The following is a 56,391-nucleotide window of genomic DNA, read 5'->3' on the forward strand; positions in this document are numbered from 1 at the left end:
CACCGGCACAACGCCGAGCTCACCCTGCCGCATCTGCCGGCGCCAGGTGTAGATCAGCCCCGTGCCGATGCCCCAACGCCGAGCCACCTCGGTGACCAACGCTCCAGGCTGCATCGCCTCGGCCACGATCAGCTGTTTCTGCTCATCCGACCACAGCCGGCGCCGCTCGCCGCGGGTCACCACCTCCACCACCTCGCTGCGAGCACTCGTAAGCGTACTTGTATGCGTACTCGTGGTCTCTACGTCCGCCTCCATACCTGCCTCCATCAGCCAGAGACCGACATCACGGCCTCAAGCCCGGGACGTTTCGCAAGGTGGGGCCGTCACAACAGGTACGCATAAACCGCACAACGCTGCATTGCGACTTGGAGCGCGTGGCGCTGCTCGGATGGCGCGTTGCGCCAGTTTGGCCAAACCGAGCCGGCTGTTTCAAAGGATATATTCAGGCGGCTACGGCCGACCTCGACCAGATAGAGCGTTGGCAGGCTGAATATCGCGGCTGCAACTGGTCCGTAATCCCGGAGGGCTCCGGCGTATGGGCGCTCGACGTGGATATCCCTGGCGCGGACCATGCGAACGACGGCGTGGCATCGCTACGCGAGTTGTGCAACCTCCACGGCGCTTTACCGCCGCGCCCACACGGCCGCTCCGGCGGCGGTGGGCACCTGCTGGTGTTTAAGGGTGGCACTGGCATATTTTCCGGCAGCAGTCGTCCAGCGCCTGGCCTGGACACGCTAGCCAGCCGCAGCACCTTCACCATCAGCCCGTCGCGGCACCGTCGGACCGGCGCGCCTTACCGCTGGGTTATCGCGCCGTGGGAGTGCCCGCCGCCACCTGCTCCGGAATGGCTGGTCCGCATGTTGGCTCCGCCGCCGTCACCGCCGCGCTCAGCGCGGCCAATTGTACCAACTTCTGATAAGGCGGTGCGCGCCTTGATGCGGACGTTCGAGGCTGTCGGCAACGCACCGCCCGGCAATCGCAACAACGCCCTGCTGCGTCGAGCAACTCTGATCGGAGGCTTTGTCGCAGCAGGCGCCATCGGCCGTGCCGAAGCAGAGCGGGAACTAGTCGCCGCCGGGATGGCCTCGGGGCAAAGCCGAGCAGAAGCGCAGTCAACCGTACGGTCCGGACTTCGACGCGGGGAAGCAAGGCCGCTTGAATGGGGGATCGCATGAACTCATTCAGCATCGGCGGAAATCTCGCGCAACTTCAGGCCCGAGTAAGCAAATCCGACAAGGGACTGACGCACCCAAACCTGTCCAACGCCATGCTAATCCTCGCGTTGGATCCGTGCTGCACCGATCTCGTCGGCTACAACGAATTTGAGACAGAGGCCCAGCTTCTACGCCCGCCGCCCGTTGCCAATCCCGGCGACAGACCCGCACCCGGCCCCTACCCGCGGCCATGGCAGCCCGCTGACGTTGCGCTCGTCACAGCCTATATCCAGCGCACTCACTGCGAGCGCATGAGGGCTGGTGACGTCGAACAGGCCATGGTGGGCGAGGCGGACCGGCGCCGGTTCCATCCCGTTCGCGACTGGCTGGATAGCCTTCGCTGGGATGGAGTGAGCCGCCTCGATCATTGGCTGCACGAGGCGTTTGGTGCTGATGACAGTGCATACGTCCAAGCGGTTGCCGCCAAGACGCTGATCGCCGCGGTGCGCCGCATCCGGCAACCGGGATGCAAGTTCGACACCATGCCCGTGCTGGAAGGTGGGCAGGGCATGGGTAAGTCCCGCTCCATCAAACGGTTGTTCGGCGAGTTTTGGTTCACGGACGCGATGCCGCCGGATCTGAAGAGCAAGGACGGCTCCCAGGCTATGCTTGGGATCTGGTGCATCGAGTTCGCAGAAATGGAGCACCTGATTCGTCAGGAGGTCGAGACCATCAAGGCGTTCTTGTCGCGAGCCGTGGAGCGCTACAGGCCAAGCTACGGCCGTTCCTTCGTCAAGCGCCCTCGCCAGTGCATCTTCATTGGCACCACAAACAGCACGGACTACCTGCGCGATGCCACTGGCAATCGCCGCATTTGGCCAATCACTTGCCGCCATGCGGATGAAATCTGGATTGCGCAGAACCGCGATCAGCTCTGGGCAGAGGCGGCGCATCGAGAAAAGCAGGGTGAAGCCATCTGGATCGACGGTGACGAAGCTCGGACAGAGGCTGCGGCGCAGCAGGATGAGCGCATGTCTGAGGATGTGTGGACGGATGGTGTCCGCGCCTGGCTCAGCGCCAATCCTGGAGCACTCGTCACAGTACCGAAGGTGCTGACCGAGGCGATCAGCATGCCAACAGACCGGCACGACAAGCGCAGCGAGATGCGCATGAGCGCCATCCTGACGAGGCTTGGCTACCAGCGGACACAAACGCGGCGAGGCGGCAGCAAACCAATCCGGCACTGGATCATCCGGGAGAGCGAGACATGAGAAAGGTGGGGACGGGCATTCAGTGTGGGGTAGGTACGGCAGAGGGGGTGGGTACGGATGCAGGGAGCGAAGGTGGGTACGGCGGTTACGGTGGTGACGGCAGTAACTTCCTGAAAATCAACGATGGTACCCACCGTACCCACCCCTCTTTATATTCACTGAAGTGCGCATACTTCGGCCATTCTGGAAAAGGCCATGCGAGGTGGGGACGTGGGTACGCTCCCCCTTCTAGCGTCACCTTGTCTCCCTTGAGCAAGAGCCTCGGGTCTCAGCCCGATCGGACGTTGGAGGAGCCGGGACTGCTCGCCTCCTACAAGGTAGACCCGTCACTGGGCACCCCGCCTCCGAAGGGTCCTAAAGCGCCCCGGCCCGTCTGTCCGCTCAATATGCTGCACCCGCTGCGGGCCGGCGCTGAACCTGATTGCGTGTTGCTGGACGTCGACAGCGAGGACTGTGATCACCTCGTTCGGCTCGACGGCACGCCGTTCGCCTGCGCCCCCGATGGGATCGACCTGCAAGGTCCGCCGGCTCTGCCTATGCTCTGTCACATTGCTGCCCAGCAGGACCCCAACAGCCCAAAGGGGTCGCAGTCATGGCAGTGATCTCGCCCTTGTATCCGCTGGCCGAGGAAGACGCGGGGTTGGCGCTGTTCCCCTGCCGGCGCGGATCCATGCGGGTAGCGAAGACCATGCGGCGATCCGTCTGGGGATGGCCAAGGCAGCGCCGGGATGACCGGCGGCGCGGCGTCCTCTCTGCTCGTTCCCGCAATCCAACCACCTCAATGGAAGCCAGGATGGTCAAACCCCCCACCCGTCTACACGCTTCGCCGGCTGTCGATCCCATGGAACTGTACTCAGTGCCCACCGGGAACCTCACTCCGGTAGGCGCGGTCACGCCCCCAACGCATCCAATGAAGGCCCCGCCATCGACGGCCTCACCTGAAGTATCTCGTAAACGACGACGGGGCATCTGTGGCTCAACCAACGAAGCATTCAGCCTCACGCTGTTCGACAATCTGATGCGCGCAGCACTGGTGCCGCGAGATGATGACAAGGCCAGCCTCGACCGGCGAATGGAGGCGGCGATGGTGGGCCTCAAGGCGTTTGCACCGCGCGACGAGGTCGAAGGAATGATGGCCGCGCAGGCAGTGGCGCTGCACCATGCCGCGCAGGAATGTCTCCACCGATCTTTTTTGCCGGAGCAGGAAGTGGGGACGGCCGACCGGCTGCGGCGCCAAGCTGCGAACCTATCCCGAACGATGATCGAGGTATCTGAAGCAATCGAGCGGCGCCGTGGCGGCGGTGCGCGCCAGGTGGTCCGGGTTGAGCGCGTCGTGGTGCAGGATGGCGGCCAGGCGATTGTCGGCGCTGTGACGCCCTGCCCCCGGGGGGAGGAGCGATGATCGATCAAGCGAAGGACTCCATGCGCCCGGTCGGCAACCGGCTCAAACATGGCGTGCTGGGCGGTGACCCTACGGGCGCTCCGCGGTGTGGAGCGCGGACACGCGCCGGCACCCCGTGCCAGGGACCTGCCGTGCACGGGCGATGCCGGTGCCGGCTCCATGGCGGCCTGTCCACTGGCCCCAGAACCGCCGAGGGCCGCGAGCGGTGCCGCGCAGCGCGCTGGAAACATGGTGGGCGTTCAGTCGAGGCGATCGGGACGGCGCGTCATGTCGCAGCGCTGCTGCGGGAGGCGAAGGTGCTGTTGGCACCAAAGGAGCGAGCCGTTGGGTGAACAGCAGACCACGGGTGAGGCCGTGCGGATCCGCTTCGCTGTTGGCCGTCGGATGGCAGGCGTGGACGCACATAGGTCGGTGGCAGAGACCGATCAGCTTCGGGCGCGGCTGCCGGCCGCCGAGCACCCGTCCCGAGCCAACCTACGCGACTTCCCCGTCCACACTATCCGTTGGGCCACGTGCCAGCAGCGCCTAGAGCACGCGCGCGAGGAAGGACGGAGGGGAGCCAAGCGCGATGGCTGAACCTGCCGGACACTTCACCGTGGCGTCCTTGGCCGCTCATTGGCAGGTGAGCACGACCCACGTTTACAATCTCATCGCGGCCGGGCGGCTCGGTCATATCCGCATCGGGACGGCCATCCGTATCCGCCGCCAGGACGTGGAAGCATACGAGGCCGCACAGTGGCACGCCCCAAGCTCAACCGACCAACCCTCAAGCTCGCCCTGCGGGGCCGTCATTACGCCCTTGAATACTGGTGGGAGGGGCGCTCGCACCGCGTTTCAACGGGCACAGCAGATGAGCAAGCGGCCCGCGAGTTCCTAAAAGCCTTCGAGGCCGGGTGGGCAAAGCCGGAACCGCCATCCGAACCGACGATCGGTCGAATCCTGGACGGCTACAGCCACGATCGCAAAAACAACGCCGAGCACCCCCTGTCGTCCCCGACTGCGCTGGACGCGGGCTGCGCCGCACTGCGGCGGCACTTGGGCGATCTGCGTCCTGAGTTCCTGACCCGCGAGCGATGCCGCCTCTATACACGGCAGCGGCGTGCGGAGGGCTATGAGGTTGGGCCGCCAGACAAACGGCGCCGGAAGCCCGTCAAGGACGGGACCGTGCTCAGGGAACTCGGCATCCTGCGGGTAGCCCTGACTTGGGCCAAGGACGAGAACTGGATCGCTTCGATCCCGCACGTCGAGGGGCCATCGACACCGCAGCCGCGCGACCGCTGGCTGACCCGGGCGGAGGCTGTCGCGTTGATGGCAGGCTGCGGCGACTTCCACATCCGGGTGTTCGCGGCCCTGGCGCTCTATACCGCCGCCCGGACGGGCGCGATCTTGGAACTGACATGGGACCGGGTAGACCTCTCCGCCCGCCGAATCGACTACGGCCAAGGGAATGAGCATAAGCGCCGGGTCCGAGCCGTTCCCCTGGGGGATGATCTGGTCACGCTCCTGGCCCAAGCCCGAGAACTGGCTCGGTCGAACCATGTGATCGAGTTCGCCGGCAAGCCGGTCGGGAGTGTCCGCACGGGGTTCCTCGCCGCTTGCCGGCGCGCAGAACTGGAGGGGGTAACTCCCCACATCCTGCGGCACACCGCAGCGACGTGGATGGCCCAGAAGGGGGTGCCCATGTGGGAGATCGCCGGCCTGCTCGGTAACACGGTCGACGTAGTGACCCGAATCTATGCGAAGCACTCGCCGGAGCATCTGCGGCGGGCGGCCGAGGCGATTGGGCAGTTGGAAGGCTCTGGCGCGCCTGCGGCTGTGCGGGTTCGGAAGGTTCGAAGGTCCGGAATCTAGCCGCCCGGACAGAGTACGGAGAGGATTGCTGGAGCTCTCTCGAAACGGAAAGCCACTAAGCTTTTGAAAAGAATGGTGCTGCCAGAGAGGATTGAACTCTCGACCTCTCCCTTACCAAGGGAGTGCTCTACCACTGAGCTACGGCAGCAGGTCGGCGCTTCCTAACGGGTCGGGAAGCAGGCTGCAACCCCTTCGACGAGCTCTGCCGCCTCCGTAACCTTCATCTTCCGTTCAGGACTCGTCGGCAGCGTCGTGGCAACGGAGTCGACCCGTTGCTGACCTCTCGCCCGCCCATTCCTTGCGATAACTCCTGCATCTGCGTAACCTCTGGTAGATCATGCTGCATCGCACTCTAATATTTTGGAGACGTAATGTTGAACGCCATGGCATGATGTTCATCCGACGCTCGCCACGACTTCAGGCGGGCACCTGAACCGGCCAGCAGCGCAACCTCATCGAAGGCGGAGAAGTCTTGTATACTATCCTCGATGTTTCCCGCCTGATCTCCTGCGTCCGGCGTCACTCCCCCTCCGGCATCGACCGCGTCGAGATGGCTTATGCCAAGCGTTGGCTTGACGAACCGCAAACTTCCTGCGATTTCGCCGCTCAGAGCGCCTGGGGCTGGTTCGGTCTGGTCCCCCGGCGCCTGGTCGCGGCCCTGATCGAGGCGCTGGAGCTGACCTGGCGGCGCGGCCCGCAGGCCGACAATGCCCTCAACCGCGCCCGACGGATCGCCGCCGCGCTGCATGCCCGCCTTGCCCTCGGCGCCGGGCGTGCCGCCCTGCTGGCCCGGCTCGAGGCGCAGCGCCACGCCGTTTTCCTCCTGGTCTCCCACCGGTCGCTGGAGAGCGAGGCTCCGATCGCTGCCCTGCGCCGCGCCGGCGCCCGCTTCGTCCCGCTGATCCATGACCTGATCCCGCTGACCCATCCCGAATATTCGCGTAGCCAGCAGGTCGCGCGCCATGCGGCACGGATTGCGACGACGGCGTCGCTGGCGGACGGGATCGTCGTCAACTCCGCCTTCACGGCCTCCACCCTGCTGCCGCGGCTGGTCCGGCATGGCCGCGCCGCGCCGCCGCTCGCCATCGCCCCGCTCGGTGTCGACCTGCTGCGGACGCCGCCCGGCCTGCTGCCGCCCGAGCCCTATTTCGTATGCCTCGGCACCATCGAGCCGCGGAAGAACCACCTTCTGCTGCTGAATGTCTGGCGCGAGATGGCGGAACGCGCCTTGGCACAGCCCGGCGTCGCGCCTCCGCCGAAGCTCCTGGTCGTCGGCCGCCGCGGCTGGGAGAACGAGAATGTCGTCGACCTGCTGGAGCGCTGCGATCTGCTGCGTGGCCTCGTGCAGGAGCTCGGCACCCCGCCCGATACCGAGGTCGCTCGCCTGGTCGCCAACGCCACCGCTCTGCTCTTCCCGAGCTTCGTCGAAGGCTACGGCCTGCCGGTCGCCGAGGCGCTCTCCCTCGGCACACCGGCGATCTGCTCCGACACAGCGCCGCTCCGCGAGGTCGGAGGCGCCGTGCCCGATTATCTCGGCCCGCTCGACGGCCCAGGCTGGATGGCGCTGATCGAGGCCTATGCCACGTCGGACTCGGCCGCCCGCGCCGCCCAATGCGCACGGCTGCGGCATTGGGTCCGGCCGTGCTGGAGCGAGCATTTCAACCAGGTGGACACACTGCTCGACCAGGTCGTCGGCCTGCCGCGCCCCGCCATCCGGCCCCTGCCCCAGTCCCTGCCGAGCCGGGAGCCAAGCCTCGCATGAGCCGGTCCACGGAGCCGAAGCCGAGGCGCCGGCCGGAATGCGCCATCGCCATCCTGGGCGCCGCCTGCCGCCTGCCCGGCGCCCCCGATCTCGACGCTTTCTGGAGCCTGCTCGCCGAGGGCCGCGACGCCGTCACCGTCATCCCCACCGGGCGCTTCAACCGCGACGCCTTCGCCCATCCGCGGCGTGGCGAGCCGGGCAAATCCTACAGCTTCGCCGCCGGAGTGCTCGACGACGTCACCGGCTTCGATGCCGCCGCCTTCGGCATCTCGCCCCGCGAGGCGGCGGAGATGGACCCGCAGCAACGCCTGCTGCTCGAACTCGCCGCCGAGGCGCTGGAGGATGCCGGTATCCCCGCCTCGCGCCTCGCCGGCAGCGGCACCGGCATCTTCATCGGCGGCTCGCTGACCGATTACGGCGACCTTCGCCTGTCCGACCCGGCGGGCGGCGACCGCTACTTCATGACCGGCAGCGCGCTGTCGATCCTCGCCAACCGCCTCGGCAATGTCTTCGACCTGCGCGGCCCGGCGCAAACCATCGACACCGCCTGCTCCTCCGCGCTCGTCGCCCTGCACTGGGCCTGCGAAGCGCTGCGCGGCGGCCGCATTCCGGCGGCGCTGGTCGGCGGCGTGAACATGCTGCTCACGCCCTTCCCCTTCCTCGGCTTCGCCCAGGCGGGGATGCTCTCGCCCACCGGCCGCTGCCACGCCTTCGACGCGCGGGCCGATGGCTATGTCCGCGCCGAGGGCGGCGGCATGGTACCGCTCAAGCGCCTCGAGGACGCGCTGGCCGATGGCGATGCGATTCGCGCCGTCATCCTCGGCTCCGGCGTCAACGCCGCCGGCCGCACCATGGGCCTCTCCTTGCCGAGCGGTCCCGCCCAGGCCCGGCTGATCGAGCAGGTTTTGTCCGAATCCGGCGTCACCCCAGACCGCATCGGCTATTTTGAAGCGCATGGCACCGGCACCGCTGCCGGCGACCCGCTGGAGGCCGGCGCGATCGGCACCGCCATCGGCCGCCACCGGTCGGAGCCACTGCCCATCGGCTCGGCCAAGACCAATATCGGCCATACCGAGCCGGCCGCCGGCATGGTCGGCCTGCTGAAGGCCATGCTGATGCTGGAACGCGGCCGCATCCCGCCCTCGCTCCACCACGAGAAACCCAACCCAGACATCGACTTCACCGGCCTCGGCCTCCGCGTGCCGGTAGCGGCGGAACCGCTCCGCCGCCGGCACCGCGCAGTGATCGGGGTGAACAGCTTCGGCTTCGGCGGCACCAACGCCTGCGCCTTCCTTACCGCCGCGCCGGCGACGGCGCCTATGGGCGGCGAGGCACCGGCCGCATTGCCCCCGCTGCTGCTCTCCGCCCGCAGCGCCGTCGGGCTGAAGGCGCTCGCCGTCCGCTGGCAGGGCGCGCTGGCCGCGACGCCCGCCCGAGCCCTGCCCGCCCTGCTGCGCGGCGCCGCCCGCCACCGCGACCTGTTGCCGCACCGCCTCGCCCTCCGCGGCACCGATCCAGCAAGTCTCGCCGAGGGTCTCGCCGCCTGGCGTGCCGGCGAATCCGGCGCGGCCGCCGGCACCGCCGGCCCGCAGCGCGGAACCGCCTTCGTCTTCAGCGGCAACGGCGCACCCTGGCCGGGCATGGCCCGGTCCGCGTTTGCCGCCAGCCCCCGCTTCCGCGCCGCCATCGCCGACGCCGATGCCGCCCTCGCCCCGCTGCTCGGCTGGTCCGTCGCCGCGCAGATCGAAGCCGGTGTCACCGCCGAGGCCGTCGCCGTCACCGACCGAGCCCAGCCGCTGCTCTTCGCCGTCCAGCACGGCATCGTCGCGGCGCTGGCGGCCGAGGGCATCCGCCCTGCCCTCTGCCTCGGCCATTCGGTCGGCGAGATCGCCGCCGCCGCCGCCGCCGGCTTGCTACCGCTGCCCGAGGCAGCCCGTCTGGTCGTCGCCCGCAGCCGCCACCAGCAGGCGACGCGTGGCCAGGGCCGCATGGCCGCCCTCGGCGCCACGGCCGAGGCGGCGCTGCCGGTCCTCGCCGAATGCGGACCCGGGCTGGAAATCGCAGCGATCAACGCCCCCGCGGCGATCACCGTCGCCGGGCCGGTCGATGCGCTGCATCGGCTCTCCCAGGCCGCGGCGGCGCGGCGCTGGAGCTACGTCGGCCTCGACCTCGACTATGCCTTCCACAGCGCGGCGATGGACCCGCTGCGCGACGGGCTGCTCGCCGACCTCGCCGGCCTCGCCCCAACCCCGCCCACCTTGCCGATGATCTCGACCGTCACCGGCGAGCCGCTCGGTGCTGATGCCTGCACCCCCACCCATTGGTGGCGCAACCTGCGCGAGCCGGTGCGCTTCCTCCCCGCGGTCGAGCAGGCGACCCGCCACGGCGCCGGCCTCTTCATCGAGATCGGCCCCAACCCGATTCTGCAGAGCTACTTGCGGGACGCGCTGCGCCAGGTCGGCTGCGAGGCCGGCATCCTCGCCAGCCTCACCCGGCGCAACGCGCCGGGTGACCCCTTTCCGGCCATCGCCGACCGCGCCTTCGTCCTCGGCGCCGATCCACGCCAGGGCCCGGCCTATGCCGGCCCGGCCACCCGCCGCGGCCTGCCACTGACGCCCTTCGACCGCCAGCCCTACTGGCTCGCCCAGACGACGGAAGCCACCCCCATTGCCCAGCCGCTGGCCGAGCACCGCCTGCTGGGCTTCCGTCGCGGGAACGAGCCCGGCCTCTGGACCCGGCATCTCGACACCGAGCTGGAGCCCTGGCTCGCCGATCACCGCCTCGCCGGCCAGCCGGTGCTGCCCGCCGCGGCCATGGCGGAGATGGCGCTGGCCGCCGCCCAGGCCTGGTATCCGGAGGCGCCGGCGCTGGAGCTGCGCGACCTCGCCATCCATCAGGCTATGCCGCTGGAGGCCGGGTCGTCGCGCGAAGTGAAGGCGACGCTCGACGCGGCCGGCGGCTTCGCCCTGTCGAGCCGCCGCCGCCTCACGGACGAGGCCTGGACGCTGCATGCCGAGGCACGCATCGCCACCCTCCCCCGCCTGCCCGAGGCCAGCGCCGAGCCATCCACCCCGCCGCGCTGCCTCGACCGCGCCGCGTTGCTGGCCCTCGCCGCCCGGCTCGGCCTCGATTACGGCCCCGCCTTCCAGTCGCTGGAAGAAGTGTCGGTCGATGCCGAGGCCGGCCTCGCCCGCGCCCGGCTGGTCCGCCCCACCGCGGCGCCGCCCGATGCCGGCTTCCTGCTCCACCCCGTCAGGCTCGACGGCGCGCTGCAAGCCCTGCTCGGCCTGCTGGCCGATGCGCCAGCCGAGCCCGGCACCGGCCTCGTCCCGGTCCGCATCGCCCGGCTGGTTCTGCGCCGCGGCGCCGAAGCCCCGGCGGCCGCCACCATCCGCCTGACCGAGCGCGGCAGCCGCAGCGCCGCCGCCGACCTCATCCTGCGCGACGCGACCGGCGGCGTGGTCGCGCTGCTGGAAGGATGCAGCTTCCTCAGTATCCGCCTGCCCGGCCGGCAGGACCCGCTCGACGGCGCCTTCCGCATCGCGCTGCTCCCCGCCCTCGGCAGCGAGCCGGCTGAGCCGCCCGACCTCGCAGTCCCGCTCGCCGCCGCGCTGCAGCAGGATGCGGCGCTCGATCTCGGCGAGACCGCGCTGCTGCTGGAAGGCTTCTGCGCCGCCGTCGCCCATACCGCGCTCAGCGTCGCCCCGACGACCGGCCCCTATGCGCGCATGCTGCTTGAGGCCCTAGCCCAGGACGGGCTCGCTGAGCCAGGCCCGCTCGGCCTGCAACCTGTCCCGGCGCCAGACCTGCCCGCTTCCGGGGAGATCTGGCGGCAGGTGCTGCTGGAACAACCCGACCTCGCGCAGGACCTTGCCTGGGCAGCGCTGGCGGCGGAGCAGTTGCCCCAGGCCCTTGCGCATCGCCTTGCCGGCGAGGCCGGCGCGCCGCCGCCGCCGCAATCCGCCGGCTATGAGCGGCTCGCGCGGGTGCTGGCCGAAGCCGTCGCTGCCTTCGCCGCCGCCTGGCCCGCAGGCCGACCGCTCAGGGTGCTGGAGGTCGCGGCCGGCGCCGGGCCGCTCACCGCCCATCTGCTGCGGGTCCTGGCCGGCTGCGGCCGCCGCGTGCTGCTGACCGCGTCTCCGCTGCCGAGGCAGCCGCCGATGCCGCTGCCGCCGGTGCCGGAGGGCATCGAATTTGCCGTCCAGCCATGGGACCTGGAGAGCCGCGACGTGCCGCCGCTCGCCGCCGACCTGGTGGTCGGCCTCGCCGCCGGGGCACGGCTGCAGCGCGGTACCGAGGTGCTCAGCCTGCTGCGCCAAGCCGCCGCACCCGGAGCGACCCTGCTGCTGGCCGAGCCGCTGCCCGGCTGGCTATGGAATTTCTGCTGCGGCCAGGAGCCGGGCTGGTGCGGCGCCGCGCCGCTTGCCCCTGCCGCTGCCTGGGCCGCTGCCCTCCCCGCCGAGGGCTGGACCGCACCGCTCGCCGAGCCGCTGCGGGCCGCTCCCTTCCCGGCCCTGCTGATCGGCGGTCGCGCCGCCACCGGGGCCATGCTGCTCGCCACGCCGAAGCTCCGCCGCGTCCTTCTCTTTGCCGATGCTGCCATGGCCGGGCTGCGCCCCGCCATCGCCACCGCGCTGCAATCCCGCGGCGCCACCGTCACCGGCGGCGGCTTGGCCGAGGCGGCCGCGCTGCCGCCCGATGCCCTCGCCGACAGCCTTGTGGTGGCGCTGGCCGGCGATGGCCGCAGGCCGGAGGAGATCGCCGCCTCACTCTCCGCCCTCTCCCGGCTTGCCGCCGCCGCTGAGGGCAGCGCGGCCGGCTTCTGCATCGTCACACAGGGTGGCCAGCAGCCGGATGCGCCCGGCACACGGCACGAGCCCGCCTCCGCCGCGCTCTTCGCTCTCGGCCGGGTGCTGGCCAACGAGCATCCCGGGCTGAAGCCCCGGCGGATCGACATCGCGCCACAGCTCGGCGCGGAGCAGGCCGCCCGCCGCCTCGCCGGCGAGCTACTGACCGAGCAGGACGACGAGGCCGAGGTCACCCTCACCGAAGGCGCCCGGCTGGTCCCCCGCCTGCGTCCCGGCCTGCCCGCTGCCCCACCCGCCGCTGGCCCGCAGCGGCTGGAAGTCCGCCAGCCTGGCCAGCTTGGCAGCCTGCATTGGACAGGCTTCTCCCTTGGTGCGCCCGGCCCCGGCGAGGTGGTGCTCCGAATCGAGGCGGCCGGGCTGAATTTCCGCGACGTGATGTGGGCCCAGGGCCTGCTGCCGGAGGAGGCGCTGCTGCCCGGATTTGCCGGCCCCAATCTCGGGATGGAATGCGCCGGGGTGGTCGAGGCGGTAGGCGAGGGCGTGGCGCTCCGCCTTGGCCAACGGGTCTTCGGCGTGGCACCCGCGGCGCTGGCCAGCCATGCCGCCAGCCGCGCCGAGGCTCTGGTGCCGATGCCGGAAGGGCTCGACCCGGTCGCCGCCGCCACCATCCCCGTCGCCTTCATGACCGCCGTGCATGCGCTGGAGGAACTGGCTCAGCTGGAGCCCGGCGAGCGCGTGCTGATCCATGGCGGCAGCGGCGCCGTCGGCCTCGCCGCCTTGCAGGTGGCGCTGGCCCGCGGCGCCCGCGTCGCGGTCAGCGCCGGAAGCCCTTCGCGCCGCGCCTTCCTCCACGCCACCGGCGCTGAACTGGTGCTCGACAGCCGGGATGCCGGCTTCGCCGATGCCCTCCGCGCCGCTTGGCCGGAAGGGGTCGATGTGGTGCTGAACTCCCTCGCCGGCGCGGCCATGGAGCGCTCGCTTGGCCTGCTGCGCCCTTTTGGCCGCTTCATCGAGCTCGGAAAGCGCGACTTCGCCGAGGGCAGCCGCGTCGCTCTACGACCGCTCCGGCGGAACGCCACCTATTTCGCGGTCGATGTCGATGAGCTGGCCCACGCCCGGCCGGCGAAGGCGGCCCGGCTGCTGGCCGGCATCGCCGCCCGGCTGCGCGAAGGTGCAATCCGTCCCCTCCCCGCCGCCGCCCATGCGGCTACCGAGGTGGAGACCGCCTTTCGCGCCCTCCAGGCCGGTGGCCACATCGGCAAGCTCGTGATCCGCCCGCCGGCGACGGCCGGCCGGGCCGAAGCCGCCTCGCCCCTCGACCGGGCGATGGAGGGCACCATCCTCGTCATCGGCGGCACCGGGGGCTTCGGCCTGGAGACGGCACGCTGGCTAGCGGCGCGAGGTGCGCGGCATCTGGCCCTGCTCTCGCGCCGCGGCGCAGCGACGCCGGGGGCGGATGCAGCGATCCGCGACCTGGCGGCCTGCGGCACCACCGCCTCGCTCTATCCCTGCGACGCCACCGACGCCGCGGCGCTGGAGCGGGTTTTGTCCGAAATCCGCACATCCTGCCCGCCCATTCGCGGCGTGATCCATGCCGCGGCAGTGATTGGCGATGGCGCGGCGGCGCTGCTCGACCCGGCACGGGCCGCGCCGGTGCTGGCGGCGAAGCTCGTCATCGCCGACAACCTCGACCGGCTGACCGCCCGCGATCCGCTGGATCTCTTCCTGATGTACTCCTCCGCCACCGTCGCCGTCGGCAATCCGGGCCAGGCCGCCTATGTCGCCGCCAATGCCGCGGTCGAGGCGCTGGCCCGCCGCCGCCGTGCCGCCGGCCGCCCGGCGATGGCGATCGGCTGGGGCCCGATCGCCGATGCCGGCATGCTGGCCGGGGATGCCGCCAAGACGGAAATCCTGGAGCGCCGCCTGGGCGTCGCCGCGATGCGGGCGGAGGAGGCGCTGGCCACCCTGCCCGCTCTGCTCGCCACCGATGCCGCCACTTCCGGCCTCGCCCGCATCGCCTGGTCGGCCGCCGGTGCCGCTCTCGCCATCCTGGCCGAGCCGGGCTTCGAGACGGTGCGCTGCCTCGCCGCCCCCGCCGGGGATGCCGCCGATCTCCGCGCCCAGCTGCGCGGCCTGGCGGAGGCGGAGGCGCTCGCCCTGCTGCGCGAGACCATGGCGGGCGAGTTGGCCCGCATCCTCCGCCTGCCAGCGCAATCCATCGGGGCCGAGGCGCCGCTCGCTGAACTCGGCCTCGACAGCCTTGGCGGGATGGAGCTGCGCACGGCGCTGGAGGGAAGGCTCGGCCTGGCCGTGGCGCTCGACGGGGTGGGCGACGGGCTGACGCTGAATGGGCTGGCGCGACGCATCCTAGTCCGGCTCCGGACCGGGCCGCGGGTGGATAGTGCCGAGGCCCTGCTCGCCGCGCATGAGCCCGAGGCCGCCGGGCTGGAGGATGCGGCATGAGCACCGGCTTCGGCCTCAGCGCCAGCGCCCGCAACGCCCTGCTCAGCCGCCTGGCCCGACGCGGCGCGGCGCCGCCCCGGCCGCAGCGACGCCGGCCGAATCGCCGGGACGCGACCTCGGCACCCTGCCGGGGATGCGGGATTTCGAGACGATGCGCGATGCCGGCGCCGCGCTGGGCATCGAGAACCCCTATTTCCGCCAGCATGACGGCGTGGCGGGCGGCCGCAGCAGCATCGGCGGTCGGAGCTATGTCAACTTCGCCTCCTACAACTATGTCGGACTGAACGGTGACCCGCGCGTCGCCGCCGCTGCCAAGGCGGCGGTCGACCGCTTCGGCGTCTCCGCCTCCGCCTCCGCCTCTCGCCTCGCCTCGGGCGAGCGGCCCATCCATGCCGAGCTGGAAGCGGCGCTCGCTGCGCATCACCGCGCGGAGGCCTGCCTCACTTTCGTCAGCGGGCATGCGACCAATGTCACCGTGATCGGGCAACTGATGGGGCCGCGCGACCTCATCCTGCATGACCGGCTGATCCACAACTCGGTCGCCGAGGGAGCGCGGCTGAGCGGCGCCCGGCGCATCGCCTTCGCCCATAACGACCGGGAGGCGGCGGAGCGGGAGCTTGCGGCGCATCGCGGCCGGCATGGCAGGGTGCTGGTGGTGATCGAGGGCCATTACAGCATGGATGGCGACCTGCCCGATCTCGGCCGCTTCGCCGCGCTGGTGCGCAAGCATGACGCGCTGCTGATGGTGGACGAGGCGCATTCCATCGGCGTGCTGGGTGCCACCGGCCAGGGCGTTGCCGAGCAATGCGGCGTCGATCCCAGCCTCGTCGATATCTGGATGGGGACGCTGTCGAAGACGCTCTCCTCCTGCGGGGGCTACATCGCTGGCCAGCGGCGGCTGGTGGACTGGTTGCGGCACACTTCACCGGGCTTCGTTTATTCGGTCGGGCTGGCGCCGCCGCTCGCCGCCTCGGCGCTGGAATCGCTCCGGCTGCTGCAAGGCGAGCCCTGGCGCGTCGCACGGCTACAGGCTAATGCGGCGCTCTTCCTTCGGCTCGCGCGGCAGGCAAGATTTGATACCGGAACCTCCGCCGGGCTCGGCATCGTGCCGATCATCCTCGGTAGTTCTCTGCGCGCGGCGCAATTGGCCGCTGCTGCTTTCGAGGGCGGCGTGAACGTCCAGCCGATTCTCTTTCCTGTGGTGCCGGAAGGGGCGGCGCGGCTCCGCTTCTTCCTCTCGGCCGAGCATACGACCGAGGATATCGAGCGCAGCATCGCCGTGCTGGCCGCGGCGCGGGACGGGCTGGCAACGCTGAAGGCCTCCTGACCGGCTTGCGCATCGCCCTCTTCACGCTGGAAAGCGCGCTCAGCGCCGAGGCGGTGGAGGCCTTCCTCCGCGCCCATGGCGACCGCGTGGTGCTGGTCGGCCGCTCCGACCCCTTCCGCCCGGGTGCGGGCGGGCCGGTAGGGCAGGCCTGGCGGCATCTCCGCCGCTCGGGGCCGCGGCTGCTGCCCTATCTCGCGGTGAACTACGCGCTTCATCCGGCACGAGGCCGGCTGGCCGGGTTCGGCCTGCCGGTGGTCGAGGTGGCGGATGTGAACGGGCCGGCGATGGCGGCGGCGATCCGTGCCGCACGGCCGGACCTGCTGGTTTCCTTGCACTTCGACCAGATCTTCGGTGCCGAGACCCTGGCCCTGGCGCCGCGAGGGGGGATCAACCTGCACCCCTCGCTGCTGCCGCGGCATCGCGGGCCGGTGCCGACCATCTGGGCTCTGGCCGAGCCGGAGCCATGCTTCGGCGTTACCGTGCACCGGCTGGTGCCCCGGATCGATGCCGGCGCCATTCTTGCCCAGCGGGAGGTGCCGCTCCCGCCCGGCACCACCGCCAGCGCTGCCGCCCGGGCGCTGCACCTGGCCGGCGTACCGTTGCTGGCGGAGGCCATCGCCCGTCCGAGTTTGGGACGGGAGGTGACGCCCCTGCCCTATTGCCCCTTCCCGCCGCCCGATCTGCTGCGGCGATTGGCACAGCAGCGGCGGCGCCTTGCAGATCGGAAGGATCTCCGTCTCGCGCTCCGCTTGGCTCGGCTGGATTAAGTTACGAATTTGCACTAAAAAGCTTGACCTTTCATGCCTTCGCTGCGAAACGGGCCGGGCATGGCCGCCACTCCAGACCAGCCTGCGCCGGGGAGACGCCGCTTCCTCTTCCTGCAGGGGCCGATCAGCCCCTTCTTCGCGGAGGTTGCGGCCGGGCTGCGGGCTCTCGGGCATGATGCCTGGCGAATCAATCTCTGCCTCGGCGACAGGCTGTTCTGGCAGGGGCCGGGGGCAGTCGATTTCCGCGGGCGGCTGGCGGAGTGGCCGCATTTCCTCGAGGGCTTCTACGCGTGTCACGGCATTACCGACCTCGTGCTGCTCGGCGAGCAGCGGCCCTACCACAAGCCGGCCATCGCCCTCGCCAGGGCGCGCGATATAGGGGTAACCGTGACGGATTTCGGCTACCTCCGTCCGGACTGGGTGACGCTGGAGCGCGACGGCATGGGGGCCGAAAGCCGGTTCCCGCGCGATCCTGAGGGGATCCGGGCTCTCGCCGCCCGCTGTCCACCGCCTGACCTGCGCGAGCACCATTGGGACAGGTTCGCCACGCAGGCGCGCTGGGACGTGCTCTTCCACCTGGCCTCCTCGCTGCCCTTTTCCTTCCCACATTACGAGAGCTTCCTGCTGCACGCGCCGGTCCCGGCCTATCTGGCGACCGGGCTCCGCCTGCTGCTGCGCAAGCGCGAGACGCAGGCGGCGGCGGAGACACTCAAGCGACTGACCGCGCTCGGCGTGCCGCTCTACCTCTTCGCCATGCAGATGGAGACCGACTACTCCATCCGGGCCTATTCCCGCTTCCCCGACATGGACAGCGCCATCGCCAAGACGGTGGCAAGCTTCGCCCGCCATGCCCCGCCCGAGGCGCGGCTGATGGTGAAGGTCCACCCGCTCGACCCGGGGCTGAAATCCTGGGCGCGGCGGGTGCGGCGGATCGCCCTGCAGCATGGGGTGGAGGGGCGCGTCGCCTATCTCGGCGGGGCGCTGCCGATGGAGCAGGTGATCGACCGGTGCCGCGGCACGGTCACGGTGAACAGCACGGTCGGGGTGAAGGCGATCGCCATGGGCTGCGCCACCCTACCGCTCGGCCAGGCGATCTACGACGTGCCCGGCCTCGCTTGGCAGGGCGGGCTGGACCGTTTCTGGGGCGAGGCACCGCCACCGGAGCCGACGCTTGCCGAGGATTTCATCCGCGCCCTCGCCGCCAGCCTGCATGTGCGTGGCTGCTACTACACGCGGCCGGGGCTGGACGTGGCCGTCGCCGGCGCCGTCCGGCGGCTGCATCTCGGGGTGCTGAACGAGCCTGAAGCGTGATCGCCGAGGCCGGCACGGCCGCAGGCGTGAAGCACGAGCTACAACATCGCCAAGGACCGTTTCCGCTTCGGCGGCGGAAAGGCGGCATCGAGCGCTTCCAGATCCTCGGGCGCAAAGCGAAGTTCGCCGGCCGCGGCGTTCAACCGGACATGCGCCTCGTCGGCCGCCTTCGGGATGCTGATGACTCCGCCTTGCCGGAGCGTCCAGGCGATCGCCACCTGGGCCGGCGTCGCGCCGAGCCTCCGGGCGACGCCTTGCAAGGCCGGGTGCCGTAGAAGCGCCCCACCCTGGCCGACCGGACTATAGGCCATCACCGGCATCCGCCGCTCGCGGCAGAAGGGCAGCAGGTCGAACTCCACCCCGCGATGCTCGAGGTTGTAGAGGACTTGGTCCGTCGCACAGTCGGCCAGCGCCGGGCCAAGCTCTTCCAAGTCATCCACATCGAGGTTGGAGACACCCCAACGGCGAATCTTGCCCGACCCCCGCATCCGCTCCATCGCCTCGACCGTATCCTCGAGGGGCACCGAACCCCGCCAATGCAACAGGTAGAGGTCGAGGCGGTCGGTCCGCAAACGCTTGAGGCTGCGCTCCAGCGCCGCCTCGAGCTTCCGGCCGCCGGCATTATGGGGATAGACCTTGGAGACGAGGAAGACATCGCTGCGCCGCCCGGCGATGGCTTCGGCCACCACCTCCTCGGCGCCGCCTTCGGCATACATCTCGGCGGTGTCGATCAGGGTCATGCCGAGATCGAGCCCGAGGCGCAGCGCATCGGCCTCCCGCCGCCGGTCGCCGCCGCGCTCGCCCATATGCCATGTACCCTGGCCGAGCGGCGGCACCTTCGTCCCATCCGCCAGCGTGATCGGTGCCATTCCGTCCCTCCGCATCCCAGCCTATGCTCGGCCCCATGCCGCGCATCGTCCTAGCATGCCTCGTCCTTTTGCTCCTCGCCGGCACTGGCCGGGCGCAACCGCCGGAGGAGATCGGCAGCTGGCGCCTCGCCTGCGTCGCCGATCGCATGACCGACCGGGCGGCCTGCCTGCTGCGCCATCGCGATTGGCTGGAACGGCCTTCCGGCGCCGGCAGTGGCCTCGCCTTCGAGATCATCGACCGGCGCGGCCGGCTGGTTCCCGCGGTGACGGCGCGCGAGTTGACGCTGGACGACGCAGCGCGCGGCCTGCTGGCGCTCTCCGGCACGGCGCAGCTTCGCTTCCCGCCCAACCGGATGGTGGAGATGCCCTGTGGGCTCGAGGGGCGCAGCATCCTCTGTACCCCGCGGGCCGAGGATGCCGCCCGCATGGAAGCCGAGGTCCTGCAGGCCGACCGCGCGCTGGTGCGGCTGGTCGGCCCCGGAGGCGGCAGCAGCACGGCCGAGCCGGTGGAGCTGCGACTTACCGGCACGCGCGAGGCGGTAGCCCGCTTCGCCCGGCAGGTCCCGCGCGAATCCCAGGCCGCGGTGGAGCCGCCCCCTGGCCTCGATGGCCGGGAGTTGTTGCAGCGCCTTTATCGCCTCTTCGCCCAGTGAAGGCGGAAGCCCCGGCGGCCGCACTGCTCGCCGAGATCGCTCGCGGCGACCGCGCCGCGCTCCGGGCACTCTATGAGCAGCAGGCGACGCGGCTCTTCGGCATCGCCCAGGCCATCCTGCGCGACCGCGAGGCGGCGGCGGATGCGATGCAGGATGCCTTCCTGCGCATCAGCCAGCGGGCGGCGCAATTCGACCCGGCACGGGGCGAGGCGGGCGCCTGGCTCGGCGCCGTCGCCCGGCATGCGGCGCTCGACCTGGCACGGACGCGCGGACGGGAACTGCCGACGGATGACCCGGCGCTTGGCGACACGGTGGTGGCGCCTGAGGCACTGGAGCGCGTCGCCGCTGATGCCGAGGGCCGACGACTGCACGACTGTCTCTCGGCGCTCGACGAGAAGAACCGTAAGGGAATCCTGCTCGCCTTCGTGCATGGCCTGTCGCATGCCCAGGTGGCGGCGCGGCTCGACCTGCCGCTCGGCACGGTGAAGGCGTGGATCCGCCGCGGCCTCCTGCAGCTGCGGGAGTGCCTGACATGATCCCGACCGATCCGCAGGACCGCGACATCCTCGTCGGGGAGTATGTCCTCGGCACGCTCGATGCCCGGACGGCGGCGGAGCTGGAAGCGGCACTGCCGGGCGATGCCGCGCTGCGCGCCGCTCTCCATGCCTGGGAAGCACGCCTTGCCCCGCTGATGGTTCTGGCCGGGCCGGAGGCGCCGCCACCGGACCTCTGGGACCGGATCGAGGCGGCGTTGCCCGGCCCGGCACGGCCTGCGCCGGCTCCGAAGCGGCGCGGCTGGCTCGACCCATGGCGCGGCTGGGCGATCGGAGCCAGCGCGGTGGCGGCAGGCCTCGCGGCGCTCATCGTGATCCGCCCCGCGCCCGAGCCTCCGCGGCTGATGACCGTGCTGCTGACCCAGCGCGACCAACCGGCCTGGGTGGTGGAGGCCGACCCCGGCGGCCAGCTGCGGCTCGCTTCGCTCAACCCGCGCCGCCTCGAGGAGGGTCGGGTTATGCAGCTCTGGGGCTTGCCGCCAGGGGCAACGGTGCCAACCTCGCTCGGCCTCATCCCGCCCGAGGGGCGGCTGACGGTGAGTACAGGCGGGCTGCGGCCAGAGCCTGGCATGCTGATTGAGATCAGCCTGGAGCCTCCCGGTGGCTCGCCGACGGGGCGTCCAACCGGACCGGTGCTCTTCATCGGGCAGCTGACGGCGGCGGGAGCGAGCTGAAAGAGACCTCGCTCAGGAATTAGCAACAAGTCTGGTAACTCAATCAACGGCAGTATTCTATTCTTAGAAATGCATCACGGCCTCGTGACTGCTAAACTGGATCAGCCGGTTCCTGCCGGCCGCTCGTGCCATGGGGGTGCGGGTTACCAGCGCTGGACACGAGCATGCCCGGACCTTTCCCGTTCGATTACTGCCTCCGCTTGTCCTGCTGCTCCGATCAGGTGGCTTGATCCGATGTCCGAAGCCAATACGGCTCGCCCTCGCCGCAATACGATGTCGCGGGAGGAGGAACAGGGGCGGATGTCGCAGTTCATCACCGGCGCAATCTTCCTGGCGGTAATGCTGCTGCTTTTCGTGCTGTCGGGCTTTCGTGGGTGAGGGCGATTCTCGCGCTCCCGTGAAAGATTGCGGCGCATCCATCCCCGGACGCGCTCCGTAAGGCTAATAGCGGCACCGGAATGGTTGCCGCTTCCTTTCGGAGAGACGCCATGACCCGCACCACCCACTTGATGCTCGCCGCCGGCGCCGCCCTCACCCTCTCGGCTGCCGGCGCGCAGGCCGCTACCTTGGTCGGCCTGACCGCCGACAATCACCTCGTCCGTATCGACAGCCAGACCCGCCGCGGCATGGCACCGGTGCGCGTGACCGGCACCGAGGGCCGGCTACTCGGCATCGATGTGCGTCCGGCCGACATGAAGCTCTATGGCCTGACCGATGCCGGTCAGATCGTCACCATCGATGCGGTGACCGGCCGCGCCACCCAGGTCAGCCGCCTGTCCGAGCGTTTCGAGAGCGGCGGCCGCGCGACGGTCGACTTCAACCCGGTTGCCGACCGGCTGCGGGTCATGGGCATGAGCGGCGTCAATTTCCGCGTCAATGTCGAGACCGGCGCGGTGGTGAAGGACGGCCAACTCCGCTACCAGGCCGGCACGCCCTGGGCCGAGACCACGCCGCGCGTTGTCGCTGGCGCCTATACCAACAGCGTGGCCGGCGCGACGGCGACGATGCTCTTCACCATCGACACGCTGAGCCGCAGCCTGAACCTGCAGGCCCCGCCGAATGACGGCGTGCAGCAGCCCAAGGGCGAGATCGCGCCGAGCCTGCCGGTGGGCGTCGCCTTCGACATCATGCCGGAGACGGGCGGCGGCAACATGGCGGTGCTGATGACCGGCGCCACGCTGCATAACGTCGACTTGTCGAACGGCAAGGCGACGACCGTCGGCACGGTGAGCGGCCTGCCGCAGGCCGAGGTGATCGACATCGCCATCATGCCGTAAGGCCCAGCGGGGCGGCGGTCCGCCGCCGCCCCGGCCGCCTCAGAACCCGACCTTGTCGCCGCCCTTCAGCGCCAGAATCTGCCGCGCCTCGGCGGGCGTGGCGATCTCGAGGCTCAGCTCCTCGAGGATGCGACGGATTTTCGCCACCTGCTCGGCATTGCTCTTCGCCTGCACGCCGCGGCCAAGCCAGAGGCTGTCCTCCAGCCCGACGCGGACATTGCCGCCGAGCATGCCGGCCATGGTGGTGAAGGGCATCTGGTTCCGCCCCGCCGCCAGCACCGACCAGACATAGTCCTTGCCGAAAAGCCGGTCCGCCGTCTCCTTCATGAAAAGCAGGTTGCGCGGCTCGGCGCCGACGCCGCCCAGGATGCCGAAGATCGTCTGGGTGAAAAGCGGCGGCTCCACCACCTTGCGGTCGAGCATATGGGCCAGATTGTAGAGATGGCCCACATCGTAGCACTCGAACTCGAAGCGGGTGCCGTGGCCCTTGCCGAGCCGCTCGACGATTTGCTCGATGTCCTTGAAGGTATTGCGGAAGATGAAGTCCGTCGTGCCTTCCAGGTAGGGCCGCTCCCACTCGTACTTGAAATTCTTGATCCGGGCGGCGCTGCCTGAGATGTTGAAGTTCATCGAGCCCATATTCAGCGAGCACATCTCGGGCTTCGCCTGCAGCGGCGCCGCCAGCCGCTCATCGACCGACATGCCAAGGCCGCCGCCAGTGGTGATGTTGATCACTGCATCGGTCGATTGCTTGATGACCGGCAGGAACTGCATGAACACCTTCGGGTCCGGCGTCGGCCGCCCGTCATTCGGGTCGCGCGCATGCAGGTGGATGATAGCCGCACCGGCCTCCGCCGCGGCGATCGACTGCTCGGCGATCTCCTGGGGGGTGATCGGCAGGTAGTCCGACATGCTGGGCGTATGGATCGCGCCGGTGACGGCGACGCTGATGATGACCTTCGACATGCAGTCCTCCTCCCGATGGATGTCGGGGCACTATCGGCGGGACGCGGCACGGCGTGAAGGCTTCACGCTCGCTCCGGGCCGGGCAGGACTGATGCGGATGGCCTTCCTCCAGGACATGCCGCAGGGCGCGGCGCTCGGCTGGCTGCTCGGTGCGGCGCTGGCCGGTGGGCTGGCGCGCGGCTTCTCCGGCTTCGGGGCAGCGCTGATCTTCGTCCCGCTCGCCTCGGTGGCGCTCGGGCCGCAGGGGGCGGCGCCGCTGATGCTGCTGGTCGAAGCGGTGGCGATCGTCAGCCTCACCCCCGCCGCATGGCGAATGGCAGATCGGGCGCAGGTGGGCTGGCTGGCGCTCGGGGCGGTGCTGGGTACGCCGCTCGGCGCGGCCATCCTGGTGTACGCGGATCCGCTCTCGCTGCGCTGGGGCATTGCGCTGGGCATCCTCGGCCTGCTCGGGCTGCTGGCTTCCGGCTGGCGGTTCCGCGGCCGGCCGAGCCTGCCGGCGACGCTCGGCGTCGGGGTGGCGGGCGGGGTGCTGGGCGGCGTCGCCATGGTGAGCGGGCCGCCGGTGATGGCCTACCTGCTCGGCCAGGCGGGGCCGGCGCGGCAGGTGCGGGCCTCCTTCGGCCTCTTCCTCGCGGCCGGCGGGCTGATCGCGGGCATCGCCTATGCGGCGGCGGGGCTGCTGACCGCGGCGCTGGCGGCGCCCTTCCTCGTCACGGCGCCGGTCTATGGGGTCGGCATCTGGCTAGGAACGCGGATGTTCGGCCTTGCCAGCGAGTGTGCCTTCCGCCTCGGCTGTTATGCCATGATCGCGCTAGCCGCCCTGCTCGGCTTGCCGCTCTGGGACGGGTTCTTGCGATAGGAGGCTGTGTGATGGGCCAGTATTCGCCGAAGGAATTCCAGCCGCTGCGCTGGTACGATTCGGTGGCGCGCTTCGCCGTCGGCGCCGATTCGCCGCGCGCCTATCTCGAGCGCTGCCTTGAGACTATTGCGGCGCGGGAGCCGGTGGTGCGCGCCTGGGCGGCGCTGAACAAGGCGGGCGCGCGGATGGCTGCCGATGCCAGCACCGTCCGCTGGCGCGAGGGTCGGCCGCTCTCGCCGATCGACGGCATGCCCATTGGCATTAAGGACCTACTCGAGACGCGCGACATGCCGACCGAGATGGGCTGCGCCGGGTACAGGGGCAACTTCCCGAGGCGCGACAACGCCGCGGTCTGGGCGCTGCGCCAGGCGGGGGCGGTGGTGCTCGGCAAGACGGTGACAACGGAACTCGGCGGCTCCCATCCCGGCCCGACGACCAACCCCTTCAACCCGGCGCGGACGCCGGGCGGTTCCTCCTCCGGCTCGGCGGCGGCGGTCGCGGCGCGGATGGTGCCGGCGGCGATCGGCACCCAGGTCGGCGGCTCCATCATCCGCCCCGCCGCCTATTGCGGCAATGTCGCGCTGAAGCCGACCCAGGGAGGCATCAACCGCGGCGAGCGGCAGGCGACGAGCCAGAGCACCCACGGGCCGCATGCCGGCTGCATCGAGGACATGTGGCAGGTGGCCATCGAGATCGCCGCGCGCTGCGGCGGCGACCGGGGCTCGTCCGCCCTGACGGGGCCGATGACCCTGCCCGCCGCGGCGCGCCCCGAGCGGTTGATCGTTATGGAAACCGAGGGCTGGGCCAGGCTCGATGCCGCCAGCCGCGCCGCCTTCGAGAGGCTGCTGGAACAGCTGCGCAGCGCCGGCATCACCCTGCTCCGCCGCACCGACCATCCGCTGATCGAGGCCTTCGAGCAGGGCATCGCCGAAGGACGGGCGATCTGCGGCGCCATCACCGGCTGGGAAAATCGGTGGGGGCAGCGCAATCTGCTCGACCAGGATCCGGAGGCCCTCAGCCCGCGCGCCAAGGCCATCCTCGCCCGAGCCGAGGCAATGAACCCAGCGGATTACGAAGCCGCCCTCGCCCGGCGGGAGGAGGCGCAGGCGCGCTTTGCCCGCATCGCGCCCTTGGCCGATGGGGTCATCGCCCTCGCCTGCCCGGGCCCGGCGCCGCTCTGGTCCGGCGATCGACCGGGCGAGCCGCTGGCCCCGCGCCCGACTGGCGACTTCGTTTTCAACGCCCCCTCCTCCATGCTCTTCGCGCCAGCGGTGACCATGCCGCTGCTGGCCGTCGGCGGCATGCCGGTCGGGGTGCAGCTGATGGGGCAGATGCATCAGGATGCTCGCATCACCGGCTTCGCCCGATGGATGCTCGGCGCAATCGATCCGGTTTTTGCCTGAACCGCGCACCGTTTCGAGTGTTACGCCCCGGACAGAACGGGAGCAGGAACGATGCGGACTCACGGTTGGATCCTCGCGGGGATGCTGCTCGCCGGGCAGGCGGCGGCGCAGCAGGCGCCCTCGCTCATGTACAGCCAGCCCCTGGCGCCTGCTGCGGTAACACAGGTGCAGGAGCGGCTGCGGCAGGCCGGGCTGTATAGCGGCCGACCGGATGGGGTCTGGGGCCCCGACAGCCAAGCGGCGCTGGAGCGCTTTCAGCAGAGCCGTGGCCTCCAGGTATCCGGCCAGATGAATCAGGCGACGGCGGCAACGCTCGGCCTCGGACCTTCCGAGTTGCTGGCCGCTGGGCCGACCGCCGGCCCCGCCCCCGGCACGCCGGCCGCCATGGCGACCGACCCGCTGAGCCCGGCTGCGGTGCGCAACATCCAGAACCGGCTCAGGGCGATGAATTTTTATCGTGGCCCGGTGGACGGGGCCTGGGGTGCCGGCACGCAATCGGCCATCGAGCGCTTCCAGCAAGGCCGCGGCCTGCAGGCGACCGGCCAAGTGAACCCGGCGACGGCGGCCGCCCTTGGCCTCGACCCGAACAACCTGGCGGCACCGGTCCGGTAGGGATTTCTTCGGCTTTCGCTGGCTAAGCTGCCGTCATCGCACGGATGACGGCAGCTGCATGTCCAGATCGATCGCCGAGGTGAAGAACTGGATGACCATGTTCCGCTGGATCGTGAAGGTCATCCGCGACGACTACGGCATCGAGGAAGCACGGCTGACCCGGCATGCCCAGCTCGAGACGGAGCTTGGCCTCGGCATCGAGCAGGTGGAGGAGGTGCTTGGCGTCATCGGCCAGAGCTTCGCCATCCGCTTCCCCGAGGGCGTGCTGGACGAGGTGCTGCGGCTGGAAGAGCTCTGCATGCTGGCGAGCTGGCTGAAGGGTTTCTACAAGCAGCCGGAATTCATCTCGGAAGGCTTCGCGGCGCAGTGCCGCGCCGCGAACCCCGGGATGCCCTAAGGCGCGGGGCGGACGCCCATGGCGATGGTCCGCTCATCCATGCGCGGCTCGTGCCGCAGCCCGCGGCGATGGGCCCAGGTGTTGATGTACTGCACGAGCTGGATCATCGGCTCCTCCTCGGCATAGAGCGCCACCGCCTCCCGCCAGATCGCCTCACGCGCGGCGTCGTCCATCGTCGACGCGCCACTGAGCAGCAGCGCGTCGAAGCGCGGGTCGGAGTGGCGGGTCATGTTCGAGGGGCCGGTCAGCTTCTGCCGGTCATAGGTCGAGACGATGGCCAGCAGGTAGTTCGACCCCTCCCCGGTCGAGCTGCCCCAGGCGCCGAGTTGCATCGCGTGCTCCTGGCGGGATCGGCGCGGCACGAAGGCAGCGAAGGGCATGGCGTCCACCTGGGTCCGCACACCGATCCGCGTCCACATCTGCGCCACGGCCTGCGCGAGGCGGCTGTCATTGGGCCAGCGGTCGTTGGGCGTCGCCAGCACCAGGCGGAAGCCCTCGGGGAAGCCGGCCTCGGCCAGCAGGCGGCGGGCTCCCTCCGGGTCGAAGGCGCGCGGACGGACCTCCGGGTTGTAGCCGAAGGCGCCGCGCGGCAGCCATTGAGCTGTGGTCTCGGCCGCTCCCTCCATCACCCGCTCCACCAGGGCCTCCCGGTTGATCGCCATGGAGAGGGCGCGACGGATGCGGACATCGTGGAACGGGTTGGCCGGCAGGGGTGTGCCCGCATTGTCGGTCACCAGCGGCGTAGGACCGGTGCGAGAGTAGTCCGGCGAGAGGAAGACGGTGCGGGTGCTGGGGCTCTCTGTCACCACGAGCTTCGGGTCGCGTCGCAGCCGGGCCAGGTCGCTGGTCGGGATCTGCTCGATCAGGTCGACGTCACCCGAGAGCAGCGCCGCGGTCCGCGCTCCGTCGTTGAGGAGGAAACGAACCGCGACCCGTGCCCAGGGCTCCCGCTCGCCCCAATAGGCGTCATTCCGAACCAGTTCCACCCGGTCGCCGGAGCGGTAGGAGGCCATGCGGTATGGCCCGGTGCCGATGGCGGCGCGGCCGGTGTTGTAGTCCTCGGTCTGGGCGCCCTCCGCCGCGTGACGGGCGATGATGCTGACCGAGGCCAAGTCGAGCGGCAGCAGCGGGTGCGGCTGACGGGTATGGATGCGGACGGTGTGCGCATCCACCACTTCGGTTCGGGCGATGGCACGCAGGAATCCGCCGAAGCCGCCCGGGCTGTTGGGCACGTCGGGGGCGCGGGCGAAGGTGAAGGCGACATCGTCGGCGGTGAAGGGCCGGCCATCATGCCAGGCTACGCCACGGCGCAGCCGGAACTCCCAGAGCGTGTCGCTGATCGCCCGGTAGTCCTCGGCAAGCGAGGCGTAGGGCCGGGCTTGCCCGTCCCGGTCCACCAGCCGGTCGAAGACCTGCATCCCGAGCGCGTTGTTCGGGCCGAGATTGTGGTAATGCGGATCGATGGTGGTGACCACGGCGGCATAGCCGATGGTCAGGCTCTGGGCAGCGGCAGCCTGCGCCCAAAGGGCGCAGGCTGCCAGCGCAAGCAGGCTTCTCATGGGACGCTCCCGGGCTTTTGCCCGGGAGCCTACATCAGGTCTCGCGCTCGACCATCATCTGCTTGATCTTGCCGATGGCGGCCGCCGGGTTCAGCCCCTTTGGGCAGGTTCGGGCACAGTTCATGATGGTGTGACAGCGATAGAGCCGGAACGGGTCCTGCAGGTTGTCCAGCCGCTCGCCTGTCGCCTCGTCACGACTGTCGGCAATCCAGCGATAGGCCTGCAGCAGCACCGCCGGGCCGAGGTACCGGTCGCCATTCCACCAGTAGGACGGGCAGGCAGTCGAGCAGCAGAAGCAGAGGATGCATTCCCACAACCCGTCGAGCTTCGCCCGTTCGTCCTTGCTTTGCAAACGCTCGCCATCCGGCGGCGGCGGGGTCTCGGACTTCAGCCAGGGCTCGACGCTGCGTAGCTGGGCGTAGAGCTGCGAAAGGTCCGGCACCAGATCCTTCACCACCGGCATATGCGGCAGCGGGTAGATCTTCACCTCACCCGAGACGTTGTCGTCGATCGGCTTGAGGCAAGCCAGCGTGTTCAGCCCGTCGATGTTCATCGAGCAGGAGCCGCAGATGCCCTCGCGGCAGGAGCGCCGGAAGGTCAGCGTGGTGTCGACCTCGTTCTTGATCTTGATCAGCGCGTCGAGAACCATCGGCCCGCACTTATCGAGATCGATCTCATAGGTGTCGGTGCGCGGGTTCTCGCCGCTGTCCGGATCCCAGCGGTAGATCTTGAAGGCCTTGACGTTCTTCGCCCCGGCCTCGGCCTTGTGAGTCTTGCCGGGCTGGATCGTTGAGTTCTTCGGCAGCGTGAAAGTAGCCATAGGGGGTGCGGTCCTTCAGTACACGCGCGCCTTGGGGGGGAAAACCTGGACCTCGTTAGTCAGGGTCCGCATCTTCACGTCGCGGTAGTCGAGCTTCACCGCGCCATCCTCGCCGACCCAGGCCAAGGTATGCTTCATCCAGTTGGCGTCGTCGCGCTCGGGATAGTCCTCCTGCGCATGGGCGCCGCGGCTCTCCTTGCGGGCATCGGCGCTGACGACGGTGGTGACGGCATTGCCGATCAGGTTGTCGAGTTCCAGCGCCTCGACGAGGTCGCTGTTCCAGATCAGGCTGCGGTCCGCGACGCGGATATCCGCGTAGGCGGCCTGCACCTTCTTCATCTTCTCGACGCCCTCGGCCAGCAGCTCCGAGGTGCGGAACACGGCCGCATGGGTCTGCATCGTCTTCTGCATGTTGCCGCGCAGCTCGGCGACGGGGGTATTGCCCTTCGCGTTGCGGACGCGGTCGAAGCGGTCGAGCGCCTTCTCGCCGGCGCGCGAGGGCAGCGCCGGCTGGGAGGCACCCGGCTTGATCGTCTCCGCCGCCCGGTGCGCCGCGGCGCGGCCGAAGACCACGAGGTCGAGCAGCGAGTTGGTGCCGAGCCGGTTGGCGCCGTGGACGGAGACGCAGGCCGCCTCGCCCACCGCCATCAGGCCGGGGACCACGCGGTCCTGGTCCTGCGCCGTCGGGTTCAGCACCTCGGTGTGGATGTTCGTCGGGATGCCGCCCATGTTGTAATGGACGGTCGGGAGCATCGGGATCGGCTCCTTGGTCACGTCCACGCCGGCGAAAATCTTTGCCGTCTCGGAGATGCCGGGCAGCCGCTCATGCAGCAGGTCGGCGCCGAGATGCTCGAGATGCAGGTGGATGTGGTCCTTCTGCGGCCCGACGCCGCGGCCCTCGCGGATCTCCATCGACATGGCGCGGGAGACGACGTCGCGCGAGGCGAGGTCCTTCGCCGTCGGCGCATAGCGCTCCATGAAGCGCTCGCCCTCGGAGTTGGTCAGGTAGCCGCCCTCGCCACGCGCGCCCTCGGTGACGAGGCAGCCGGAGCCGTAGATGCCGGTCGGATGGAACTGGACGAATTCCTGGTCCTGCAGCGGCAGGCCAGCCCGCAGCACCATGGCATTGCCGTCGCCGGTGCAGGTATGGGCGGAAGTGCAGGAGAAATAGGCCCGGCCATAGCCGCCCGTCGCCAGCACCGTGGTCTGGGCGCGGAAGCGATGGATCGAGCCATCCTCGAGGCACCAGGCGGTGACGCCACGGCAAGCGCCCTCCTCGTCCATGATCAGGTCGAGGGCGATGTATTCGATGAAAAATTCGCAGTTATGCTTCAGCGACTGCTGGTAGAGCGTATGCAGGATGGCATGGCCCGTACGATCGGCGGCGGCGCAGGCGCGCATCGCGGGCGTCTTGCCGTAGTTCTGCATGTGGCCGCCGAAGGGCCGCTGGTAGATCCTGCCGTCCTCGGTGCGGGAGAACGGCACGCCGTAATGCTCCAGTTCGATGATGGCCGGGATCGCCTCGCGGCACATGTATTCGATGGCGTCCTGGTCGCCGAGCCAGTCGGACCCCTTCACGGTGTCGTACATGTGCCAGCGCCAATCGTCCTCGCCCATATTGCCGAGCGCGGCGCCGACGCCGCCCTGGGCGGCGACGGTGTGCGAGCGGGTCGGGAAGACCTTGGTGATGCAGGCGGTCTTCAGCCCGGCCGCACCCATGCCGAAGGTGGCACGCAGGCCGGCGCCGCCGGCCCCGACCACGACCACGTCATAGGTATGGTCGACGATCCGGTAGGCGCCGCGGGAGGGCATCGTGATAGCGTTCATCGCATCGATCCATTCATCTCAGAGTGCCGACCTCAGACCGCGATCCGCAGGACCGCGAGCGCCGAAGCCAGCGCCAGCAGGACACAGATGGCCTTCACCGCCAGAATGCCACCCATCTTCACCCATTCCTGGTTGGCATAATCCTCGATGATCACCTGCACGCCGGCCGCAGTATGGTGGAAGCTGAGGCCGATGGTGGCGAGCAGCAGCACGGCATTCCAGGGCCGGCCGATCCAGGCGACGGTCGTCTCATAGGAGGCGCCGGCGAGCGAGGCGGCCGAGAGGGCGAACCATATCGTCAGCGGCAGCAGTGCTATGGAGGTGACGCGCTGCATCCACCAATGATGTGTGCCGCCCTTGGCAGAGCCGAGCCCGCGCACGCGACCGAGCGGCGAGCGCATCGTGGTGTTATTGGCATATTCGTTGGCCATGGCGATGCGTTCCTCAGCCCCAGGCGATGAAAGCGATAACCCAGGTCAGCACGGTGGCGACCGCCGTGCCGATCAGCACCCAGCGCCCGGTCCGGTAGGTGTCCTGGATCTGGTAGCCGTAGCCCGCATCCCAGGCGAGGTGACGCACCCCATTCAGGGTGTGGAACCAGGCGGCTGCTGTCAGGCCGAAAAGGCCGAGCATACCGAGGAAGGACGACATGAACCATTGCACGTTGGCGAAGGCCTCCGGCCCCGCCGCCGCGGCCACCAGCCACCACACCATCAGCACAAGGCCGACCGACCAAGCCGCGCCGGTGATGCGGCTGCTGATCGACAGCGCGCTCGTCATCTGCAGCATGTCGTAGACCTGCAGGTGCGGCGAAAGCGGCCGTTTCACGGGCGAGCCATCCGATCGGCGGCCAGCCATGGTCGCCTCGCGCGAGTCCTGCATGATAGGCATCGGGTCATCCACTCCGGGGGTGCCCGCGCCGCTCGGGCCGCGGCGCAGGTTGATTACGGGTATTATTGTGCTCCGCGGCATAGCGTCAATTCCACGAGACGGGCGCGAAATGCATGCCTGCCCATGGTATAGGAATGTTATCCTTTCCCCATGGCCGATTCGCAGCACCCCGACCCCGCCCGGCGTCCGCTCTCCCAGCGGCTGCAGCCAGTCGCCGAGTTCCTATACAAGGCAATCCTCGCCACTTCGGCGATGCTTGCCATCTGGAAAGCCCTGCATTGAGCAACGCGGCGCCGCTCAACTCGTCGCCTTCAGCCCTGCGACTCCAGCAAGGATGGAAACGAGGCAGAGGATGCGAGCGGCGCTCGCCATCTCGCCCTCTATCGCCATGCCCCAGAGCGCGGTGCCCGCCGCGCCGATGCCGACCCAGACGGCATAGACCGTCCCCATCGGCAGCACCTGCAGCGCACGGGACATGCAATAGAAGCTGACCCCCATGCTGGCGACCGTCGCGAGGCTCGGCAGCAACCGCGTGAAGCCTTCGGTGTATTTCAGCAATACAGCCCAGACGATCTCGAATCCGCCGGCGATGATGAGCCAAATCCATGCCATCAGCCGGCCTCCACCGGCGCAGAACCGAATTGGGTATGCACGAGCCGCGCATAAAGCCCGCCTGCCGTCATCAGCGCCGCATGGCTGCCCTGCTCCACCGCGCGGCCATTCTCCATCACCACGATCCGGTCGGCATCGCGCACCGTCGCCAGGCGATGGGCGATGACGAGCGTCGTCCGCCCCTGGCGCAGCCGGGCCAGGGCGGCCGAGACCAGGGCCTCGTTCTCCGCGTCGAGGGCGCTAGTTGCCTCGTCGAGCAGCAGCACGCGCGGGTCGCGCAGGAGGGCACGGGCGAGGGCCACGCGCTGCTTCTGACCGCCCGAAAGCCGCCCGCCGCCCGGCCCGAGCGGCGTCGCATAGCCCTGCGGCAGAGCCGCGATGAAGTCGTGGGCGGCGGCGGCACGGGCGGCGGCCTCCACCTCGGCCTCTGTCGCCCCCGGCCGGCCGCAGGTGATATTGGCGAAGGCGGTGTCGTCGAAGATCACCGCGTCCTGGCCGACATAGGCGATGGCGTCGCGCAGCGAGGCGAGCGTCACCGTACGCAGATCGGCGCCGTCGATGCGGACGGCGCCGCTCGTCGCATCGTGCAGCCGCGGCACCAGGGCCAGCGCGGTCGACTTGCCGGCCCCCGAAGGCCCGACCAGCGCCACGGTCTCGCCGGGAGCGGCGGTGAAACTGAGCCCCTCCAGCGCCGGCTCGGCCGTACCCAGGTAATGGAAGCCGACCTCGGCGAATTCAACGCGCCCCCGCCCCGCTGGCAACGGCCCTGCCCCCGGGGCCTCCACCACGAGCCGCGGCCGGTCCATCACGGCGAAGACGCGGGTAAGGCCGGCCAGCCCTTCCTGCAAGGCGGCATTCAGCGAGCCAAGGGCGCGCACCGGCCGCGAGGCGATCAGCAGCGCCGCGACGAAGCCCGTGAACTCACCGACCGTCCCCTCGCCCTGCGCCACCCGCCAGCCGACGAAGGCCAGAACCGCGGCGACGGCGATGCCGCCCAGCGCCTCCAGCATCGGGTCGAGGCTGGCGCGAGTCCGTGCGATGCCGAGCAGCGCCGCCCGTAGCCCGGCAAAGGTGCGGGCGGCGCGGGCCTCCTCCTGCTCCTCCAGCCGGTAGGCGCGGACGACGCGGGCGGCGCCGAAGCTCTCGGTGAGCTGCGCCGCCGTCTCGCCCATCCGCTCCTGCATCCCGCCCGAGGCGCGGCGGATGCGCTTGCCGAGGCGGAGGGTGGGCACCACCGCGATCGGGTACATCACCGCGGCGATGAGCGACATCTGCCAGTCGAGCCAGACCATGGAGGCGACGAGGCCGATGACGGTCAACACATCCGCACCGCCATTGATCGACTTGGTCAAGGCCTCGCGGATCGCCGCCGCATCGACGGTGAAGCGGCTGGCATGGCGCGCCGGCGCATCGGCGGTGACGGCGGCGAGGTCGGCCCGGGTCAGGGCCCGGAACAGGTCGTTCTGCAGCCCTTCGATCACCCGGAGCACCACCGCCTGGACCGCGACCGCCTGGCCGTACTGCGCCAGCGCCTTCAGGCAGGTCACGGCGATGATGACGGGCGGGATGACCCAGGCGATGGCGACATCGCCCGAGGAGAAGCGGTCGAAGCCCTGCTGAATGACGATGGGGTAGAGCGCCGTCAGCCCCGCGAGGAGCAGGGTGCAGAGAATGGCGAGCGCGATGCCCCGCCGGTGATGGCCGAGATAGTCCCGCGCTAGGCGGGCGATGAGGGCGCGGGAGGACGGGTCGATGGCGGCCATGCGGCGGGGTTTAGCCGCTGGGCGGCGCGGCGGCCAATTCCTGCAGCCGCGCGAGGCAGGCCTCGCGGTCGGCCACGCAGCCGCCCTCCAGCCACCAGGCTCGCAGCGCCGCCAGCAGTCGCCCGACTGAAGGGCCGGGTGCGAGGCCGGCGGCCAATGCATCCCGCCCCTGCAACGGGAAGACGGGGCGCGGCATCGCCGCGATCCGTTGCCGCAGTGCCGCCCAGCCCTCACCACCATGCCTCGCTTCGGCGAGCCAGGCACGGTCGAGCGATGCGGGCTTGTCGAGGCCGGCGAGCAACCGGCGCAGCGCTGCATCCGCATCCGCCGGCTCCGGCCATGGCGAGCCAAGCCGGTCCTCCAGCGCCGCACGCTCTTCGCCGGAGAGGCGGAGCCGGTTCGCCACCGCCGCCACGGCCTCGGGCGGCAGCAAGGCCGCGACGCGCAGAATGGGAGAGACCGGCGCGCCGATCGCCACCAGCCGGTCCAGCAGGCCGAGCCCCGGCGCCTCCGGCAGTACGGCACCAAGCACACCCGTCTCCGCCATCAGCGTCAGCGACTCGCGCGGATCGGGCGCCTCCATCAACCGCTTGATCTCCATCCAGACCCGCTCGGCCGACAGCCGCGCCAGCCCCGGCACCGCCACGCGGATCGCCGCCACCGCTGCCGGATCCGGCCCGCCCGTCCCATAACGGGCCTGAAAGCGGAAGAAGCGCAGCGCCCGCAGGTAGTCCTCCCGCAGCCGCGTCGCCGGGTCGCCGACGAAGCGGACGAGCCCTGCCGCCAGATCCGCGCGCCCGCCGAAGTAATCCCATAGCTCTCCGGTGGCGGAGAGCGACATGGCGTTAATGGTGAAGTCCCGCCGCGCCGCGTCCTCGCGCCAATCGGTGGTCCAGGCGACCTCGGCATGGCGACCGTCCGTTGCTAGGTCACGGCGGAGGCTGGTCACCTCCACCGGCTCCTTGTCCAGGACGGTGGTGACTGTGCCATGGGCGAGGCCGGTCTCGAAAACCTTGAGGCCGGCTGCGCGCAGCCGCCGCGCGATCTCCTCCGGCGGCAGCGGTGCAGCGACATCCACGTCATGCAGCGGCAGCCCGGCCAACGCATCCCGCACCGCGCCGCCCACGGCCCGCGCCCCGGGCAGTACCGCCAGCACGGCGGCCGGCGCACCGCGGCCGAGCAGCACGGGCGGCGCGATCCGGTCGGCGGGCGGGTCCTCGCTCATTGCCGCGGCTCCACCCGGTGCGGCACCACCTGCCCATCCGGTCCGAGCTGCGCCGGCACATAGACGGTTCCCGGCGCGATGCTCACCGAGAGCCCGTACCAGACAGCTCCAGCGATCCCGCAGAAAATTGCGATGGCGAGGGCCCAAACCAACCCGGTCGGCACCGCTTGGCCGGGATTCAACCGGCGCCAAAGCATGAAGCCGCCCAAAGGCGCCAGGAACAGCAGCAACTCGACCAGATAGAACAAGGATTACCCGCGCAGAACTCGGGCGAGGTTGACCAGGATGGCCGCCGTCGCCCCCCAGATATAGTGCCGCTCATGCGGCCAGACCCAGAATTCCCGCATGCGGCCTTTGAACTCAGCCCGCCGCCGCTCCGGCGCGTCGGGGTCGAGCACCACCGAGAGGGGTAGCTCGAAAGCCTCCTCCACCTCCCCCGGCTCGGGCGTCAGGTTGAGCGGCGGCACCACCATTCCGACCACGGGGGTGATGCGGAACCCCGTCCCCGTCGCATGCGGCGGCAACCGGCCGAGAAGTTCCGGCAGGCGGGGATCGAGCCCCACCTCCTCCGCCGCCTCACGCACCGCCGCCGCTTCCGGCGTCTCTCCCGCCTCGATCCGACCGCCGGGGAAGCTCACCTGTCCGGCATGGGATGTCATCTTCGCTGCGCGAAGGGTCAGCAGCACGGCCGGAGCGGGATGAAGGACGATCGGCACAAGCACCGCGGCACCGATCATGCGGGAGGGGCTGAGCCCTTCGGAGTCATCCGAGGCGGTGGCGCCGGCCCGGGCCAGCGCCGCCGGGTCGCCCATGCGGGCCGCGATCTCGGCCGCCGTCATGCGTCGCAGGTCACTCGGCCGCCGTCTCCAGCGCCTGAACCTCGTCGATCGGGAAGAAAACACCCTCCGACCAGACGCCGAGCATCTCGCGCCCATCCACCATCTCGGTCTGGCCGAGTGCAACAAGCTCGTAGAAGACGGCCCGGTTGATCTTGGCCTCGAGGCCCGGGCGGATGGTGATGTAAGGCCTTGGCTCCCGCGTCACCGGGCAGAGATGCACGCGGATCGGATGCTCGGCATTGGCCGTGACGATCTCGTCGAGATTGGTACGGAAAGTGAGACATTGCTTGGGCGCGCAGCCATCGCCGCAATCGCAATGGCGCCAGCACAGCTCGACCGCAACGAAGGGCGCGTCCTCCACCTCGATCCGGCCGCGCTCTACGGGAGTCTCCAGCCAATAGGTGCCGTCGGCCTCGCGCCGCATCACGCTGGCGAAGAGGCAGACCAACTCCTTTCGGTTGATGGGACTGCCCTGGTAGTACCAGGTACCGTTGCGGTCGATCCGCATCTGGAAGTTCTGCGGCTCCGGTCGCGGCCGCGTTGGTCGGCGCGCAGGAGGCTGTCGAGCCCCTTGGCCGATCACTCCGTCCTGCACGGGGACCTCCCCATTCACCGCTTTGTCCATGCCCTGCGAGGCCATAGGCTACTGCCGCTCCCTGTCCCGTGACGCCATCTGTCCCAGGGGCGCCTCGCTTTCGAAGCGCTGGGGGTCATATAGGGATCGTGACCGGGATGGTTGAAGTGGCGGATACAGGATTGAGTAACCCTTCGGCAGACGCCGCAACATTGGTCGCCGAGGTCGAGGCGCTCGGCGATCGGCTGCGTCAGGTTCGCGAGGCCATCGGTCGGGTGATTTTTGGCCAGCAGGCAGTGGTGGACCATACCCTCATCACCCTGCTCTCCGGCGGCCATGCCCTGCTGGTCGGCCTGCCCGGCCTCGGCAAGACCAAACTTGTAGAGACGCTGGGCGCCGTGCTCGGGCTGGATGCCAAGAGGGTGCAGTTCACGCCGGACCTCATGCCGGCCGACATCATCGGCTCCGAGGTACTGGAGGAGAACGAGGCCGGCCGTCGTGCCTTCCGCTTCCTCCCTGGCCCGGTCTTCTGCCAATTGCTGATGGCGGACGAGATCAATCGCGCCAGCCCACGCACCCAGTCCGCCCTGCTTCAGGCGATGCAGGAGCAGCGGGTTGCCGTCGCCGGCGTGATCCACCCCCTGCCCGCTCCCTTCCATGTTCTGGCGACGCAGAACCCGATCGAGCAGGAGGGCACCTACCCCCTGCCCGAGGCGCAGCTCGACCGCTTCCTGCTTGAGGTGGAGATCGGCTATCCGGACGAGGCCGCCGAGCGCGCCATGCTGCTGGCCACCACCGGCGCGCGCGAGGCGAAGCCGCTCCAGGCCCTCGGCGCCGCCGAGTTGATGGCGGCCCAGGCGCTGATCCGCCGCATCCCCGTCGGCGAGAGCGTTCTGGATGCCATCCTCACCCTCGTCCGCAGCGCGCGGCCCGAGGGCTCGCCGATCGAGAGCGTCCGCCGCCAGCTTGCCTGGGGCCCCGGCCCGCGTGCTGCCCAGGCGCTGATGCTGGCGACCCGTGCCCGCGCCGTGCTCGATGGCCGCCTCGCTCCCTCGGTCGAGGATGTGCTGGCGCTGGCCGAGCCGGTGCTGCGCCACCGCATGGCCCTCACCTTCTCGGCTCGGGCCGATGGGGTACAACTCGGCGAGGTGATCGCCACGCTGAAGGGCCGCATCGCCTGATCGCCCCGGCCAAGACTCTCCAGGCCGAGGCGCTCGGCGCACGCCTGCCACCATTGGTGGTCGCCGCCGACCGCGTCGCCGCCACCGTGCTGCAGGGCGTCCACGGCAGGCGCCGCAGCGGCCAGGGCGATGCTTTCTGGCAGTACCGCCCGTTCCTGCCCGGCGACTCCGCCGCACGCATCGATTGGCGACAAAGCGCCCGCTCCGATCGGCTTTTCATTCGCGAGACGGAATGGGAGGCGGCACAGACCGTCGCCCTCTGGAGCGATGCCTCGCGTTCCATGGAATGGACCTCCGGCCCCGGCCGCCCCTCGAAGCGGGAACGGGCCGATTTGCTGCTGGCTGCACTGGCCTCGCTCGTATTGCGCGGCGGCGAGCGGGTGCGGCTGCTCGGCGGCGGCGGGCGGAGCCATGCCGGGCGGGCCGGCCTCACATCGGTGGTGGAGACCGTCTCGGCCATCAGCAAGTCCCGTTCGCTGCCTCCCAACGATCCCGCCCTGCCGCGGCATGCCCGTAGCGTGCTGATCGGCGATTTCCTCGCCCCACTCCATGAAATCCATGCCACCGTCGCCGAACTCGCCGCCCGGCCGGTGCGTGGCCATATCCTCCAGGTACTGGACCCGGAGGAAGAATCGCTCGGCGAAAGCAACCGTCACTACACCGGCCGCGTGTTGTTCGAATGGCAGGGCGATACCTCGGTGCTGGTGCCGCGGGTGGAGACGGTACGCGGCCACTATGCCGAGCGGCTGCGGCAGCACCGCGCCGGCCTCGCCGCCATCGCCGCGGCGGCTGGTTGGACCTTTCTCACCCATCGCACGGATCAGCCCCCGGCACAGGCTTTGCTGGCTCTTTGGCAGGCCCTCGCGCCAGACTGAAAGCATGCCATCTGAATGCATACCATCTAGGTGGAGTGATGCTGTGCCCCTCCCCATAAGGGTCCAATGCTGAGCCTGGGCCCCATCGCCTTCGCCGCCCCTTGGCTGCTGCTGGCCTTGCCGGCGCTTCCGGTGCTTTGGTGGCTGCTGCGGGTGACGCCGCCGGCGCCCCGCCGCATCGCCTTCCCTGCCCTACGCCTACTGCGTGACCTGCCCATCGCCGAGGAGACGCCGTCGCGCACGCCTTGGTGGCTGCTGCTTCTCCGCATCGCCGCCGCCGCCCTGCTCATCCTTGGCCTGGCGCGGCCGGTGCTGGGGCCAGGTGCCGGCACCGCGGGCGAAGGCACGCTGTTGCTGGTGGTGGATGATGGCTGGGCCTCGGCCGAGGACTGGCCGGCTCGGATGGCCGCCGCCGGGGGCGCGCTCGACCGCGCCGGGCGCGAGGGCCGCCGCGTCGCCCTGCTCGCCACCGCTCCGGCAGAGACCGCCGAGCCGCCGCGGGTGATCGGCCCGATGCCGGCGGAGGATCTCCGCAGCCGCCTCGCCGCCCTCCGCCCGAAGCCCTGGGCGCCCGACCAAGCGGCGGCGCTTGCCGCCTTCCAGGCCTGGCGGACAACCAATCCCGGACCGGTCTCCAGCCTGTTGCTCAGCGACGGCGTGGAGCATAGCCCTTCCGCCCTCGCCGAGGCGCTGGCCGCTGCCGGCCCGCTGGCCGTAGCGCGGGCCGAGGCGCAGCCGGTACGCCTGCTGCTCCCGCCGCTGGCCGAGGCCGACCGGCTTCGCCTACGCCTCCAGCAACTACCCCTGCCGGTGGCGAGCGAGGCGGTGGTGCTCGCCCGTACCGGCGATGGACGCGCCCTCGGCCGCGCCGTGATCCCGCTTGCCTCCGGCGCCACCGAAGGCGAGGCGGCGCTCGAGCTGCCGGTCGAGATCCGCAACCAGGTGGTCCGGCTGGAGATCGAGAACAATGCCGGCCCCGGCGCCGTGATCCTGCTCGACGAGCGTTTCCGCCGCCGCCCGGTCGGCCTGTTGCCGAGCGTCGAGGAAAGCGCGGATGCGCCGCTGATCGGCGACTTGTTCTATCTCGACCGGGCGCTCACCCCCTATGCGGAGCTGCGGCGCGGCCCGCTCGACAGGCTGCTCGCCCGGCCCATCGCCGTGCTGGCCCTGGCCGACCGCCCGGTGGCCGATGGGTCGGAGCGCGAGGCGCTGGCCCGCTGGGTGGAACGGGGCGGCACGCTGATCCGCTTCGCCGGCCCGCGCCTCGCCGACCATCCGGACAGCCTGCTGCCGGTGCCGCTGCGGGCGGAACGCCAGCTCGGCGGCTCGCTCTCCTGGGAGCAGCCGCAGCATCTGGCTCCCTTTCCGGAAGGGTCGCCCTTCGCCGGCCTCGCCATCCCCGCGGAAGTGGCGGTGGAGCGCCAAGTTCTCGCCGAGCCCTCGCCTCGCCTTTCCGAGCGGAGCTGGGCGCGGCTGACCGACGGCACGCCGCTGGTCACGGCCGAGGCGCGCGGCGGGGGGCGGATCGTGCTGTTCCACGTCACCGCCAATGCGGAATGGTCTAACCTGCCGCTCTCCGGCCTATTCGTGCAGATGTTACGGCGGATCGTGGCGCTCTCCGCGGGCATCCAAGGTGCCGAGGGCGAGGCGCCGCTGGCGCCGATCGAGACGTTGGACGGCTTCGGCCGGCTCGGTCCCGCACCGCCGGCGGCGGCCGCCATCCCCGCGGCGCAAATCGAGGCGACGGTGCCCTCGCCGCGCAACCCGCCCGGCTGGTACGGCACGCCGGGGCAGGACCCCTCCTCCATCGCTTACCGACGGGCGCTCAACCTCGGCGGCTCCGTCCCCGGCTTGCGGGCGGCACCTCCGCCCCCGCCGGGCAGCGCCCTGCTCGGCATCGGCGGCGTGCCAACGGAGCGTGACCTCGGGCCCTGGCTGCTGGCAGCCGCACTGCTGCTGCTGGCGGCCGACCTGCTGATCGGCCTCCGCCTGAGAGGGCTGCTCCGACCGGGCTTCGCGCTGGTGGCCGTGCTGTGGCTGGCGCAGCCCGCCGTGGCGCAGACCGCCTCCGACCCGGCGCCGGCGCTCGCCACCCGCCTTGCTTATGTCGCCACAGGCGATGCCGCGCTCGACGATGTGCAGCGGATGGGCCTCGTCGGCCTCTCCGACTTCATCAACCGCCGCTCCGCGACCGCGCTCGCCGACCCGGCGGCGGTGACGCCGGGGGCGGACGACCTCTCCTTCTACCCTTTGCTTTATTGGACAGTGACGGCCGAGGCGCCGCCGCCCGACGCGGCCGCCGTCGTCGCGCTCAACGAGTTCATGCGCAATGGCGGCATCATCCTCTTCGACACGCGCGACGAAGGCTCGGGCGAGGGCTTCGCCCCCGGTGCCCGCGCGGCGCTGCGGCGGGTGACGCGCGACCTCGCCGTACCGCCCCTCGCCCCGATCGGCGAGGATCATGTATTGAAACGCTCCTTCTACCTGCTACCGGACTTGCCAGGCCGCTTCTCCGGTGGCCAGGTCTGGGTGGCACGTGACCAGGACCGGGCAAACGACAGCGTCTCGCCCGTCATCGTCGGCGGGCATGACTGGGCGAGCGCCTGGGCCATCGATGCCCGCGGGCAGAACCCCTTCGCTACCATCCCCGGTGGCACGCGGCAGCGGACGCTGGCCTATCGCTTTGGCATGAACCTCGTGATGTACGCCCTGACCGGCAACTACAAGGGCGACCAGGTGCATGTGCCGGCGATCCTCGAGAGGCTCGGCAACTGATGCAGCAAGCCCTCTCCGGCATCGACTTCGCCCCCGTCTTACCCGTCTGGCTGATCGCGGCGCTGGCCGTGCTTGCGATGCTGGCCCTGGTGCCGGCCCTGTTGCGCCGGGCGCGTGGCGCGGCGTTGCGCGCGCTCACCTTTGCGCTGCTGCTGCTGGCGCTGGCCAATCCGCGCCTCGTCGAGGAGACGCGAGAGACGCGACCGGATATCGCCCTGCTTGTCGTCGACCGCAGCGATAGCGCCCGTATCGGCAACCGCGCGCAGCAGATCGAGGCCGCGCGCACCGGCGTCGAGGCCCGCGCGGCGAAGCTGCCCGACCTGGAGCTCCGCACCGTCGAGGTGCCGGAGGGCGGCAACCAGGGCACCCGCCTCTTCACCGCGACGGAGCGGGCGCTGGCCGACATCCCCCGCGCCCGGCTCGCCGGCGTCATCGCCCTGACCGATGGGCAGGTGCATGACGTGCCGGCTGCCTCGCCGATAGAGGCGCCGTTTCATGCCCTTCTGCCCGGCCGCCCAGGCGAGACCGACCGACGGCTTCGGGTCGTCGAGGCGCCGGGCTTCGGCATCGTCGGCCGTTCGGTCGAGCTGCGCGTCGCCGTCGAGGATCTCGGTGTGCCGAACGCGACCGGCGCCGCCCGCCTCTCCATCCGCCGCGATGGCGCGCCGGCCCGCATCGAGAGCGTGCCCATCGGCCGCGAGCACCGCATCGAGTTGCCGATCGAGCGTGGCGGACCGACCGTCGTCGAGCTCGCCGCCGAGGCGCGGCCGGGCGAGGTCTCGGAGCTGAACAACCGCGCCGTCGTCACCATCACCGGCGTGCGCGACCGGCTGCGCGTGCTGCTGGTTTCCGGCGAGCCGCATGCGGGCGAGCGCACCTGGCGGCGCCTGCTGAAGGCCGATCCGGGCGTCGACCTCGTCCATTTCACCATTCTCCGCCCCCCGGAGAAGGACGACCTGACGCCGCTCAACGAGCTGGCGCTGATCGCCTTCCCGGTGCGCGAGCTGTTCCAGGTGAAGCTCCGCGAATTCGATCTCGTCGTCTTCGACCGCTTCGCCAATCGGGGCATCCTGCCGCCGGCCTATTTACGCAACATCGCGGATTACGTCCGCGGCGGCGGCGCGCTGCTGATGTCGGTCGGCCCGGAATTCGCGGGGCCGACGAGCCTCGCCAATACCCCGCTTGGCGCCGTGCTGCCGGCACGGCCCGCGGCCGGGGCGGGCCAATCTGCCGTCGCTGAAGGCGCCTTCCGCCCGAGCGTCACCGCGCTCGGTTCTCGCCATCCCGTCACCGAAGGCCTTACTGGCGCGAACCCGGACGAGCAGCGTTCGGCGAATTGGGGCCGCTGGTACCGGAGCCTCCGTGTCGATCAACGCGGTGGGGCAACGGTGATGGCTGCCGCCGACGGCGCGCCGCTGCTGCTGCTCGACCGCGTCGGTGAGGGACGCGTCGCGTTGCTGCTCTCCGATCATATCTGGCTCTGGTCGCGGGGGCATGATGGCGGCGGCCCTCAGGCGGAACTCCTCCGCCGGGCCGCGCATTGGCTGATGCGCGAACCCGAGCTCGAGGAGGAAGACCTGACCGCCCGCATCGAAGCCGGACAGCTCGTTATCCAACGTCGCAGCGTGGAGCCCGGGCCGCCGCCCGAAGTGACGATCACCGCCCCCGATGCCAGCACGCAGCGGCGCCCGCTCGAAGGCGGCCAGGGGGGCCATGCCACCGCCCGCGTGCCGGCTGACCAGCCGGGAGTCTGGCAGGTTTCGGACGGCAGGCGCAGCGCCTTCGCCGCCGCGGCCGCCGCGAACCCGGCGGAGGTCGCGGATCTTCGCGCCGATCCGGCCCGCCTGGCCCCGATCCTCGCCGGGACCGGCGGTGCCGCTCGCTGGCTCGGCACGGCGGCAGAGCCTGCCCTGCCGGAGCTGCGCCGCGTCGGCCCCGGGCGCGACGCGCGTGGCGGCGATCCTCAGGCCGGATGGATTGGTCTTCGCCGCAACGGCGACCATACGGTGACCGGCATCGCCGCCATGCCGTTGTTGCCGCCCTGGCTGGCCCTGCCGATGGTGCTCGGCCTCGCCGTCTTCGCTTGGCGGCGGGAGGGTCGTTGATGCGCCGGTTGCTGCCCCTGATACTCCTCGCCGGTTGCGCCATCGGCCCAAATCTCGAGAGCCGCCTCGCCGCCAGCATCGGGCAGAGCGAGTTGCAGCTCGTCGAGGGTTTCGGCGTCCCCAACCGCACCTACGAGACCGGCGGCCTTCGCTTCCTGCAGTATGAGGAGCGGCGCCAGGTCATGCACCAGCTCGACCCCTACTGGGGCTATCCCTATGGCCGCTTCGCGCCCTACTCGGTCGCCGGGCCGGTGCTGCTGACGCGGTCCTGCGATATCACCTTCATCTTGAAGGAGGGCCGGGTACAGTCCTTCACCACAAGGGGCGACGACTGCCGCTGAGGATCGCTGGCGGCGGAGGGCAGGATTGGGTAAGGAAACAGGCATGCGCTCCTCCGCCCTCATCCCGCCCTTGGCCCTGATCGCTCTTCTTGGCTTGCCGATCTCGGAGGCGGCTGCCCAATTCGGCCGCAACGGCCGGGCCGGCGGCTTGACCGATGCGCCGACAGAAGCCAGCCGACCACCGCCCGCGGCCCTTCCCGGCCTGCAGTATCGGCAGGCACCGGCGCCGATCCCGGCTGACCCAAGCCAGAATCTCGGCCCGAATGCGGCGTTGTTCGATTCTATCAATCGTGGTGACTTGGCGGCAGCGCGCGAGGCGGTCGGACGCGGCGCGGACATCGGAGCCCGCAATGTGCTCGGCCTTTCGCCCATCGATGCCGCGGTGGATCAGGGCCGCAGCGACATCCTGTTCTTCCTGCTCTCGGTCCGCGGCAGCAGCGGCAGCCAGGGCGCCCCATTGCCGCCCTCCGATCCGGTGACGCCGGCCGCTGCCCCGCGCTCAGCACCACGGCGGAACGTCGCGCCATCGGCCCCGGCGGCTGAGCGACAGGTGCCGAATCCGGTGCAGCGCATTGCCAATCCGCGGCTCTGGGCCGGCGATGGCGGCTCGCCCAACCCGGCGATCGGCTTCCTCGGCTTCGATGCTGGCCGTCCGGCCGGTTCGGCGCCGCCCGAGCAGTCCGCAGCACCGGCCCTGCGCCGCAACGGGCGGGGCTGAGGCTCAGCCGCGCGGCAGGGATTTCAGCGCGGCATCGAAGGCCTCCAGCGTCTGCGCCTCGTCGCGCGCGTCATGCGCCGTCGAGAGGTAGTATTTGCTGTCACCCTTCAAGATGCCGTGCTTACGCAACACCGCATTGACGTGTTTCTGCACCGCCGCATCGGCGCGCAGCATGCCGCGGTAGTCGCGCGGCGCCTCATCGCTGAAGACGATGTCGAAGAGCGGCGGCTCGCCGATGGCACAGCCAGGCACGCCATGGCGGCGCAGCAGCCCTTCCATCTCCGCCATCAGCCGCCGGCCCATGGCGAAGACGCCGTCATAGGCGCCGGGCCGCCGCAGCACCTCGAGCGTGGCGAGGCCGGCGACGGAGGCGATGGGATTGCCGGAGAGCGTGCCGACTTGCATGAGGAAGCCGTCATCGCCGACGATCTCGCAGTCGAAATGCGCCATGAGGTCGGCCCGGCCGGCGATGGCGGCAAGTGGGAAGCCGCCGCCGATGATCTTGCCGAGCGTGCAGAGGTCGGGCGTCACGCCGTAGTAGTTCTGCGCCCCGCCATAGCAGAAGCGGAAGCCGGTCACGACCTCGTCGAAGATCAATGGGATGCCGTATTGCGTGGCCAGCTCTCGCATCCCTTGCAGGAAGCCCGGCGCCGGCGGAATCAGCCGCTGAAAGGGCTCCAGGATGATGCCGCCGAGTTCGTCGTGATGCTCGGCGATCAGGCTGCGGGCCGTTTTCAGGTCGTTGAAGGGCGCGACCAGCACCTCGTCCCGCACGCTCTTCGGGATACCGGCGGAATCCGGCACGGCGACGGGGAAGTTGGCGAGCTGCTTCGGCGCCAGGCTCATCAGCCCCCAGTCGGACATGCCGTGATAGCCGCCCTCGAATTTCAGGATGCGGTCGCGCTTGCGGAAGGCCCGCGCCACCCGCAGCGCATACCTGTCGGCCTCCGATCCGCTGCTGACGTAGCGCACCTGTTCCGCGCAGGGCAGCGCCTCGACCAGCACCTCGGCGAGACGGATGCCGGGCTCGCTGGTGGCGAAGAAGGTTGTGCCAAGCGGCAGTTGTGCCTGCACGGCAGCCAGCACTTCGGGATGCCCATGCCCGATGAACATCGGCCCGGAGCCGAGTAGGTAGTCGACATACTCGCGTCCGGCGACGTCGCGGACCCGGCCACCCTTGCCTTCGCGTAGGATGACTTCGGGAGCGAAATTGCCGAAGCTCCCGGCAGGCAGGACACGCCGCGCCGATTGCGCCAGCGCCGCTTCCGCATCGCTCGGGGAGATGCTGTCCATTGCCATCGGTCCTTCGGCTGGGATGGTGGTCAGCCTAGGGGGTGTGCCCCGGCAGGGCCAGGCCGGTGAGGGTCATCGGCCGGGAGGATTGGCTGGATGTAGTCGCGTGACTTCCACTCCGGCGCGGCCTGTGTGCCATCCGGTCGTGGCAGGTAGGCCGAGGGTTCGCCGGCACCGAGATCGGGGATGTAGCGCGGGCAGTTGGGAAAGATATCCGTCACCGCAACCCGCACCAGCCGGCGGGCACCGGGAATGGCCGCGAGGCGTGCCGCATCCTCGATCAGCGCCGCATGGCCACGCAGGCGGAGCCGCAGCGAGCGCCCGTCGAAGCTCATGAAGAGCATGCCAACGGACGGGCTGACAGCGATGTTCCCGAGGCTGAGATACATCGAGTTACCGTCGTAATCCGGGAACTCCAACTCGGCCGGACCAATGACGCGCACGAACCCGGGCGGGCCGCCCTTGAAGCTACAATCCACCGCGCCCTCGGCCGCAGTGGCGAGGAAGAAGAAAGGCGCCGCCTCGATCATCGTGACGTGCTCCGGCAGGAAATGCTCCTGCCGACGCCGCGCTTCGAGCGTATCCGCCACGCGCCGGCCGTCGAAACGGTCCTGCAGGGTGCGGTTGCCAGTGTGGAACAAATGCGACATTGGCCTCTCCCGATCCTACGATGTCCCCTAGCCAGCGCCGGAGTTCCGGCGGGTCGGGTGCCCTGAAGCTGAGTGTCCTGGATATTTCCGTCCCAGGCATCGGAGTGTCCACGAAACCGGATCCACTCCCATGCTCACCGGTATTCCGATCTTCTGCAAACCGCAAAAGGGCCCAGCTTCCTCGATGCAGCCACTGCCGCCCAGCCTCTACGCCGCAACCGCCGGCCCGGCACCGCCGACGCCACCCCTCGTCGGCGACCGAAAGGCGGATATCGTGGTGGTAGGCGCCGGCTTCACCGGGCTTTCGACCGCGCTGCACCTGGCCGAGCGCGGCGCAGATGTGGTGGTGGTGGAGGCGAACGAGCCGGGCTGGGGCGCCTCCGGGCGCAATGGTGGGCAGGTCAATCCTGGGCTGAAGCCCGACCCGGACGAGGTCGAGGCCGATTTCGGGCCTGATCTCGGCGGACGCATGGTGCGCTTCGCCTGGGGTGCGCCAGAGACGACCTTCGCGCTGATTCGCCGCTGGCAGATCGCCTGCGACGCTCGGCAAGGCGGCACACTCCGCGCCGCCTACCGGCCCACCCATGCCGCAGGCGTGCGCCGCTCCGCCGAACAAGGGATCCGCCGCGGCCTGCCGGTAACGCTGTTGGAGCGCGATGCCGCAGGCGAGGCGACGGGCACCGACCGCTATCTCGCAGTAATACGCGACGCGAGTGGCGGCGACCTCCAGCCGCTGGACTACGCCCGCGGCCTGGCGCGCGCCGCCATGCAGGCCGGCGCCGCGGTGCATGGCGGCACGCCCGTCACTGCGTTGGCCCGCGCCGAGGGGCGCTGGCGCGTCGCCACGCCGACCGGGACGGTGACGGCCGAGACGGTGATCCTCGGCACCAATGGCTATACCGGCGATCTCTGGCCGAGCCTCCGCCGCAGCGTCGTTCCCGTCTTCAGCTCCATCGCCGCAACGGCGCCGCTGCCGGAGGCGGTGGTGCGCAACATCATGCCGATGCGGTCATCCCTCTATGAAAGCGGTCATATCACCGTCTATCTACGCGTGGATCAGCAGAACCGCCTACTGATTGGCGGCCGCGGGCCGCAGCGGCCGATCGCCGCCCCCTCCCCCGTCGCTTATCTCATTCGCTATGCGGAGCGCCTTTGGCCCGCGCTCAACGACGCCGACTGGGTGCATGGCTGGAACGGTCAGCTGGCGATGACGCCTGACCACTACCCCCATATTCATCAACCGGCGCCTGGGCTCATCTGTTGCATGGGCTACAATGGCCGCGGGGTTGCACTCTCAACCGCGATGGGGGGCGAAATCGCACGGCTGGCCAGTGGAACGCCGGCCGAGGGGATCGACATGCCGGTCACGCCAATTCGGTCCATGCCATTCCATAGCTTTTGGCGGATTGGGGTGGCGGCGAAGGTAGTACAGGGTCGCCTTCGCGATCGGCTGGGACTGTAGGCGGTCTCGATGGCCTGGTGGAGCGTTGGCATGCTGCGGTGTTTGCTTGGCGCTATGGGCCGGGTTGCCACGAGAATCGAAACGCCAGTACAGGGACGAGTGGTGCAATCACCGTATTGCGCCGGCGCCCATAAGCCGATGCAGTCCGGAGATCTTCTGACCGATCAGAATATTTGCATGGTCCATGGCTGCGGCTGAGCGTCGCCCGTCGCACGCTCAGCCAAACACTCGATCGGCGAAAACAACAACTTCCTACTTCAGATGCTTGGCAAGGTGCTTGTTCATTTCGAACATAGTAACCTTGTCCTTGCCGAATACCTTGCGGAGCTTGTCATCGGCGATAATCTCGCGTCCGTCTTTCGGGTTCTGAAGCTTGTTGGCCTTGATGTAGGCCCAGACCTTGCTCACGGCTTCGCCACGAGCCAGTTCATCGCCGCCGACGACAGCCGCCAGTTCTTCCGATGGCTTGAGCGGCTGCTGAAGTGCGTTTGGCTTGTTGCCTTTGCTTGGCTTTTCGATCTTGGCCGCCTTTGTCGGCTTGGCATCCTCGGATGCCTCTGCCTTTGGCTTGTTCGGTGTCGTTTTGCCGGGCATCGCTACGGTCCTGATTACTGTTGCTCGTGGCGTCTCAAGGAAAGATCGCCGGTTTAGTTGACGCGCAACGACCGTAATGTCCAACAGTTTCGGTGCTTCCGACTATTTGGCTGCTGCGCTGTCGATTCGCCCAGAACACTTCGGTGGCAACCCAAGCGCCGGCCCCTTGGATCGGCTCCGCGCCTCCTCGATGCCAGAACGGTCGTCCCCGGCCAGTTCGACGCCGATGCGACGCCGACCGACATCGACCGGACCACGCCTTTCCCAGGAAGCCGGCACGTCAACGGGACTTAATATCCCCGTGCCCGGTCGACCGCGCCATGCATCGGCTCGCTACGCCGGATGTTCTCGATAGTCGCCTCGTCTCCGTTATCCGCATGGGCCTTGCTGACGACATGCGGTGTGAACCAGATTTGCGGATCGAACCAGCGGGGTGATCCGGCGCCGATGGTTCAGGCTCCGCTATATAGGGGATGACGGCATAGAATTACCCTGCCTCCAGCACGGCCAGCAGGTCCGCCTCGACGAGATGCCCGCCCCGCCCGGCATTGACCAAACAGGCGCCTCGCGCCAGCGCGCCGAAGAGTGCCGCGTCAGGCATGCCGCCTGTCTCCGCGGTGAGAGGAAGAAGGCAGGCGGCGACGTCGAGATCTGTCAGGAAGGCCGGCAGTTCCTCCTGGCCCGCGAAGCAGCGCATGCCATCCAGGTTGCGGCGCCCACGGCTCCGAAGCGCCTCCAGTGCGGCCAGTCCTAGCACGCCGAGGCCGAGGATGCCGACGGGCCGCCGTTCCGTGGGCACTGCTCAGGTCGCGGCACAAACACGCTGCCGCCGCTGGTCGAGGAAGAGCGGCAGGCCATGGTGCAGCGCCAGCACGGTGAGGGTGATCTGCTCTGCCATCCCCGCCGTGAGCCTGGGCTCAACCATCCGCACTACCAGCATCCCCGGAGAACAGCACCTCAAGCGCCGGAAAGCGCACGGCGATGTCCCTCAGCGGCTACCACGCAGCCAAATAGCGTCCGCCGAAGGGTCACCGATTTCCGGCCAGATCTGGAAGGGCAGACCCGGCAAGGCGTCGGCGAAGAGGCGCCGCCAGGCTTCGCCCCGAAGCGGCTCCGATGTGGGCCAGGCTCATCCGTCCTCCTCAGCCCAGCGCCTGGCTGACAAGGGCGAAGCTCGTCACGCCGCCATCTCCCTGCGGCGGCACGCCGCGCACCATCCGCTCGCCGGTTCCTGCCTCGGCGAGGCCATGCGCGACAAGCCGATGCGACAGCCCGTGCTCGTCCGGCACGTCGATCCGCAAGAACCGTCCGGCGTGGGAGCCGAGCCAGACGGCGATCAGGGCCCAGGCTGCCTCGACATCGGGCGCGATGACCGGACCAATGAGTTCCCCATGCCCGAAGCGGCGGAGGAGGGAGAAGCCGATTGCCTCCCCTTCCCGCTTCAGCACAACGCCTTCCGCGATCGCGAGCAGCGCCCGGATCAGCGCCTGGCGCGGCATGCCGAGCGCTCGTCGGTCCAGCGCGGCGAGCAGCGGCTCATCCTCCGCGCGAAGCGGCGGGACCTGCAGCCCCGGCGGCAAGACGAAGGAGGCGGGTGCAACCGCCACGCCCTGGTGCTGGCGCAGCAGGCCAAGGCCGGCGAAGCCAAGCTTGCGATAGAGAGGCAGGCCAGCCGCGGTGGCGTGGAGAGTCACACTCCGCTTCCCCAGCATGTCCAGGACACCCGCCGTCAGGGCCCGCCCGAGGCCGCTGCCCTGCGCTGCATCGGTCACTACCACCATGCCGAGGGTCCCGGCCTCCGGCCCGTAGCGCCAGCCCATGGCAGTGCCGATGAGGCGGCCGCCGCGCTCCGCCGCCAAACCCTCGCCCAGCATCAGGTTGAATGCCCAGTCCTCCAGCCGGTACGGCCAGCGCAGCGCAGCGGTCAGGGCATGCGCCGCCGGCAGGTCCATATCGACAAGCGGACGAAGCCGCGTCACCGCGTCGCCCGTCATGCGCTGGCCCAGTACCAGCCCGTCATGTTCCAGGTGTGCTGGCGCGCATTCACGTTAGGGCGGAAGCCGACCAGCGTGTCCTTCGTCCCTTCCGCAGTGGCGTACTGGTAGATCGGCAGGATCGGCAGCGCCGCCACCGATCATCGCCACATCCATCCGGCCTTCGACCGGCTCTGCCTCCGCGTCGGAGAAGGGCATCGCGGTGTCGAGCCAGTAGGGCACCATCCGCATCGTCACATCATCCCTGGCTTTTGGATGCGGGAGCCGTCGATCAGACGCTCGTAGCGGAACGGCGCCGGATCCACGGCGGGGGTGCGGCCCAGGATGAGGTCGGCGGCGAGTTGGCCCGCGCCGGGGCCGATGCCGAAGCCATGGCCGCTATAGCCGGTCGAGAGGAACAGGCCCGGGAGCGCGCCCACCGGGGCGATCACCGGCACCGCATCCGGCGTGGAGTCGATCCAGCCGCCCCAGATCTGCCCCATCTTCACACCCGCAAGGGCGGGGTAGGAAGCGGCGAGCTGCTTCAGCGCAGGCTCCGCCACACCGACCTTCGGCACAGGGTCGAGGGTTCGCATATCCTCCGCCTCGAAGATCGTCGGACGATCCATGCGCCAGCGTCCGAGGGCGGCCTGCGGACCGCGGAAGAAGGACTCGCCTATGCCGAATTTCACCATCTTCCGCCGCGCCACGAGGGTCGGCCAGAATTTACGGGCGTAGCGCATGCCCTGCGGCGTGATCTCGATCTGGCCGCGGTTATTGGCGGCGACGATGTAGCTGCCGTCCTCACGCCTGCCGATGGTGATGTCAGGAGTGTAAAGGCCGCCCGGCGTGATCTCAGGCGCTGGCTCGGTGAGGAAGACGGTGGAGCGGATGCTCGATTGCGGCAGGTCGAGCCCATGACGCCGCAGCAGCATGGAGGACCAGGCACCACCCGCCAGCAGTACCTGCGGTGCGCGCAGTCGGCCATGCTCTGTGATGATGCCCGCAATGCGGCCGCCCTTGATGTCCAGACCGCGCACGGCGCAGCGCTGGTGAACGCTGGCGCCGAGCCTTCGCGCTGCGGTGGCGATGGCGGGTGCGGCCTTGCGCGGCTCGGCCCGTCCATCGCGCGGCGAATGGATACCGCCGATCCAGCCGCCGCCGGGGCCCGGGACCATCTTCGCCACCTCTTTGGCGGAGAGGAGGCGGCTATGGAACTGGTAGCCGCGCGCCATCTCCACCCATTGGCGCCAGGTCTCCAACTCGCTCTCGCTGCGTGTTGCATAGATGAGGCCGGCGCGGTGGAAGCCGACATCGATGCCGGCCTCGCGCGGCAGGCTGTCCCACAACTCCATGCTGCGCAGCATGACCGGGATTTCACGCTCGTCCCGGTTCTGCACGCGGCACCAGCCCCAATTGCGGCTGGACTGTTCGCCGGCGATGACACCCTTCTCCAGTAAGGCGACGCGCTGTCCCGCCTGCGCCAGGAAATAGGCGGCCGTCGCCCCGGCAATGCCGCCGCCGATGATGGCGACATCCACCTCGGCGGGAAGGCTTGGATCACTGGGAACGGGATCGACGGGTGGCGACATGGGCGGGGTTCCGGGATGAACGTGAAGGATCAATGACCGAGCAGGCCCGGCAGGCCACCGATATGCCACACGCTTGAGCGGCTCCGGAACGTCCAAACACCTCCCAGCTCGGCACCCCGTGCGAGGAAGAAGCCATGGTCTTCTGGATTATGAAGGTGCCGAACAGCCACCTTCGACGAGTTCCCAGAACGCGCCAGTGTGCCGCATCCTTGCCCCGCCAGATAATGGCCGGAACTGTCGGTCGCAAGTTACCGGACGGCACGCCCTCATCAGCGACGCCAGAAAGGAGCCGACGTCCAGGCGCTGAAGGACACCAGTGTGCCGGATGAACTCACATCTTACCCGAACACACGCCTTTCGCTCAAACGTGGAAGCTTTCCCCGCAACCACATCGCCCCTTCTCGTTCGGATTGGTGAAGGTGAAGCCGGCGGACATTGCCTTCTGCTCGTAGTCCATGGTGGTGCCGATGAGGAAGAGGCTCGCCTTACGGTCCACCAGCACAGTCACCTCCTTATCGGTGACACGTTCATCCGTCGGCTCGGGCGCATCAACCCAGGACAGGTCGTAGGACAAGCCGGAACAACCCTTGGTCTTCACCCCAATGCGGAGCAGGCGCCCGGCCTCGCCGGCGGCGTAGAGGGCGCGCAGCCTCTCGGCGGCGGCGTCGGTCAGCTGCATCAACGGTGGCAGCGCGCGGCGCGTGCGCGGCGGGCTTTGGGTGGTCGTGCTCATGGCGGCCTCCCTCAAAACATGTTCATGGCAAGGCGGGCGTCTTCGCTCATCCGGCCCTGGTCCCAGGGCGGATCCCAGACGACCTCGACCTTTACGTCGGTGACGCCGGGCACCATGCGGATGCTCTCCTCCACCTGGCTCGGCAGTTCCTGCGCCGAAGGGCAGGACGGCGTGGTCAGCGTCATCTCGACCTTCACCCGTCCGTCATCCTCGATCTCGACGGCGTAGATCAGGCCAAGCTCATAGATGTCGACGGGAATCTCCGGATCGAAGACCGTCTTCAGCATGCCGATAACGGCATCCTCGCTCACCTTGGACGCCGGCGGAATCTCGCCCTCAGGTGTCCAGGCGCCATGCGTTGTGGTGGCTTCCTCACTCACTCGTCGCCTCCTTGCCGCTGCCATCGAGGGCGGCGTTCAGCGTATGCCAGGCGAGCGTCGCGCATTTCACCCGGCTCGGGAATTCATGCACGCCCGAAAGGGGCTGCAGCCGCTCCATCTCCTCCTCCAGCGAGGCGCCGCAATCAGGGCAGGCGCCGGTCATGGCGAGGTTGCGGAAGCGGTCGCCCAGTATATGGGCCTCGGCCGGGGACTTTCCCTTGACGGTTTCGGTCATCAGGGATGCGCTGGCCATGGAGATGGCGCAGCCGCGCCCTTGAAAGGCCACGTCCTCGATGGCGCCGTCCGGCCGGAGCTTCAGGAACAACTCCATCCTGTCGCCACACATCGGGTTGTCGCCGCGGGCGGTGCGGTCGGCATCCTCCAGGCGGCGGAAGTTCCGGGGCTTCCGCCCATGGTCGAGGATGACCTCCTGGTAGAGGTCGCGGAGGTCGTCGAACATCAGGAGAAGAACTCCCTGGCTTTCGTCAAAGCCTCGGCGAGGTAATCGATCTCGCCGAGCGTAGTGTAGAGCCCGAAGGAGGCGCGGCAGGTGCCGCCCTCAAGGCCGAAGCGCGCATGCAGCGGCTCGGCGCAATGCCGCCCGGCGCGCACCGCGATTCCGGCCCGGTCGAGCAGCGTCGCCAGGTCATGCGGGTGGGCATTGTCGAGCGCGAAGGAGAAGACTCCACCGCGATCCTGGGCGCGGCCGAGCAGTGTCAGCCCCGCGACATCGGAAAGGCGCCGCATAGCGTGGTCGACGAGGGTATGCTCATGCGCCTCGAGTGCCGGCATGCCGATGGCCGAGACGTAGTCGATGGCCGCATGCAGCCCGACCGCTTCGACGATGGGCGGCGTGCCGGCCTCGAATTTCGCCGGCGGCTCCGCCCAGGTGCTGCCCTCGAGCGTCACGCTCGCGATCATGTCGCCGCCACCGAGGAAGGGCGGCATGCGCTCCTGGTGCTCGAGCCGCGCCCAGAGCACGCCGATGCCGGTCGGCCCGTAGAGCTTGTGCCCGGTGAAGGCGTAGAAATCTGCGCCCAATGCCTGCATGTCGACACGGCGGTGCACGGCGGCCTGGCTGCCGTCGAGCAGGACCTTGGCGCCCCTGGCATGCGCCATGGCGACGATGCGCTCGGCCGGGGTCACCGTCCCCAGCACGTTAGACATATGGGTGACGGCGACGAGGCCTACCTTGCCGTCCGCGAGCTTAGCCTCGAAATCCTCGAGATCGAGCTCCCCGGCATCGGTCACGCGGCAGATGCGCAGCTCGATGCCCCGGTTGTCGTCCCGCAGCATGTGCCAGGGGACGAGGTTGGCGTGGTGCTCCATCTCCGAGACCAGCACCGCCTGCCCGGGCTGCATCACGCCGCGGCCCCAGCTATGGGCGACGAGGTTGATCGCCGCCGTGCTGTTGGTGGTGAAGATCACCTCGCGCGGGTCGGCCGCGTTGATGAAGCGGGCGACGGCGGCGCGCGCCGCCTCGTAATCCGCTGTGGCGGCCTCGCTCAGTCGGTAGGCGCCGCGATGCACATTGGCATAGCGCTCCTCCATGCTGCGGACCATCGCCTGGATCACCTGGCGTGGCTTCTGCGCCGAAGCGCCGCTGTCGAGGAAGACAAGCGGCCTGCCGCGGTGCTGCTGCGCCAGGACGGGGAAGTCGGCGCGGATGCGCTCGACATCGAAGCCCGGCTGGACCGGCGCGTTCATGCGGCCTCCTTCTCCCACCAGCCGGCGACGGCGCTTTCCAGCGCGGCGCGGGCGGTCTCATCGGTGACGCCTTCGATCGCTTCCTGCAGGAAGGCCTCGACCAGGATGCTGCGCGCCTTGTCCTCGGGGATGCCGCGGGCCCGCAGGTAGAAAAGCTGGTCGGCATCCAACGCGCCAACGGTGGCGCCATGGCTGCACTTCACGTCGTCGGCATAGATCTCAAGCTGCGGCTTGCTGTCGATCTCAGCATCCGGGCTCAGCAGCAGCGCCTGGTTCATCTGGTAGCCGTCGGTCCGCTGCGCAACCTGATGGACATGGATCTTGCCCTGGAAGACGCCGCGCGACTTGCCGGACAGCACCGTCTTGTAGGTCTGCCGGCTGGCGCAATCGGGCGCGGCATGGTCGAGCACCGTGGTGGTGTCGGCATGCTGGCCGTCGCGCAGCAGCTGGGCGCCGTTCATGTGGCAGGCGGACTTCGGCCCGGCGAGCACGGCGTGAATTTCGTTCCGCACCAGCCGCGCGCCGGCGTTCAGGGTGAAATTGTCATAGGTCGCGCCGGACTCGATCCGCGCATAGACGGTGCCGAGCTGGAAGCCCTTCACCCCCTCGCGCTGGATGCGGGCATGGGTCAGCACGGCGCCCTCCGCCAGCTCGATCTCGAAGACCGGGTTGTGCAGATAACGCGTGTCCTCCGGCCCGCTTGCCTCCTCGATGAGGGTAAGGCTGGCGCCGGCTTCGAGCCGGATCAGGTGGCGCGGATGGAAGGCGGAGGGCCGCTCGCTGCGGCTGGTAAGCGAGCGCAGCTCCAGCACGCCACCGGCGACGCCGGCCGGCACCGTCACCAGCAGTCCGTCCTCGAAAAGCATGGTGTTGAGCGCGACCAGCGGCTCCTCCGCCGGACGGGCCAGGGCGCCGAGGCGCCCCTCGAGCCGCGGCAGCTGCTCCGCCAGGCTGCCGATGGCGAAGCCGGCGTCATCAAGCTGCGACAGCTCCGCGCGGAAACGGCCATCGACGAAGACGGCCCGACGCTCGCCGCGCGGCGCCGGCAGCGCCACGTCGTCGCCGAGGATGGTCAGCGCCTCATCGAAGGCGGCGTCGGAGACGGGACGGAGGTCAGTGTATTTCCAGGCCTCGACCCGGCGGGTCGGGAAGCCGGCCGTGCGGAACTGCGCGGCGGCCGCCTCGCGCAGCGCCTGCACCCAGTCCAGCCGCTGCCCCGGCAGCCGCGCCCGCAGCCCCTCGAAGCGGTGGAGGAAGCCCTCGGCGCCACTGTGCACGACGGTGTTCATGCTGCGGCCTGCACCGAGGCATAGCCCGAGGCCTCGAGCTGCTTCGCCAGCTCCGGCCCGCCGGTCTGCACGATGCGTCCCTGCATCAGGACATGCACCTTGTCGGGCACGATGTAGTCGAGCAGGCGCTGGTAGTGGGTGATAACGAGGGCGGAGAAGTCGGGCGCCCGCAGCGCGTTCACGCCATCAGCCACGATTTTCAGCGCGTCGATGTCGAGGCCGCTGTCGGTCTC

54 protein-coding genes, 1 tRNA gene and 1 pseudogene (1 of these 56 only partly in view) are annotated in these 56,391 nt (G+C 69.8%); 27 read left to right on the plus strand and 29 right to left on the minus strand.

Going from position 1 to position 56,391, the window contains the following annotated elements:
- A partial coding sequence (locus EP26_RS13935) for a transposase (protein ID WP_169747397.1) occupies window positions 1-255 on the minus strand: 255 nt, incomplete at its 3' end.
- 119 nt (window positions 256-374) lie between these two features.
- On the opposite strand from EP26_RS13935, the gene EP26_RS38605 reads away from it, so the two are divergent.
- The 6 genes and pseudogenes from EP26_RS38605 (at window position 375) to EP26_RS37465 (ending at window position 5,678) form a co-directional block, all read left to right on the plus strand.
- Entirely contained in the window at window positions 375-1,175 is an 801-nt protein-coding gene (locus EP26_RS38605) for a bifunctional DNA primase/polymerase (protein WP_169747398.1), read from the plus strand.
- Window positions 1,172-2,425 carry a virulence-associated E family protein gene (locus EP26_RS13940; RefSeq protein ID WP_169747399.1) on the plus strand — a complete coding sequence of 418 codons (1,254 nt, stop codon included), beginning with the start codon at window positions 1,172-1,174 and terminating at the stop codon, window positions 2,423-2,425. The genes EP26_RS38605 and EP26_RS13940 overlap by 4 nt, the downstream gene beginning before the upstream one ends.
- An 841-nt stretch (window positions 2,426-3,266) precedes the next feature.
- A complete protein-coding gene (locus EP26_RS34840) occupies window positions 3,267-3,827 on the plus strand; it encodes a hypothetical protein (RefSeq protein ID WP_157033535.1) in 561 nt (186 codons plus the stop codon).
- A gap of 20 nt (window positions 3,828-3,847) precedes the next feature.
- Entirely contained in the window at window positions 3,848-4,159 is a 312-nt protein-coding gene (locus tag EP26_RS38145) for an HGGxSTG domain-containing protein (protein ID WP_281177083.1), read from the plus strand.
- 236 nt (window positions 4,160-4,395) lie between these two features.
- Window positions 4,396-4,545: pseudogene (locus tag EP26_RS38610) on the plus strand (helix-turn-helix domain-containing protein); the annotation flags it as partial.
- Window positions 4,546-4,562: 17 nt separating this feature from the next.
- Window positions 4,563-5,678 (plus strand): tyrosine-type recombinase/integrase, encoded by a 1,116-nt coding sequence (locus tag EP26_RS37465; protein WP_245624395.1) that lies wholly within the window; start codon window positions 4,563-4,565, stop codon window positions 5,676-5,678.
- Between the two features lie 73 nt (window positions 5,679-5,751).
- On the opposite strand, the gene EP26_RS13965 is transcribed toward EP26_RS37465, so the two are convergent.
- Window positions 5,752-5,826: transfer RNA gene (locus EP26_RS13965), tRNA-Thr, on the minus strand.
- Between the two features lie 324 nt (window positions 5,827-6,150).
- Between EP26_RS13965 and EP26_RS13970 the strand changes: the two genes are divergently transcribed.
- From EP26_RS13970 to EP26_RS13990, 5 genes are read left to right on the plus strand one after another with little or no spacing between them, the layout of a single operon-like run.
- Window positions 6,151-7,440, plus strand: a complete 1,290-nt coding sequence (locus tag EP26_RS13970; RefSeq protein WP_052389168.1) for a glycosyltransferase family 4 protein — start codon at window positions 6,151-6,153, stop codon at window positions 7,438-7,440.
- On the plus strand, window positions 7,437-14,711 hold the full coding sequence (locus tag EP26_RS13975; protein WP_052389169.1) for a type I polyketide synthase: 7,275 nt from the start codon (window positions 7,437-7,439) through the stop codon (window positions 14,709-14,711). The genes EP26_RS13970 and EP26_RS13975 overlap by 4 nt, the downstream gene beginning before the upstream one ends.
- Window positions 14,701-16,038 (plus strand): aminotransferase class I/II-fold pyridoxal phosphate-dependent enzyme, encoded by a 1,338-nt coding sequence (locus EP26_RS13980; RefSeq protein WP_084112549.1) that lies wholly within the window; start codon window positions 14,701-14,703, stop codon window positions 16,036-16,038. The genes EP26_RS13975 and EP26_RS13980 overlap by 11 nt, the downstream gene beginning before the upstream one ends.
- A 5-nt stretch (window positions 16,039-16,043) precedes the next feature.
- Entirely contained in the window at window positions 16,044-16,805 is a 762-nt protein-coding gene (locus EP26_RS13985) for a formyltransferase family protein (RefSeq protein ID WP_043339311.1), read from the plus strand.
- Window positions 16,806-16,865: 60 nt separating this feature from the next.
- Window positions 16,866-18,116 (plus strand): capsule biosynthesis protein, encoded by a 1,251-nt coding sequence (locus EP26_RS13990; protein ID WP_052389170.1) that lies wholly within the window; start codon window positions 16,866-16,868, stop codon window positions 18,114-18,116.
- A 38-nt stretch (window positions 18,117-18,154) separates the two neighbouring features.
- Here the strand turns inward: EP26_RS13990 and EP26_RS13995 are convergent, their stop codons facing one another.
- Window positions 18,155-18,985: an aldo/keto reductase gene (locus EP26_RS13995; protein ID WP_043339314.1), complete on the minus strand. Its 831-nt coding sequence runs from the start codon at window positions 18,983-18,985 to the stop codon at window positions 18,155-18,157.
- A 35-nt stretch (window positions 18,986-19,020) separates the two neighbouring features.
- Between EP26_RS13995 and EP26_RS37475 the strand changes: the two genes are divergently transcribed.
- The 5 genes from EP26_RS37475 (at window position 19,021) to EP26_RS14015 (ending at window position 22,143) form a co-directional block, all read left to right on the plus strand.
- Window positions 19,021-19,638, plus strand: a complete 618-nt coding sequence (locus EP26_RS37475; RefSeq protein ID WP_245624396.1) for a hypothetical protein — start codon at window positions 19,021-19,023, stop codon at window positions 19,636-19,638.
- A complete protein-coding gene (locus EP26_RS37480) occupies window positions 19,635-20,174 on the plus strand; it encodes a sigma-70 family RNA polymerase sigma factor (protein ID WP_043339315.1) in 540 nt (179 codons plus the stop codon). The genes EP26_RS37475 and EP26_RS37480 overlap by 4 nt, the downstream gene beginning before the upstream one ends.
- Window positions 20,171-20,866, plus strand: coding sequence for an anti-sigma factor (locus EP26_RS14010; protein ID WP_043339316.1), 696 nt, complete (start codon window positions 20,171-20,173; stop codon window positions 20,864-20,866). Before EP26_RS37480 ends, EP26_RS14010 begins: the two co-directional genes overlap by 4 nt.
- A gap of 234 nt (window positions 20,867-21,100) precedes the next feature.
- Window positions 21,101-21,244: a hypothetical protein gene (locus EP26_RS34845; protein WP_157033536.1), complete on the plus strand. Its 144-nt coding sequence runs from the start codon at window positions 21,101-21,103 to the stop codon at window positions 21,242-21,244.
- A gap of 110 nt (window positions 21,245-21,354) precedes the next feature.
- Window positions 21,355-22,143: a DUF4394 domain-containing protein gene (locus tag EP26_RS14015; protein WP_043339317.1), complete on the plus strand. Its 789-nt coding sequence runs from the start codon at window positions 21,355-21,357 to the stop codon at window positions 22,141-22,143.
- Between the two features lie 39 nt (window positions 22,144-22,182).
- Here EP26_RS14015 and EP26_RS14020 read toward each other — a convergent pair whose 3' ends face one another.
- Entirely contained in the window at window positions 22,183-23,109 is a 927-nt protein-coding gene (locus EP26_RS14020; RefSeq protein ID WP_043339318.1) for a BKACE family enzyme, read from the minus strand.
- Here EP26_RS14020 and EP26_RS14025 point away from each other — a divergent pair.
- The 4 genes from EP26_RS14025 to EP26_RS14040 are packed head-to-tail and all read left to right on the plus strand — an operon-like array spanning window position 23,078 to window position 26,380.
- Complete coding sequence (locus tag EP26_RS14025; protein WP_245624397.1) at window positions 23,078-23,968, plus strand: sulfite exporter TauE/SafE family protein; 891 nt, start codon at window positions 23,078-23,080, stop codon at window positions 23,966-23,968. The two genes, EP26_RS14020 and EP26_RS14025, sit on opposite strands and share 32 nt — an antisense overlap.
- Before the next feature lie 11 nt (window positions 23,969-23,979).
- Window positions 23,980-25,371 (plus strand): amidase, encoded by a 1,392-nt coding sequence (locus EP26_RS14030; RefSeq protein ID WP_043339320.1) that lies wholly within the window; start codon window positions 23,980-23,982, stop codon window positions 25,369-25,371.
- Between the two features lie 51 nt (window positions 25,372-25,422).
- On the plus strand, window positions 25,423-25,983 hold the full coding sequence (locus tag EP26_RS14035) for a peptidoglycan-binding domain-containing protein (RefSeq protein ID WP_084112542.1): 561 nt from the start codon (window positions 25,423-25,425) through the stop codon (window positions 25,981-25,983).
- Between the two features lie 58 nt (window positions 25,984-26,041).
- Entirely contained in the window at window positions 26,042-26,380 is a 339-nt protein-coding gene (locus EP26_RS14040) for a hypothetical protein (RefSeq protein WP_043339321.1), read from the plus strand.
- Here the strand turns inward: EP26_RS14040 and EP26_RS14045 are convergent.
- The 11 genes from EP26_RS14045 to EP26_RS14095 all read right to left on the minus strand — a co-directional run bounded on the left by EP26_RS14045 (window position 26,377) and on the right by EP26_RS14095 (window position 36,424).
- Window positions 26,377-27,939, minus strand: a complete 1,563-nt coding sequence (locus tag EP26_RS14045) for an ABC transporter substrate-binding protein (protein ID WP_043339322.1) — start codon at window positions 27,937-27,939, stop codon at window positions 26,377-26,379. The two genes, EP26_RS14040 and EP26_RS14045, sit on opposite strands and share 4 nt — an antisense overlap.
- Window positions 27,940-27,973: 34 nt before the next feature.
- Window positions 27,974-28,759: a succinate dehydrogenase iron-sulfur subunit gene (locus EP26_RS14050; protein WP_043339323.1), complete on the minus strand. Its 786-nt coding sequence runs from the start codon at window positions 28,757-28,759 to the stop codon at window positions 27,974-27,976.
- Window positions 28,760-28,774: 15 nt separating this feature from the next.
- A complete protein-coding gene (gene sdhA, locus EP26_RS14055; protein ID WP_043339324.1) occupies window positions 28,775-30,586 on the minus strand; it encodes a succinate dehydrogenase flavoprotein subunit in 1,812 nt (603 codons plus the stop codon).
- A gap of 32 nt (window positions 30,587-30,618) precedes the next feature.
- The gene (gene sdhD / locus EP26_RS14060) at window positions 30,619-31,017 is read right to left on the minus strand and encodes a succinate dehydrogenase, hydrophobic membrane anchor protein (protein WP_052389173.1); all 399 of its coding nucleotides are present in this window, start codon (window positions 31,015-31,017) and stop codon (window positions 30,619-30,621) included.
- Window positions 31,018-31,030: 13 nt separating this feature from the next.
- Entirely contained in the window at window positions 31,031-31,414 is a 384-nt protein-coding gene (gene sdhC / locus EP26_RS14065) for a succinate dehydrogenase, cytochrome b556 subunit (protein ID WP_342669102.1), read from the minus strand.
- A 360-nt stretch (window positions 31,415-31,774) separates the two neighbouring features.
- Window positions 31,775-32,089, minus strand: coding sequence for a DMT family transporter (locus tag EP26_RS14070; protein ID WP_043339326.1), 315 nt, complete (start codon window positions 32,087-32,089; stop codon window positions 31,775-31,777).
- Complete coding sequence (locus EP26_RS14075; RefSeq protein WP_043339327.1) at window positions 32,089-33,852, minus strand: ABC transporter ATP-binding protein; 1,764 nt, start codon at window positions 33,850-33,852, stop codon at window positions 32,089-32,091. Before EP26_RS14075 ends, EP26_RS14070 begins: the two co-directional genes overlap by 1 nt.
- Before the next feature lie 10 nt (window positions 33,853-33,862).
- Window positions 33,863-35,077 (minus strand): CCA tRNA nucleotidyltransferase, encoded by a 1,215-nt coding sequence (locus tag EP26_RS14080; protein ID WP_084112543.1) that lies wholly within the window; start codon window positions 35,075-35,077, stop codon window positions 33,863-33,865.
- Entirely contained in the window at window positions 35,074-35,325 is a 252-nt protein-coding gene (locus EP26_RS14085) for a hypothetical protein (RefSeq protein ID WP_043339328.1), read from the minus strand. Before EP26_RS14085 ends, EP26_RS14080 begins: the two co-directional genes overlap by 4 nt.
- Window positions 35,326-35,328: 3 nt before the next feature.
- The gene (locus EP26_RS14090; protein ID WP_043339330.1) at window positions 35,329-35,916 is read right to left on the minus strand and encodes a CoA pyrophosphatase; all 588 of its coding nucleotides are present in this window, start codon (window positions 35,914-35,916) and stop codon (window positions 35,329-35,331) included.
- 10 nt (window positions 35,917-35,926) lie between these two features.
- Window positions 35,927-36,424, minus strand: coding sequence for a DUF1285 domain-containing protein (locus EP26_RS14095; protein ID WP_043339331.1), 498 nt, complete (start codon window positions 36,422-36,424; stop codon window positions 35,927-35,929).
- A gap of 224 nt (window positions 36,425-36,648) precedes the next feature.
- On the opposite strand from EP26_RS14095, the gene EP26_RS14100 reads away from it, so the two are divergent.
- The 6 genes from EP26_RS14100 (at window position 36,649) to EP26_RS31955 (ending at window position 44,485) form a co-directional block, all read left to right on the plus strand.
- Window positions 36,649-37,671: an AAA family ATPase gene (locus EP26_RS14100; RefSeq protein WP_043339332.1), complete on the plus strand. Its 1,023-nt coding sequence runs from the start codon at window positions 36,649-36,651 to the stop codon at window positions 37,669-37,671.
- Window positions 37,672-37,727: 56 nt separating this feature from the next.
- Complete coding sequence (locus EP26_RS14105) at window positions 37,728-38,546, plus strand: DUF58 domain-containing protein (RefSeq protein WP_245624398.1); 819 nt, start codon at window positions 37,728-37,730, stop codon at window positions 38,544-38,546.
- A 66-nt stretch (window positions 38,547-38,612) separates the two neighbouring features.
- Window positions 38,613-41,321: a DUF4159 domain-containing protein gene (locus EP26_RS14110; protein WP_043339336.1), complete on the plus strand. Its 2,709-nt coding sequence runs from the start codon at window positions 38,613-38,615 to the stop codon at window positions 41,319-41,321.
- Window positions 41,321-43,426 (plus strand): membrane protein, encoded by a 2,106-nt coding sequence (locus EP26_RS14115; RefSeq protein WP_043339338.1) that lies wholly within the window; start codon window positions 41,321-41,323, stop codon window positions 43,424-43,426. The genes EP26_RS14110 and EP26_RS14115 overlap by 1 nt, the downstream gene beginning before the upstream one ends.
- Window positions 43,426-43,767 carry a hypothetical protein gene (locus tag EP26_RS14120; protein ID WP_043339340.1) on the plus strand — a complete coding sequence of 114 codons (342 nt, stop codon included), beginning with the start codon at window positions 43,426-43,428 and terminating at the stop codon, window positions 43,765-43,767. The genes EP26_RS14115 and EP26_RS14120 overlap by 1 nt, the downstream gene beginning before the upstream one ends.
- Before the next feature lie 43 nt (window positions 43,768-43,810).
- Entirely contained in the window at window positions 43,811-44,485 is a 675-nt protein-coding gene (locus EP26_RS31955; protein WP_052389176.1) for an ankyrin repeat domain-containing protein, read from the plus strand.
- A 3-nt stretch (window positions 44,486-44,488) separates the two neighbouring features.
- Here the strand turns inward: EP26_RS31955 and EP26_RS14130 are convergent, their stop codons facing one another.
- Both EP26_RS14130 and EP26_RS14135 read right to left on the minus strand, forming a co-directional pair.
- Window positions 44,489-45,778 (minus strand): aspartate aminotransferase family protein, encoded by a 1,290-nt coding sequence (locus EP26_RS14130; RefSeq protein WP_052389192.1) that lies wholly within the window; start codon window positions 45,776-45,778, stop codon window positions 44,489-44,491.
- A 29-nt stretch (window positions 45,779-45,807) separates the two neighbouring features.
- A complete protein-coding gene (locus EP26_RS14135; RefSeq protein ID WP_043339342.1) occupies window positions 45,808-46,428 on the minus strand; it encodes a pyridoxamine 5'-phosphate oxidase family protein in 621 nt (206 codons plus the stop codon).
- 184 nt (window positions 46,429-46,612) lie between these two features.
- On the opposite strand from EP26_RS14135, the gene EP26_RS14140 reads away from it, so the two are divergent.
- Window positions 46,613-47,890: an NAD(P)/FAD-dependent oxidoreductase gene (locus tag EP26_RS14140; protein WP_043339425.1), complete on the plus strand. Its 1,278-nt coding sequence runs from the start codon at window positions 46,613-46,615 to the stop codon at window positions 47,888-47,890.
- A 252-nt stretch (window positions 47,891-48,142) separates the two neighbouring features.
- Here the strand turns inward: EP26_RS14140 and EP26_RS14145 are convergent, their stop codons facing one another.
- From EP26_RS14145 to sufC, 12 genes are all read right to left on the minus strand, one after another.
- Window positions 48,143-48,484, minus strand: a complete 342-nt coding sequence (locus EP26_RS14145) for an SWIB/MDM2 domain-containing protein (protein ID WP_043339344.1) — start codon at window positions 48,482-48,484, stop codon at window positions 48,143-48,145.
- A 487-nt stretch (window positions 48,485-48,971) separates the two neighbouring features.
- Window positions 48,972-49,283 (minus strand): NAD(P)-dependent oxidoreductase, encoded by a 312-nt coding sequence (locus tag EP26_RS36810; RefSeq protein ID WP_052389178.1) that lies wholly within the window; start codon window positions 49,281-49,283, stop codon window positions 48,972-48,974.
- 3 nt (window positions 49,284-49,286) lie between these two features.
- Window positions 49,287-49,409 carry a hypothetical protein gene (locus EP26_RS38150; protein WP_281177082.1) on the minus strand — a complete coding sequence of 41 codons (123 nt, stop codon included), beginning with the start codon at window positions 49,407-49,409 and terminating at the stop codon, window positions 49,287-49,289.
- Between the two features lie 217 nt (window positions 49,410-49,626).
- A complete protein-coding gene (locus EP26_RS14155; RefSeq protein ID WP_043339345.1) occupies window positions 49,627-50,478 on the minus strand; it encodes a GNAT family N-acetyltransferase in 852 nt (283 codons plus the stop codon).
- Window positions 50,475-50,615 (minus strand): hypothetical protein, encoded by a 141-nt coding sequence (locus EP26_RS34850; protein WP_157033537.1) that lies wholly within the window; start codon window positions 50,613-50,615, stop codon window positions 50,475-50,477. Before EP26_RS34850 ends, EP26_RS14155 begins: the two co-directional genes overlap by 4 nt.
- A gap of 96 nt (window positions 50,616-50,711) precedes the next feature.
- Window positions 50,712-52,049: an NAD(P)/FAD-dependent oxidoreductase gene (locus EP26_RS14160; protein WP_043339346.1), complete on the minus strand. Its 1,338-nt coding sequence runs from the start codon at window positions 52,047-52,049 to the stop codon at window positions 50,712-50,714.
- A gap of 361 nt (window positions 52,050-52,410) precedes the next feature.
- Window positions 52,411-52,782, minus strand: a complete 372-nt coding sequence (locus EP26_RS14165) for a HesB/IscA family protein (protein ID WP_043339347.1) — start codon at window positions 52,780-52,782, stop codon at window positions 52,411-52,413.
- 11 nt (window positions 52,783-52,793) lie between these two features.
- Entirely contained in the window at window positions 52,794-53,186 is a 393-nt protein-coding gene (locus tag EP26_RS14170) for an SUF system Fe-S cluster assembly protein (protein ID WP_052389179.1), read from the minus strand.
- On the minus strand, window positions 53,155-53,622 hold the full coding sequence (sufU, locus tag EP26_RS14175; RefSeq protein WP_043339349.1) for a Fe-S cluster assembly sulfur transfer protein SufU: 468 nt from the start codon (window positions 53,620-53,622) through the stop codon (window positions 53,155-53,157). The genes EP26_RS14170 and sufU overlap by 32 nt, the downstream gene beginning before the upstream one ends.
- Window positions 53,622-54,869, minus strand: coding sequence for an aminotransferase class V-fold PLP-dependent enzyme (locus EP26_RS14180; RefSeq protein ID WP_043339350.1), 1,248 nt, complete (start codon window positions 54,867-54,869; stop codon window positions 53,622-53,624). Before EP26_RS14180 ends, sufU begins: the two co-directional genes overlap by 1 nt.
- Window positions 54,866-56,158: a Fe-S cluster assembly protein SufD gene (gene sufD / locus EP26_RS14185; protein WP_084112544.1), complete on the minus strand. Its 1,293-nt coding sequence runs from the start codon at window positions 56,156-56,158 to the stop codon at window positions 54,866-54,868. The genes EP26_RS14180 and sufD overlap by 4 nt, the downstream gene beginning before the upstream one ends.
- Window positions 56,155-56,391, minus strand: the 3' portion of a protein-coding gene (sufC, locus tag EP26_RS14190) for a Fe-S cluster assembly ATPase SufC (RefSeq protein WP_043339351.1). The gene runs 510 nt beyond the window's last position; only the last 237 of its 747 coding nucleotides appear in the window; its start codon lies beyond the right edge, outside the window; its stop codon occupies window positions 56,155-56,157. The genes sufD and sufC overlap by 4 nt, the downstream gene beginning before the upstream one ends.

Origin of the sequence: Belnapia moabensis DSM 16746, assembly GCF_000745835.1 — a bacterium.
Lineage (GTDB): Bacteria > Pseudomonadota > Alphaproteobacteria > Acetobacterales > Acetobacteraceae > Belnapia > Belnapia moabensis.

Coding starts and splice junctions, on each gene's coding strand:
- EP26_RS13940 (WP_169747399.1), top strand. CDS start 1,172: ATGAACTCATTCAGCATCGGCGGAAATCTCGCGCAACTTCAGGCCCGA.
- EP26_RS34840 (WP_157033535.1), top strand. CDS start 3,267: ATGGAACTGTACTCAGTGCCCACCGGGAACCTCACTCCGGTAGGCGCG.
- EP26_RS38145 (WP_281177083.1), top strand. CDS start 3,848: ATGCGCCCGGTCGGCAACCGGCTCAAACATGGCGTGCTGGGCGGTGAC.
- EP26_RS13975 (WP_052389169.1), top strand. CDS start 7,437: ATGAGCCGGTCCACGGAGCCGAAGCCGAGGCGCCGGCCGGAATGCGCC.
- EP26_RS13980 (WP_084112549.1), top strand. CDS start 14,701: ATGCGGCATGAGCACCGGCTTCGGCCTCAGCGCCAGCGCCCGCAACGC.
- EP26_RS13990 (WP_052389170.1), top strand. CDS start 16,866: ATGGCCGCCACTCCAGACCAGCCTGCGCCGGGGAGACGCCGCTTCCTC.
- EP26_RS13995 (WP_043339314.1), bottom strand. CDS start 18,985: ATGGCACCGATCACGCTGGCGGATGGGACGAAGGTGCCGCCGCTCGGC.
- EP26_RS37475 (WP_245624396.1), top strand. CDS start 19,021: ATGCCGCGCATCGTCCTAGCATGCCTCGTCCTTTTGCTCCTCGCCGGC.
- EP26_RS14010 (WP_043339316.1), top strand. CDS start 20,171: ATGATCCCGACCGATCCGCAGGACCGCGACATCCTCGTCGGGGAGTAT.
- EP26_RS34845 (WP_157033536.1), top strand. CDS start 21,101: ATGTCCGAAGCCAATACGGCTCGCCCTCGCCGCAATACGATGTCGCGG.
- EP26_RS14015 (WP_043339317.1), top strand. CDS start 21,355: ATGACCCGCACCACCCACTTGATGCTCGCCGCCGGCGCCGCCCTCACC.
- EP26_RS14020 (WP_043339318.1), bottom strand. CDS start 23,109: ATGTCGAAGGTCATCATCAGCGTCGCCGTCACCGGCGCGATCCATACG.
- EP26_RS14030 (WP_043339320.1), top strand. CDS start 23,980: ATGGGCCAGTATTCGCCGAAGGAATTCCAGCCGCTGCGCTGGTACGAT.
- EP26_RS14035 (WP_084112542.1), top strand. CDS start 25,423: ATGCGGACTCACGGTTGGATCCTCGCGGGGATGCTGCTCGCCGGGCAG.
- EP26_RS14040 (WP_043339321.1), top strand. CDS start 26,042: ATGTCCAGATCGATCGCCGAGGTGAAGAACTGGATGACCATGTTCCGC.
- EP26_RS14045 (WP_043339322.1), bottom strand. CDS start 27,939: ATGAGAAGCCTGCTTGCGCTGGCAGCCTGCGCCCTTTGGGCGCAGGCT.
- EP26_RS14050 (WP_043339323.1), bottom strand. CDS start 28,759: ATGGCTACTTTCACGCTGCCGAAGAACTCAACGATCCAGCCCGGCAAG.
- sdhA (WP_043339324.1), bottom strand. CDS start 30,586: ATGAACGCTATCACGATGCCCTCCCGCGGCGCCTACCGGATCGTCGAC.
- sdhD (WP_052389173.1), bottom strand. CDS start 31,017: ATGGCCAACGAATATGCCAATAACACCACGATGCGCTCGCCGCTCGGT.
- EP26_RS14070 (WP_043339326.1), bottom strand. CDS start 32,089: ATGGCATGGATTTGGCTCATCATCGCCGGCGGATTCGAGATCGTCTGG.
- EP26_RS14075 (WP_043339327.1), bottom strand. CDS start 33,852: ATGGCCGCCATCGACCCGTCCTCCCGCGCCCTCATCGCCCGCCTAGCG.
- EP26_RS14080 (WP_084112543.1), bottom strand. CDS start 35,077: ATGAGCGAGGACCCGCCCGCCGACCGGATCGCGCCGCCCGTGCTGCTC.
- EP26_RS14090 (WP_043339330.1), bottom strand. CDS start 35,916: ATGACGGCGGCCGAGATCGCGGCCCGCATGGGCGACCCGGCGGCGCTG.
- EP26_RS14095 (WP_043339331.1), bottom strand. CDS start 36,424: ATGCGGATCGACCGCAACGGTACCTGGTACTACCAGGGCAGTCCCATC.
- EP26_RS14100 (WP_043339332.1), top strand. CDS start 36,649: ATGGTTGAAGTGGCGGATACAGGATTGAGTAACCCTTCGGCAGACGCC.
- EP26_RS14110 (WP_043339336.1), top strand. CDS start 38,613: ATGCTGAGCCTGGGCCCCATCGCCTTCGCCGCCCCTTGGCTGCTGCTG.
- EP26_RS14115 (WP_043339338.1), top strand. CDS start 41,321: ATGCAGCAAGCCCTCTCCGGCATCGACTTCGCCCCCGTCTTACCCGTC.
- EP26_RS14120 (WP_043339340.1), top strand. CDS start 43,426: ATGCGCCGGTTGCTGCCCCTGATACTCCTCGCCGGTTGCGCCATCGGC.
- EP26_RS31955 (WP_052389176.1), top strand. CDS start 43,811: ATGCGCTCCTCCGCCCTCATCCCGCCCTTGGCCCTGATCGCTCTTCTT.
- EP26_RS14130 (WP_052389192.1), bottom strand. CDS start 45,778: ATGGACAGCATCTCCCCGAGCGATGCGGAAGCGGCGCTGGCGCAATCG.
- EP26_RS14135 (WP_043339342.1), bottom strand. CDS start 46,428: ATGTCGCATTTGTTCCACACTGGCAACCGCACCCTGCAGGACCGTTTC.
- EP26_RS14140 (WP_043339425.1), top strand. CDS start 46,613: ATGCAGCCACTGCCGCCCAGCCTCTACGCCGCAACCGCCGGCCCGGCA.
- EP26_RS14145 (WP_043339344.1), bottom strand. CDS start 48,484: ATGCCCGGCAAAACGACACCGAACAAGCCAAAGGCAGAGGCATCCGAG.
- EP26_RS38150 (WP_281177082.1), bottom strand. CDS start 49,409: ATGGTTGAGCCCAGGCTCACGGCGGGGATGGCAGAGCAGATCACCCTC.
- EP26_RS14155 (WP_043339345.1), bottom strand. CDS start 50,478: ATGACGGGCGACGCGGTGACGCGGCTTCGTCCGCTTGTCGATATGGAC.
- EP26_RS14160 (WP_043339346.1), bottom strand. CDS start 52,049: ATGTCGCCACCCGTCGATCCCGTTCCCAGTGATCCAAGCCTTCCCGCC.
- EP26_RS14165 (WP_043339347.1), bottom strand. CDS start 52,782: ATGAGCACGACCACCCAAAGCCCGCCGCGCACGCGCCGCGCGCTGCCA.
- EP26_RS14170 (WP_052389179.1), bottom strand. CDS start 53,186: ATGGCAGCGGCAAGGAGGCGACGAGTGAGTGAGGAAGCCACCACAACG.
- sufU (WP_043339349.1), bottom strand. CDS start 53,622: ATGTTCGACGACCTCCGCGACCTCTACCAGGAGGTCATCCTCGACCAT.
- EP26_RS14180 (WP_043339350.1), bottom strand. CDS start 54,869: ATGAACGCGCCGGTCCAGCCGGGCTTCGATGTCGAGCGCATCCGCGCC.
- sufD (WP_084112544.1), bottom strand. CDS start 56,158: ATGAACACCGTCGTGCACAGTGGCGCCGAGGGCTTCCTCCACCGCTTC.